This window comes from Streptomyces sp. NPDC046261 (assembly GCF_040646235.1).
GTDB lineage: Bacteria > Actinomycetota > Actinomycetes > Streptomycetales > Streptomycetaceae > Streptomyces.
Genome location: NZ_JBEYZU010000002.1, coordinates 324370 through 382040, shown reverse-complemented (window position 1 = coordinate 382040; position 57671 = coordinate 324370). Strand labels below are relative to the sequence as shown.

Below are 57671 nucleotides of genomic sequence, written 5' to 3'. Positions count from 1 at the left end.
CGCCGCCCCAGCAGCGGATCCGGGCCCTCGCACGTGCGTGACCACAGCGGCAGTTCGGCCACGCGCTCCGGGGTGTGGGCCAGCTCGTACAGTGACTCGGCCCACTGGAGCACCGAGGTGCCGACGGGCTGGAGTGCGGGGCGCTGTTCGGCGGCGTGGGCCTCGTACGCCTGGGCGAGGTCGGGGACGATGACGCGCCAGGAGACGCCGTCGACGGCGAAGTGGTGGATCACCAGCAGCAGATGACCGGACTCGTCCGGACCCGCGTCGCACCACACGGCCTGGAGCACGACCCCCGCCCCGGGATCGAGCCGGTCCACCGCCCGAGCGGCCTCCTCGTCGATCACCGCCTTGCGTTCGCCGCCGCTCAGTGCGGACACGTCGACGCGGCGCACGAGGTCCCGGGCGTCGACCGTTCCCGGTGCGGTGACCTCGAACGTCCACTCCCTGCCGTCCCGCAGGCACAGGCGGAGGGCGTCGTGATGGTCGACGACCGACTGCAGCGCGCGGGTGAGCAGGGGTTCGCGCAGGCCGGCCGGGACCCGGGCCACCATCGACTGGTGGAAGCGACGCACCGGACCGCCCAGATCCCTCAGGTGGTGCACGATCGGTGTCGGCCGCACCTCGCCCACGCCGGCCGCGTGGTGCTCGGCCGCGGTCGTGGTGACGGGCTGGGCGATCCCGGCCAGCGCGGTGACGGTCTTGTGGCGGAAGACGTCGCGGGGCGAGACGGCCAGGCCCGCCCGGCGGGCCCGGCTGACGAGCTGGATGGAGCTGATGCTGTCGCCGCCGAGGTCGAAGAAGCTGTCGTCGATGCCGACCGCGGGCAGGCCCAGCACTTCGGCGAACAGGCCGCACAGCACTTCTTCGGTTGCGGTGCGCGGGGCGCGGCCGGTCACTTCGGCCTGGAAGTCGGGTGCGGGCAGGGCCTTTCGGTCCAGCTTGCCGTTCGCGTTCACCGGCAGGGAATCCAGCACCACGACCGCCGACGGCACCATGTAGTCCGGCAGGACGTCGCGCAGGTGGCTGCGCAGCGCCGCGCCGAGCTCGCCGGCCAGGCGGCCGAGGGCGGGGTTGTTGGTGAGCGGTCGCCGGTCGGCGGCCTGTGCGTCCCGGGGCAGGAACACATCGGTCAGGGCGCCGGTGCCGCCCGGGAGGAAGAGAGCGTCCAGCTCTCCGTCCGCCCCGTCGGACGACCAGGTGACGGCGACCTGGTAACCGAGGGCTTCGCCCAGGTCGTGGAGGGCGTCGGGGGTCGGGGCCGGGCTGCCGGCGCGGCGCAGTTCGGCCCGGACCTCGGCGAGGGAGCCACCGGCGAACAGGGCCCGTGCGGCCGCGGCCTCGTGTGCCATACGGCCGTTGGGCACGCCGGTCACGCGCACCCGGGCCGGGCGCTCGGCGGCGAGCCGGTCGGCGAGCTCGTGGGCGGTGGTGACGTCCTCGCCCCACTGCCAGCGCGGCGTCCCGGCCACGGAGACGGGTGCCCGCGCGGGCTGCTTGCGGATGACGACGTCGTAGCGGTACCGGCTCAACTCGTTGTCGTACGGGCCGGACTTGACCCGGATGTCGACGCCGTCGTCCGCCTGGGCGAGGGTGTGGAAGAACTCGGGGTCGACCAGCAGTTCGTTCTCCTGGGTCGCCCGCTGGTCCACCGCCCGGCGGACGGCCGCGGAGTCGGCGTCCGTGCCGCCGCGGGCCAGCTGGACGGCGGTGTCCAGCGCCCGCTTCAGCCGCAGGTTCCGCACGTCGCCGACGAACAGGGCGCCGCCCGGCGCCAGCAGGTCGAGGGCACCCCGCAGGACGGAGCTGAGGTAGTCGGCGTTCGGGAAGTACTGCACCACGGAGTTGATGACGACGGTGTCGAAGAATCCCGTGGGCAGCCCGTCGAAGTCGTGGGCGGGCCGGGCACGCAGCTCGACCCGGTCCGCCAGCTCCGGCCGGGCCGCCGTCTGCCCGCGCAGCCGGTCGATGACCGCGGCGGAGAAGTCGGTCGCCCAGTAGGCCTCGGTGTTGCCGGCGAGGTGGGACAGCAGCAGGCCGCTGCCGACGCCGATCTCCAGGATCCGGCGGGGCTCCAGGGCCTGGATGCGCTCCACGGCGTCCGCACGCCAGCGCCGCATGGCGTCGAGGGGGATCGGCTCGCCGTCGTAGCTGCTGTCCCAGCCGGTGAAGTCCTCGCCGAAGTCGGTCACCGGCGTGGAGTCGTACATGGTCTGGTAGAGCTGTTCCCACTGCTCCACCTGCTCGCGCCGGCCCCGTTCCAGGCGGTCGGAGAGCGACTGCCAATCCGGCACCACATAGCCCACCAGGTGCTTTCCACCCGGACCGTCGTCGCGCGTGATCACTTCCGCTTCGCCCACGTCCGGGTGCCGGCCGAGTGCGGAGGCGACTTCGGCGGGTTCGATGCGCACGCCGCGGATCTTCACCTGGTCGTCGCCGCGGCCCATGTAGACCAGCTGTCCGTCGGCGTTCCAGCGGGCGAGGTCGCCGGTGCGGTACATGCGGGAGCCGGCCGGGCCGTAGGGGCAGGCCACGAAGCGCTCGGCGGTGAGCGGGGCGCGATCGAGGTAGCCGCGCGCCAGGCCGGTGCCGGCGAGGTAGAGCTCGCCCATGACGCCCACGGGCACCGGCTGCAGGGCACGGTTGAGGACGTAGACCCGGGTGTTGGCGATGGGGGCGCCGATCGGCGGGGCGGAGTCCGCCGCGGCGTCGGGCTCGCAGGCGAACGCGGTGACGTCGATGGCCGCTTCGGTCGGCCCGTAGAGGTTGTGCAGTTCGCAGGTCAGGACGGTGTGGAAGCGGGCCGCCAGCTCGGCCGGGAGCGCCTCGCCGCTGCAGATCACCCGGCGCAGGGAGCGGCACCGTTCGGCGGAGGGTTCCGCGAGGAAGCCCTTGAGCATGGACGGCACGAAGTGCACGGTGGTGACGTTCTGCTCGGCGATGAGCCCGGCGATGTAGGCGGGGTCCTTGTGTCTCTCCGGCTCGGCGACCACCAGGGCGGCCCCGGTGATGAGCGGCCAGAAGAATTCCCAGCCGGAGACGTCGAAGCCGCACGAGGTCTTCTGCAGGACCCGGTCGGTGGCGTCGAGCCCGTACTGGTCCTGCATCCACAGCAGGCGGTTGACCAGGCCCTCGTGCGTGTTGACGACGCCCTTGGGGGTGCCCGTGGAGCCCGAGGTGTAGATGACGTTGGCGGGGTTGCGCGGCAGGACGGGCCGGGCGCCGCCGGCGTGCGGCCGGTGGCCGGATGCCTCGCGCAGGGCGGCCGCCGTCGTGGGGTCGTCGAGCAGCAGCAGCGGCAGGCCGTCGGTGCCCGGCAGCCGGCCGAGGGTGTCGGTGGTGCTGATCAGCGCCGCCGGACGGGCGTCGGCGAGCATGGCGGCGATGCGGTCGGCCGGATAGTCGGGGTCGATCGGCAGATAGGCCGCGCCGGTCTTGAGCACCGCGAGCAGGGAGATGATCAACTCGGCGGAGCGGGGGACGGCCAGGGCCACCAGGCGCTCGGGCCCGGCGCCCCGCCCCCGCAGCACGTGCGCCAGGGCCTCGGCGCGCGCGTCGAGTTCTCCGTACGAGAGCGCTTCGCCCTGGAAGACGACCGCGGGGCTGCCGGGTGTGCGCGCCGCCTGTGCCGCGAAGAGCTCGGGCAGGGTCGCCGCGGGGTACGGGCGTGCGGTGTCGTTCCACTCCGTGAGCAGACGCCGCCCCTCCTCGGGGGCGAGGACGTCGATGGAGCCGACGGCCCGGCCGGGGTGCGCGCCGGCGAGGCCGTCGATGATCCGCAGCACGGCCTCCTGGTGAACGGCCAGGTCCGCCGTGGTGTACAGCTCCGCGTTGGCGTCGAGGTCCACGCGCCAGGGCATGTCCTCGGTTCCGCCGTAGACGACGAACGCCAGGTCCTCGACGGGCCCGTTGGTGAGGTTGTGGACGCTCGCCCGGGATCCGGCGAAGTCCAGTGCGTAGTCGAAGATCTGAAGGTTCACGTGCGGTCCGACCAGTGGCTCGCCGGCCTCGCTCAGCTTCAGGTCGCGGCGTATGTCCTCGTAGCGGTAGCGCTGGTGGCCGAGGGCGTGCTGCATCTCGGTGGCGGTCCGGGCCAGGAGGCCGGACAGGCTCTCGTCCGGGTCGACCGTCAGCCTCAGCGGCACGACGTTGGAGACCATGCCGGGGGTGCGGCGCACGGCCTTGGAGCGGGCCGTCACGGGCAGGCCCAGGATGACGTCCCGTTCCCCGGTCAGGCGGGCGACGTGGAGCAGCTCGGCGACGACGAACAGGGCCGGCAGGGGCACGCCGCAGCTCTGGGCCACGCGCCGCAGGGCCTCGATCCGCTCCGGTGCCAGGTGGGCCGACGCCCGGATCCGCCCGGGTGTCCGGCCGGATCCGGCCTGCCCGAAGGTGACGGGGGCCGGACGGTCCGTCAACTTCGCGGCCCAGTGGGCGCGGTCGGCCGCGAAGGCGGGTGAGTCGCGGTAGTCGCGGTCGTACTCCAGCAGGTCCTCGAGGCTTCCGTAGGGGGACTCCCCGACGGGGCGGCCCTCGACGAGAGCGGTGTAGACGTCGGCGGCCCGTCGCACGACGACCGAGCCGCTGAAGCCGTCGAACACCGCGTGGTGGGCGCGCAGATACCAGTAGTGGATCTCGTCGGAGACCTTGAGCAGGGCGAGGGAGAGGATGCGGCCGTCCTCCAGCGAGAGCGGCCGGTCGAGCTCCTCGCGCATCCACGCCTGCGCCGCCTCCGCCGGACGGTCCCGGCCGGTGAGGTCCAGGTACGGCACCGCACACGCCCGGTCGGCGCCCAGGAGCTGCACGGGGTCGCCGCTGGTCTCGGCGAACCGCACGTGGGAGGCGTCGGCCTCGTCGAAGGCGCGCCGTGCCGCCTGCAGGAACAGGCCGGTGTCCAGCGCGCCCCGGATCTCGACGTACTGGGCGATGCTGTAGTCGAGGCGGCCGGCGGCAAAGCGCTGCGCGAGCCACATCCCGCTCTGAGCCGAGGTCAGGGCGAGCTGCCGGTCCGGAGAAGCGGACATGATCGTTCCTTCGCGGTCGCTGCCGGCGCGCACCGGTTCCGTCACGTAGCGGAGCCGAATCGGCGCCGACCATTCAGAATGAATACGTAAGGGATGCGGCGCCCACACCAGTGGCCGCGGAAGAGCAAGAGGAAGCCCGCAGGCAGAATCCCCCCGAATGCTGCAAAGCGATTACAACCCCCCGCGTTCCCCCCGTGGACGCCCGAGCGTGGTCGAGCGTCTGGGCGACAATACACGACCCAACTGTGCGCGCCAGAAGGAATTTTGCCGCCTTCTTTCCTGTGACGACGGTCACCCGCACCACGACCCGCACTACATCCGCCGGTCAGCGCCACCCCTCCGCGTCAACCGCCGACAAGCAGTCGATCAGCTCCTTGACAGCAACAAAATGATCAAGGTAGCGTCGCGGACGTTCCGTCATTGCTGAAGGCTACAAGTTCGGGCGGGGCGTACCGGGGGGTGCTTCAGCTTGGGATATCCCTTTTCGCGCCGCCATTAATGGCGCCTGCTTTTGCGCGCATTCTTGGGGGATTTCCGTTGACCGATTTCGCGGCACTGACCCGTCTGCCGTTCGACAGGCGCATCGAAGAGTTCTTCGCGTATCTGGACGGCCGGCGCGAGGTCGAGGCGGTCGGCGAGAGCCGGGAGCCGGGCGTCTGGGAGGTCTTCCGCCACGACGAGGCGGTGCGGGTCCTGGGCGACTTCCGGACCTTCTCCAGCGACATGAACCACTTCATCCCCGAGGACCAGCGCCAGCTGGCGCGCGCGGCCCGGGGCAACTTCGTCGGGATCGACCCGCCGGACCACACCCAGCTGCGCGCCCTCGTCAGCCAGGCCTTCTCACCGCGGGTCACCGCGGCGCTGGAACCCCGCATCGCGCAGATCGCCGGGCGGCTGCTGGACGCCGTCGTCGAGGAGCGCGGCCCCGTGGCCCCCCTCGACCTGGTCGGCGAGTTCGCCGGACCGCTGAGCGCGATCGTCATCGCGGAGCTGTTCGGCATCCCCGAGGACGACCACCCGATGATCTCGGAGTGGGCCAGGGCCCTGCTGGGTTCGCGTCCCGCGGGAGAGCTGAGCGTCGCCGACGAGGCCGCCATGCAGAACGTGGCCGACCTCGTGCGGCGGGCGAGCGAGTACCTGGTGCACCACATCCGCGAGCGGCGCGCCCGGCCGCAGGACGACCTCACGAGCAGGCTCGCGACGACCGAGGTCGACGGCCGGGGCCTGGACGACGAGGAGATCGTCGGCGTCATCGGCATGTTCCTGATCGCCGGATATCTGCCCGCATCCGTATTGACCGCAAATACCGTGATGACGCTCGACGAGCACCCCGCCGCGCTGGCGGAAGTGCGCCGACAGCCGGAACTCCTGCCCGGCGCGATCGAAGAAGTGCTGCGCTGGCGGCCACCACTCGTCCGCGACCAGCGCCTCACCACGTGCGATGCGGAACTGGGCGGACGCACCATCCCCGCCGGTTCCATGGTCTGTGTGTGGCTGGCCTCGGCGCACCGCGACCCCCGGCGTTTCGAAAATCCCGACACATTCGACATCCGCCGTAATTCCGGACGTCACCTTGCGTTCGGAAAGGGAATCCACTACTGCCTGGGCGCACCCCTGGCCAGGCTGGAAACCCGTATCGCCATGGAAACTCTGCTGCGCCGCTCCGAGCGCGTCGAAATCAATCGCGAAGGCCCCGTGGAGTTCCACGAGTCGATTGGTGTGCTGGGCCCCGTGCGCCTGCCCGCCACCCTTTTCACCCGCCGCTGAACCAGCGAACCGCCCGGCTGAGCAAGCAGCGCATCGCACGCATCGCGACGAGGATTTGAAGAATGCCGCTCGACCAGAGCAATAGCGCCCATCCCCGCAACCCCGCCTATGTCATCTACACCTCCGGGTCCACCGGGGCGCCCAAGGGGACTGTCGTCACCGGCGAGAACCTCGTCAACCTGCTCGCGGACTTCCGGGACCGGCTCTCCTTCGGGCCGGAGGACCGCCTGCTGGCGGTGACGACGTTCGGCTTCGACATCGCCAACCTCGAGCTGCTCCTGCCGCTCGTCAGCGGCGGGCGGCTCGTCCTCGCGCCGAAGGAGGCGAGCGGGGACCCGTACGCCCTGGGCAAGCTCATCTCCGCCTCGGGCGCCACCGTGATGCAGGCGACACCCGCGCTGTGGCAGAGCCTGCTGGCCGCCGGGCACCCCGAGGACGGCGAACAGCTCAGGGTCCTGGTCGGCGGCGAGGCACTGCCCGAGCCGCTCTCGCGCGCGCTGCGCGCCTCCGCGCGGGAGGTCACCAACGTCTACGGGCCGACCGAGACGACGATCTGGTCCACCGCGGCGCCCCTGGACGAGGAGGACGGCGGACGGCCGCCCATCGGCCTGCCGCTCGCCAACACCCGTGCGTACGTGCTCGACGGCGGGCTGCGGCCGGTGCCCGCCGGCGTGGCGGGCGAGCTCTACCTCGCCGGTTCCGGCGTCGCCCGTGGCTACCTCAACCGGCCCGGGCTCACCGCCCAGCGTTTCGTGGCCGATCCCTTCGGCCCGGCGGGCGCCCGGATGTACCGCACCGGCGACCTCGTGCGCCGACGCCCCGACGGACAGCTGGAATTCCTCGACCGGGTCGACCACCAGGTCAAGATCCGCGGCTTCCGCATCGAACTCGGTGAGATCGAGGGTGCCTTGAACGGGCACCCGTCCGTCCACCGGGCCGCCGTCGTGGTGCACGAGGACCCGGCCGGCGAGAAGCGGCTGGTCGCCTACGCGGTGCCCGGCCCCGGTGCCGACGCGGCCGACCCCGCCGTGCTCCGCGCCCACCTCGCCGAACGGCTCCCCTCGTACATGGTGCCGGCCGCGATCGTCGCGCTCGAGGCGCTGCCCCTGACCCCCAACGGCAAGCTCGACCGCAAGGCCCTGCCCGCCCCCGACTTCGCCGCCACGACCACCGGCCGGGGGCCGCGCACACCGCAGGAAGAGATCCTGTGCGGCCTGTTCGCCGAGGTGCTCGGGGTGCCCTCCGTCGGCGTCGACGACAACTTCTTCGACACGGGTGGCCATTCACTGCTGGCCACCCGTCTGACCAACGGCATCCGCTCCCGGCTCGGGGTCGAGATTCCGGTGCGCACCGTCTTCGAGGCGCCCACCGTGCAGGAGCTCGCGTCCCGCCTCGCGGGCGGCGACCGGGCCCGGCCGGCCCTGGCCCCCGCCGACCGGCCCGCCGAACTCCCCCTCTCCCACGGTCAGCGGCGCCTGTGGTTCCTCAACCGACTGGAGGACGGCGGGGCCGCCTACAACATCCAGGCGACGCTGCGGCTCTCCGGCCGGCTCGACCACACCGCGCTCGACGCGGCCCTGGCCGACCTGGCGGCCCGGCACGAATCGCTGCGCACCGTCTACCCCGACGCGGGCGGCGAACCCCGCCAGCAGATCCTCGAAGCCGGCACCGCCCGGCCCACGCTGACCGTCACGCCCACGACCGAGGACGGGCTGTCCGAGGCCCTCTCGGCCGCCTCGGCGCTCGGCTTCGACCTCACCACCGAACTCCCCCTGCGGGCACACCTCTTCCCGCTCGGCGGGGACGAACACGTCCTGCTGCTGGTCCTGCACCACATCGCCGGCGACGGCTGGTCCATGGCACCACTCGCCCGCGACCTGGGGACCGCCTACGCGGCCCGGCTCGGCGGAGCGGCCCCCGACTGGACGCCACTGCCCGTCCAGTACGCGGACTACACGCTGTGGCAGCGCGAGGTGCTGGGCGACGAGGACGACCCGGACAGCGCCCTGAGCGCCCAGACCGACTTCTGGCGCCGCACGCTGCGCGGGCTGCCCGAGCAGCTGGCCCTGCCCACCGACCGGCCGCGGCCGCGCAAGCTCAGCTTCCGCGGCGACACCGTGGACATCGAGCTCGACGCCGCGCTGCACGCACGCCTCCTCGACCTCGCCCGGCGCCACAACGTCAGCCTGTTCATGGTGCTCCAGGCCGCCGTCGCCACCTTGTGCACCCGGCTGGGCGCGGGCACCGACATCCCCGTCGGCAGCCCCATCTCGGGCCGTACGGACGCCGCGCTCGACGAGCAGGTCGGCTTCTTCGTCAACACCCTCGTGCTGCGCACCGACACCTCCGGCGACCCGCGTTTCAGCGACCTGCTGCGGCGGGTCCGCGAGACCGCGCTCGCGGCCTACAGCCACCAGGACGTGCCCTTCGAGCGGCTGGTCGAGCTGCTCAACCCGGTGCGCTCGCTCTCCCAGCACCCCCTGTTCCAGGTCTTCCTCGCGCTGCAGAACAACGCCGAGGCCCAGCTGACGCTCCCCGGTCTGGACGTGGCGGTGGAGCCGGACGCGCTGCGGCCCGCCAAGTTCGACCTGGCGTTCAACGTCACGGAGACCTTCGGCGCCGGGCACACGCCGGGCGGGGTCACCGGCGTCCTGGAGTTCAGCACCGACCTCTTCGACCGGGACACCGCCACGACCCTGGCGGAACGATTCATCCGGCTCCTGGACTCCGTCGCCCGCGACCCCCGCCAGCAGCTGGGCGCCATCGACATCCTGGCCGCCGAGGAACGCGACCGGCTGCTGGGCACCTGGAGCGAGCGGGGCCGTCCCACCACCACCGTGCACCGGCGGCTCGCCGAGGTCACCGCCGCCGGGCCCGACGCCCCCGCCGTCCGCGCGGGCGACCGCGAGCTGACCCGCCGCGAGCTGGACGAGCACGCCAACCGGCTGGCCCACCGCCTCATCGGGCTCGGCGTCGGCCCGGAGACACGGGTCGCCGTGTTCCTGGAGCGCTCACCGGAGCTGGCGGTGGCCGTCCTCGCCGTGCTCAAGGCCGGCGGCACCTACGTACCGCTGCACGAGGCGTTCCCCGCCGAGCGGCTCGAGTGGGTCATGGCCGACACCCGGTCGAGCGTGCTGCTCACCGACCGGGCCATGCTCGCGCGCGGTTTCGACCACGACGCGACGGTGATCGTCCTCGACGACGACCCCGCCCTGGCCCACGAGCCCTCCCACGACCCGGCGGTGCCGGTCCACCCGGACCAGCTCGCCTACATCATGTACACCTCCGGCTCCACGGGCACCCCCAAGGGCGTGGCCGTCGCGCACCGCGAGCTCCTCGCGCTGGCCTGCGACCCGTGCTGGGACACCGGGCACCACGAACGCGTCCTGCTGCACGCGCCGTACGCCTTCGACATCTCCGACTACGAGCTGTGGGTGACCCTGCTGGCCGGCGGCCTGGTCGTGCTCGCGCCGCCCGGCCGCCTGGACACCGCCGCGCTCACCCGCCTGATCGAGCAGGAGGAGATCACCGCGGTGCACTTCACCGCGGGCCTCTTCCGGGTGCTCGCCGAGGACGCGCCCGGCGCCCTCGCGGGCGTGCGGGAAGTCCTCACCGGCGGCGACGTCGTCTCGCCGGTCGCGGTGGAGCGCGTCCTCGAACACGCCCCGGGCGCGGTCGTCCGTCAGCTGTACGGGCCCACCGAGGCCACCCTCTGCGCGACCCAGCACGAGGTGCGCGCCCCCTACGCGGCCGGCGCGGCCGTGCCGATCGGCCGCCCGCTCGCCGACACCCGGGTCTACGTCCTGGACGCGCACCTGCGGCCGGTGCCCCAGGGCGTGACGGGAGAGCTCTACCTCGCCGGCGCCGGCCTCGCCCGCGGCTACCTCAACCTCCCCGGCCGCACCGCCGAGCAGTTCGTCGCCGACCCCTTCGGCCCGCCCGGGGCCCGGATGTACCGCACCGGGGACCTGGGACGGTGGAACGCCGACTGGCGACTGGAGTTCGCCGGACGCGCCGACCACCAGGTCAAGATCCGCGGCTTCCGCATCGAGCCGGGCGAGATCGCCGCGGCCGTCGCCCGGCACCCGGACGTGCGCGAGGCCGAGGTCCTCGCCCGCCCCGACCACCTGGGCGAGGCGCAGCTCGTCGGCTATGTGGTCGCCGACTGGCAGCGGCTGACGGACCGCCTCGAGGCCGGCACGCGCGAGCAGGTCACCGAGTGGCGGCAGATCTACGACGGCATGTACGGCCGGACCTCCGAGGCGGAGTTCGGCGAGGACTTCTCCGGCTGGGACAGCAGCTACGACGGCGAACCGCTCCCCTTGGAGCAGATGCGCGAGTGGCGCGAGTCCATCGTGGAGCGCATCCGTGCGCTGCGTCCCCGGCGCGTACTGGAGATCGGCGTCGGCAGCGGGCTCATCCTGAGCCGGCTCGCCGGGGACTGCGAGTCCTACTGGGCGACCGACTTCTCCGCCGAGGCGATCGCCTCGCTCCGGGACGAGCTCGGCCGCCACCCCGCACTCGACGCCCGCGTCGAACTGCGCGTCCAGGCCGCCGACGACTTCGACGGGCTCCCCGAGGGCCACTTCGACACCGTGATGATCAACTCGGTCACCCAGTACTTCCCGCACGCCGGATACCTGGAGTCCGTGCTGGCCAAGGCCGTCGACCTGGTCGTCCCCGGCGGCGCGGTGTTCGTCGGCGACGTACGCAACCTCACGCTCCTGCGCGGCTTCCACACGGCGGTCGCCCTCGCGCGCACGCCGGACCCCGAGAGCGCGTCCGCGCTGCGCCGGGACGTCGACCGGCGCGTTCTGAAGGAGAAGGAACTCCTCGTCGCGCCCGCGTTCTTCCACCGCTTCCGCTCCGGCAACGCCCACGTGGGCGGCGTGGACGTCCGGGTCAAGAGCGGCCGGCACCACAACGAGCTCAGCCGGTACCGCTACGACGTCGTGCTGCACCGCAAGCGGCCCGAGGACCTGGTCACGTTCGCCGGGGCACCCGTGTGGAGCTGGGGGGACGACGTCGCGGGCCTGCCCGCGCTGCGGGCCGGACTGGACCGCGACCGGCCGGAGACGGTCCGGGTGACGGGCGTGCCGAACGCCCGTACCGCGGCCGAGGCGGCGGCCGCCCGGTCCCTGGTGGCGGGCGAGGACCTCGCCCGCGTGCGGGAGGCGTACCGGAGCGCCCACGGCGTGGACCCCGAGGACCTCGTCGCGCTGGGCGCGGAACTCGGCTACCGGACCGTGCTCACCTGGACCGAGGGCGACGCCGAGGGCCGGCTGGACGCGCTGTTCGTGGCCGCCTCGGCGGCCTCCCCGGCCGACCCCCTGTCCACGCACGCCGCCGGTGACGACGGGAAGGCGTATGCGGGCGGCCTCACGAACGACCCGGTCGCCTTCCGCGAATCGGGGCAGTTGAACGCCTCCCTGCGGGACTACCTGCGCGAGTGGCTGCCCGACTACATGATCCCCGCCGCGTTCGTGGTGCTCGACTCCCTGCCCGTCACCGAGAACGGCAAGCTCGACCGCGCCCTGCTGCCGGTGCCGGACCTGATCGGTGAAGTACGCGGCGGCGCCCCCCGCACACCACGGGAGGAGACCCTCTGCGGCCTGTTCGCCGAGGTGCTCGGGGTGCCCGGCGTCGGGATCGACGACGGCTTCTTCGAGCTGGGCGGCCACTCTCTGCTGGCGATCCGTCTGGTCAACGCCGTTCGTGCCACCCTGGGCGTCGAGCTCACCGTGCGAGCGGTCTTCGAGGCGCCGACCGTCGCGGAGCTGGCCCAGCGCCTGGGCGACGCCGACCACGGCCGGCCCGCGCTGGTCCCGATGGACCGGCCCGCCGTGGTGCCGCTGTCGTACGCCCAGCGGCGCCTGTGGTTCCTCAACCGCCTCGGGGAACCGAGCGGCGCCTACAACATCCCCGTGGCGCTGCGGCTCTCCGGCGCTCTGGACCGGCGGGCCCTGGCCGCCGCGCTGCGGGACGTGGTGGCCCGGCACGAAAGCCTGCGCACCACGTTCCCCGAAGTCGGGGGCGAGCCGAGCCAGCTCGTGCACGACCCGTCCGCCGTCACGGTCGGCCTCGACGTGGTCGAGGTCGACGAGAGGGACGCGCACCGGGCCCTGGCCGAGGCCTGCCGGCGAGGCTTCGACCTCACCCTCGAACTCCCCTTGCGCGCCACCCTGTTCGCAACGGCACCCGACGAGCACGTCCTCCTGGTGGTGCTGCACCACATCGCGGGCGACGGCTGGTCCATGGCGCCGCTCGCGGACGACGTCGCCACGGCCTACGCCGCCCGCGCCGAACATCGCGCGCCGGACTTCGCGCCGCTGGCCGTCCAGTACGCCGACTACGCCCTGTGGCAGCGCGAGGTGCTCGGGAACGAACAGGACCCGGACAGCCGGATCTCCGGACAGCTGGCCCACTGGCGCGAGGCCCTCGCCGGGCTGCCCGAGGAGCTGGCCCTGCCCACGGACCGGCCCCGGCCGGCGGAGTTCAGCTACCGGGGCGGGGCGGTGCCCTTCGAGATCGCTCCCGCCCTGCACGACCGCCTGGCGCGCCTGGCACGGGAGCACGGCGCGAGCCTGTTCATGGTCCTGCAGGCCGGCCTCGCCGCCCTGCTGACCAAGCTCGGCGCCGGTACGGACATCCCCGTCGGCACCCCGATCGCCGGCCGGGACGACAAGGCCCTCGACGACCTCGTCGGCTTCTTCGTCAACACCCTGGTGCTGCGCACCGACACCTCCGGGGACCCGGACTTCGCCGAGCTCGTCGGCCGCGTGGCCCAAGCGGACCTGGCGGCCTACGCCAACCCCGACGTGCCCTTCGAGCGACTGGTCGAGGTGCTCAACCCGGCCCGCTCCCTGGGCCGGCACCCCCTCTTCCAGGTCATGCTCGCGCTGCGGAACACCGCGGAGCCCGAACCACAGCTGCCCGGGCTGCGGGTGAACGTGCCCGACCTCGAGTCCACCTCGGTGAAGTTCGACCTCGACTTCCAGCTGGGCGAGCGCTTCGACGAGCACGGCACACCGGGCGGCATTGTCGGTCAGGTCTCCTACAGCGCCGACCTCTTCGACCGGGACACGGTCGCCCTGATGACGCGCCGGCTCATCCGCCTGCTGGAAGCCGTCGCCGCCGACCCGCACCTGCCCCTCGGCGCCGTCGACATCCTCTCGGAGGACGAGCGCGACCGGATCGTCGAGGTGTGGGGCGGCACGGGCGACCCGCAGTCCGCCGAGGACGTGGTGACGGCGTTCGAGGCGCAGGCCGCACGCTCGCCGGGGGCCACGGCGGTGGTCTGCGGTGACGTCACGCTGCCCTTCGCGGAACTGGACGGCCGGGCGAACCGGCTGGCGCGGCTGCTGCGGGCGCGCGGTGTGCACCCGGGCGATCTGGTGGCGGTGGCGGTACCGCGGTCCGCCGAGATGGTCGTAGCCGTATGGGCGGTGCTCAAGGCCGGCGCGGGATATGTGCCGGTGGACCCGGGATACCCGGCGGAACGCATCGCGTTCATGCTGGCCGATGCCGCCCCGGGCCTGGTGGTGACAAAGCAGTCGGTCGCGGACCGCCTGCCCGCCGCCGGGACGCCGGCCCTCGTCCTGGACGGCGCGCGGACCGCCGCGGAGCTCGCGGAACTGCCCGACGCGCCGCTCGCCGCCCACGGGCCGGCCATGGCCGCCTCCCCGGCCTATGTGATCTACACGTCGGGGTCGACGGGGACGCCGAAGGGCGTGGTGGTCTCGCGTCGGTCCATGTCGGTGTTCCTGGCGTGGGCGGTGCGACGCTTCGGCGAGCAGGGCCTGGCGAGGGTGCTGGCGTCGACGTCGCTGTCCTTCGACGTGTCGGTGTTCGAGATCTTCGCGCCCTTGCTGGCCGGCGGCAGCATCGAAGTGGTGCCCGACCTGCTCGCGCTCGCCGAGCGGCCGTGGTCGGGAACGCTGATCAGCGGCGTGCCCTCGGTCGTCTCCGCCCTGCTGGACGCCGGCACGCCCCTGGACTGCCACCGGATCGTCCTGGCGGGCGAGGCTCTGCCCGAGCAACTGGTGCGCAGGCTGCGGCACCAGGCCCCCGGGGTGCGCATAGCCAACCTGTACGGGCCGACCGAATCCACCGTCTACGCCACCGGCTGGTACGAGAGCGAACCCGGCCAGGTGTGCGCACCGCCCATCGGGCAGCCGCTGTCCGGCACCCGCGCCTACGTCCTGGACTCCCGGCTGTGCCCGGTCCCGGCCGGGGTCGCCGGCGAGCTCTACCTGGCCGGCCCCAAGGTCGCCGACGGCTATCTCGGCCGGCCCGGCCTGACCGCCCGCCACTTCGTACCCGACCCCCACGGGCGGCCGGGCTCGCGCATGTACCGCACCGGCGACCTGGCCCGCTGGGACGCCGACGGCGTGCTGCACTACCTGGGGCGCGCCGACCAGCAGGTCAAGATCCGCGGGTTCCGGATCGAACTCGGGGAGATCGAGACCGTTCTCTCCCGGCACCCCGCCATCACCCACGCCACCGTCACCACCCACACCACCCCTGCCGGTGATCACAAACTCGTCGCCTACGTCACGACGGCGGCGGACACCCGCCCCTCGCACGAGGAGCTGACCCACCACATCACCGCCACGCTGCCGGATCACATGGCACCGGCCGCGACCGTGGTCCTGGACGCCCTGCCGGTCAACGCCAACGGCAAGCTCGACAGAAAAGCCCTGCCCGCCCCCGACTTCCGGGCTTCCGAGCCCGCACGCGCCCCGCGCACCCCCGCGGAGGAGCTCATGTGCGCGCTCTTCGCGGACGTCCTCGGCGTGCCGTCCGTCGGCCCCGACGACAGCTTCTTCGACCACGGCGGACACAGCCTGCTGGCCACCCGGCTGGTCAACGCCGTCCGGACGGCCTTCGGCGCCGAACTGGCCCTGCGGGCCGTCTTCGAGACGCCCACACCCGCCGCTCTCGCCGAGCGGCTCGCCGGGGCCGGGGCGGCCCGCGCGCCCCTCGGCCGGGCCGAACGGCCGGAGCTGATCCCGCTCTCGTACGCCCAGCAGCGGCTGTGGCTGCTGAACCGACTGGACGGCACGGGCGCCACCTACAACGTGCCGATGGCGCTGCGGCTGACCGGGGACCTCGACCTGGACGCGCTCCGGGCCTCCCTGGCCGACGTGGTCGGCCGGCACGAGACGCTGCGCACGGTCTATCCGGAGGTCCGAGGGGTCCCCTGCCAGCTGGTGCGGGAGGCCGCCGGGGCCGCACCCCGGCCGGCCCTGGTCGACACCGTCGAGGACCGGCTGCCCGGCGCCCTCGCCGAGGCGGCGGGGCGCGGCTTCGACCTGACCCGCGACCTCCCGCTGCGGGTCACCGTGTTCCGGCTCGGCCCCACCGAGCACGTGCTCCTGCTGGTGCTGCACCACATCGCCTGCGACGGCGCCTCGCTCGCCCCGCTGGCCCAGGAGCTCGCAACGGCCTACCGGGCGAGGCGCTCCGGTGCGGCCCCCGACTGGCGGCCACTGCCCGTGCAGTACGCCGACTACGCCCTGTGGCAGCGCGAGCTGCTGGGCGACGAGGACGACCCGGAGAGCCTCGGCGCCCGGCAACTGGCCTACTGGCGCGCCGCCCTGGCCGGGATCCCGCAGGAACTGGCGCTGCCGGCCGACCGGCCGCGCCCGGCGGTGGCCGGCCACCGTGGCGGCACGGCGACCGCGGAACTGGACGCGCGTCTGCACCGCCGGCTGCGCGAGCTGGCCCGGGAGAGCGGCGCCACCCCCTTCATGGTGCTGCAGGCGGGGCTCGCCGCCCTGCTCACCCGGCTCGGAGCGGGCACCGACATCCCCGTCGGCACCCCCGTCGCCGGACGCGACGACGAGGCGCTCGACGGCCTCGTCGGGTTCTTCGTCAACACCCTGGTACTGCGCACCGACACCTCGGGGGACCCCGCGTTCGGCGACCTCGTCCGGCGGGTCCGGCAGACCGCGCTGGCGGCCTACGCCCACCAGGACCTGCCGTTCGAGCGGCTGGTGGAGGCCCTCAACCCCGAGCGCAGCATGTCCCGGCACCCGCTGTTCCAGGTGCTGGCGACGATGCGGAACTACCGGCCGCCGCGCGCCGAACTGACCGGCCTGACCATGACCGAGGAGGGCGCGGACCCGGGCGTCGCCAAGTTCGACCTCGAGTTCACCTTCGGCGAGGCCTTCGACGACGAAACGGAGCCCGCCGGAATCGGGATCGAGCTGCGCTACAGCGCGGACCTCTTCGACGAGGCCACCGCGAGGGGCCTGGTGGCCCGGCTGGCACGGCTCCTGGAGGACCTCTCCGCCGCTCCGCAGAAGCCGATCAGTGCCGTGGACGTACTGCTGCCGGACGAGGAGCGGGCCGTCGTCGGCTGGAGCGGGACGGGGGCGAGCGTGCCGGAGGGCACCGTCGCCGAGCTGTTCCAGAACCGGGCGGCGAGCACCCCGGACGCCGTGGCCCTGCGGTCCGGAACGACGACCGTGCCGTACGCGGAGCTGAACCGGCAGGCGAACCGGCTGGCACACACGCTGATCGGCCTCGGCCTCGGGCCGGAGAGCGTCGTGGCGCTCGCGCTGCCCCGCTCGGCCGGGCAGATCGCGGCCCTGCTCGGGGTGCTCAAGTCGGGCGCCGCCTACCTGCCGGTCGACCCCGGCTACCCCGCCGAGCGGATCCGGACCATGCTCGGCGACGCCCGCCCGGCACTGGTGCTCACCCATCGGGAGATCCACGACGAGCTCGCGGGAGAACTGCCCGAGGGCACCGCCGTCCTGGCGGTGGACGCCCCGGAGACCGCCGCCCGGATCGCCGCCGCGCCGTCCACCGACCCGGTGGACGGTGACCGTACCGCGCCCCTGCTGCGGGACCACCCGGCCTACCTCATCTACACCTCGGGATCCACCGGACGCCCCAACGGCGTGCTCGTCACCCACGCCGGCACGGCGAACCTGGCGGCCCGGCAGATCGAGCGGTTCCACGTCCGGCCGGGGGACCGCGTGCTGCAGTTCGCGTCCCCGAGCTTCGACGCGGCCTTCTCCGAGGTGTGCATGGCGCTGCTCTCCGGCGCGGAACTGGTGCTGGCCACCCAGGACGAGCTGACCCCGGGCCGCCCGCTGGCCGAGGTGCTCACCCGGCACGCGATCACCCATGTGACGCTGCCGCCCGTCGCCCTGCCGCTGCTGCCGCCGGAGGCGCTGGCGTCCGTGACCACGCTGATCACGGCGGGCGACGCGCTGCCGCGGGACGCGGTGGGCCGGTGGGGGACGGGCCGCCGGCTCGTCAACGCCTACGGGCCGACCGAGGCCACCGTCTGCGCCACGATGAGCGAGCCGCTCTCCGGTGACGACGCACCGTCGATCGGCCGGCCCCTGGACGGGGCCCGCGCCTACGTCCTGGACGACGGGCTGCGCCCCGTGCCGCCGGGCGTGACCGGCGAACTGTACGTCGGCGGGCCCGGCCTGGCCCGCGGGTACGCGGGGCGGCCGGGGCTGACCGCCGGGCGGTTCGTGGCCGACCCGCACGGCCCGGCGGGGGCCCGCATGTACCGCACGGGCGACCTCGTGCACTGGGACCGGGACGGCCGGCTGCACTTCGCCGGCCGCGCGGACCACCAGCTCTCGGTGCGCGGCTTCCGCGTGGAGCCGGGCGAGATCGAGGCGGTGCTCCTCGCCCACTCGGACGTGGCGCAGGCCGCCGTGACCCTCTACGACGACGGGCGCGGCGGGCGGACGCTGACCGGCTACGTCGTGCCCGCCGCCGGGTGCGCGGTGGACGCCGACGCGCTGCGCCGGCACGTCGCCGCGGCGCTGCCCGGCCACATGGTGCCGGCGGCCGTCGTGCCGCTGGAGCGGTTCCCGCTCACCCCCAACGGCAAGCTCGACCGCAAGGCGCTGCCCGCCCCGGTGTTCGGCACGCCGTCCGGCCGCGAGCCGCGCACGCCGCGCGAGGAACTGCTGTGCGAGCTGTTCGCGGAGGCGCTCGGCGTGCCCGAGGTCGGGATCGACGACGGCTTCTTCGCCCTGGGCGGCCACTCGCTGCTGGCGGCCGGGCTCATCGGCCGTCTGCACGAGGCGCTCGGCGTCGAGATCGGGCTGCGCACCCTGTTCGAGGCCCCGACGGTCGCCGAGCTCGCCGAACGGCTGGAGGCCGACCGTGGCCGGGAGGGGGGCGCGGCCGGCGCCCTTGACGTTCTGCTGCCGCTGCGGCGCGGAGCCGGTGGACCGGCGCTGTTCTGCGTCCACGCGGCCGGCGGCCTGGGCTGGTCGTTCGCCGGGCTCTCCCGGCACATCCCCGACCGGCACCCGCTGTACGCGCTGCAGTCACCGGGCCTGTCGGCCCCGCAGGACCTTCCCGCCACGGTCGAGGAGACGGCCGCGCTGTACGTGGAGCGGATCCGCGAGGTGCAGCCGGACGGCCCGTACCACCTCGTCGGCTGGTCGGTCGGCGGCCTGATCGCCCACGAGATGGCCGTGCGCCTGCGGGCCGCGGGCGCCGAGGTCGCGTTGCTGGCCGTCCTTGACGCCTACCCGCTGGCGGGCACTCCCGTGCCGCCGCCGGACCGGGCGGAGGTCGCCGAGGCGGTCCGCGGCGAGGCCGGCGGGCACGACCTCGACGAGGCGGCGACGGACCGGCTCGTATCGGTCTACCTCGGCAACACCCGGGCGGCGCGCGCGTTCACCCCGGGCGTCTTCGAGGGCGACCTCGTGCACTTCGCCGCCGCACAGGACGCCACCGCGACGCTGACGGCCCGGCTGTGGCTGCCGCACGTCGGCGGACAGGTGGAACGACACCGCGTGGCCTGCGGCCACGAGGAGATGACCCGGCCCGGACCGCTGGCCGACATCGGCCCGGTACTGGCCCGGAAGATGGCCGGCGGCGGCGCCGACGGCTCGTAATCACGAAAGGACCGGGAGAACACCATGGCGACCAACCCCTTCGACGACGAGAACGGCAGCTACTTCGTGCTGCGCAACGACGAGGGACAGCACTCCCTCTGGCCGGCCTTCGCCGAGGTGCCCGCCGGCTGGACGGCGGTGTTCGGCAAGGAGAGCCGTCAGGCGTGCCTGGACTACGTCGAGGAGCACTGGACGGACATGCGCCCCACCAGCCTGATCACGGCGATGGGCACCGGCGCGGCGTGACGCGCACCGGCGGGGAAACGAACGGCACTCAGGAGAACGCGGCTGTGAACGCACCACGGAAGACCGACTTCCAAGAACTGTCCATCGACCATGTCACGCTGTACGTCGAGGACCTCGACGCGAAGGTGGGCGAGCTCGCGCGCACCTACGGCTTCGAGGTGTACGCCACGGCCGCGGCGCGGGACGGGGCGCGTTCGGCGGCGGTCGGCCGTGAGCGGATACGCCTGGTGCTCACCGAGGCCTCGACCGAGGACCACCCCGCCGCCGTGTACACGCGGCAGCACGGCGAGGGCGTCGCCGACATCGCCCTGACGGTGTCCGACGCCGCGGCCGCCTTCGCCGAGGCCGTCCACCGGGGCGCGGTGCCCGTGGCGGAGCCGGTCGAACGCGAGGGCGTGATCATGGCGTCGGTGCGGGCCTTCGGCGACGTCCTGCACACCTTCGTGCAGCGCCGGGAGGGAATCGCGGAGGACCGGCTTCCGGGGTTCGTGCCGGCGCACGGCCAGGAGCCCGCCGCACCGACCGGGCTGCTGGAGATCGACCACTTCGCGGTGTGCCTCGAGCCCGGCGGGCTCCGGCCCGCCGTCGAGTTCTACGAACGGGTCCTGGGCTTCCGCAACACCTTCACGGAGAAGATCGTCGTCGGTGCCCAGGCGATGGACTCGGAGGTGGTGCAGAACCCTTCCGGCACCGTGACGCTCACCCTGATCGAGCCCGACACCTCCCGGGAGCCCGGGCAGATCGACCACTTCGTCAAGAACCACGGCGGGGCGGGCGTCCAGCACATCGCGTTCCGTACCGAGAACGTCGTGCGCTCGGTGGGCACGATGCACGCCCGGGGGGTGGAATTCCTGAGCACCCCCGCCGCCTACTACCGGATGCTCGGCGACCGCCTGCGACTGGTCCGGCACTCCACCGACGAGCTCGCCGCCCTGAACATCCTGGCCGACGAGGACTACGCGGGGCAGCTCTTCCAGATCTTCACCAGGTCGGTGCACCCCCGCCGGACCCTCTTCTTCGAGGTCATCGAGCGGGCCGGGGCCACGACCTTCGGCAGCGGGAACATCAAGGCACTGTACGAAGCGGTCGAAGCGGAGCAGCTGGGATGACCACCGCCGATGCGAACCGGGCCATGGCGGCAGTGTGCCTGGCCGACGTACGGGCGGCCGCCGAGGCCGTGCTCGAGCCCGCCGTCCGGGACTTCGTCGACGGCGGCAGCGGCACGGAGGCGGTACTCGCCGCGAACCGCGCCGCCTTCGCCGACGTCGCGCTCGTGCCCCGGGTGCTCACCGGCGTCACCGCCGCCGACACCGGCGCCAGGCTGCTCGGCGGCGACGCCGCCATGCCCGTCGCCATCGCCCCCATGGCGTACCAGCGCCTGGTCCACGAGGACGGCGAGCTCGCCGCCGCGCGCGCGGCGCGTACGGCGGGCGTCCCCTACGTCGTGAGCACGCTGAGCAGCCACCGGGTGGAGGACATCGCCGCCACCGGCGCGACCACCTGGTTCCAGCTGTACTGCCTGCGCGACCGCGGCAAGAACCACGAACTCGTCGCCCGGGCCGAGGCCGCCGGCTGCGAGGCCCTGATGGTCACCGTGGACGTACCGGTGATGGGCCGCCGGCTGCGGGACGTGCGCAACGGCTTCGCGCTCCCGGACCACGTGCGGGCCGCCAACCTCGACACCGGCCCCGGGACCGAGGCGCACCGCCGCTTCGGCGGCGCCTCGGCGCTCGCCGTGCACACCAGCGCGGCGTTCGCACCGGGCCTGTCCTGGCGGGACCTGGCGGAACTGCGCGGCAGGACGTCGCTGCCGCTGGTGGTCAAGGGAATCCTGGACCCGCGGGACGCCCGTGCGGCGGTGGACGCCGGCGCCGACGGCGTCGTGGTCTCCAACCACGGGGGCCGCCAGCTGGACGGTGCCGTGCCCAGCCTCCGCGCGCTGCCCGCCGTGGCCGAGGCCGTCTCCGGCGACTGCGAGGTCCTGCTGGACAGCGGCGTGCGCGACGGCACGGACGTGCTCAAGGCGCTGGCCCTGGGCGCGCGCGGCGTCCTGCTCGGCCGGCCGGTGCTGTGGGGCCTGGCAGCGGGCGGCGAGCACGGCGTGGACCGGGTACTGGGCCTGCTGCGCACCGAGTTGAGCGAGAACATGACGCTGGCCGGCTGTGCCGACACCGCCGCGGCGGCCGGCCTGCGCACGGAATGGACGCGACCCCATGCGTGAGGCACCGACCCCCGACCTGGTGACCGCCGACCTGCACGGTTCGCTGGAGGACCCGGCTCTCACCTCCATGAACTTCCTCAACGAGGTCACCGGGCGCTATCCGCACGCACTGTCCTTCGCGCCCGGGCGCCCCGTCGAGCGGTTCTTCGACCTGGAGTCGGTCCACCGCCGCCTGCGGACCTTCGGCGCCCATCTCTCCGACGAACTGGGGTACTCCGAGGAGGAGGTGCGCCGGACCTGTGCCAGTACGGCCGCACCAAGGGCGTCGTGCACCACCTCATCGCCCGTCACCTCGCGCGCGACGAGGGCATCGAGGCCGATCCGGAGTCGGTCGTGGTGACCGTCGGCTGCCAGGAGGCGATGTTCCTGGTACTGCGCGCGCTGCGGGCGGACGAGCGCGACGTCCTGCTGTCGGTCTCGCCCATGTACGTCGGGCTCACCGGCGCGGCCCGCCTGGTCGACATGCCCGTACTGCCCGTCTCCAGCGGCGCCTCGGGGATCGACCTGGACGACCTGGTGGCGCGGATCCGGGCCGCCCGGCAGCGGGGCGAGCGCCCGCGGGCGTGTTACGTCATGCCCGACTTCGCCAACCCGTCCGGCGTCAGCATGGACCTGGCGGCGCGGCGTGCCCTCCTGGAGGTGGCCGAGCGGGAGGACATCCTCCTCCTGGAGGACAACCCGTACGGCCTCTTCCACGGCGGCGGGGGAACTCCCCCCACCCTCAAGGCGCTGGACACCGGCCGCCGGGTGGTCTACCTCGGTTCGTTCGCCAAGACCGTGCTGCCCGGCGCCAGGGTCGGCTACGCGGTGGCCGACCAGCGCGTGGCGGACGCGCGGGGCGAGCTCGGGTTGTTCGCCGACCAGCTCTCCAAGATCAAGAGCATGGTGACGGTGAACACCTCGCCGCTCTCCCAAGCCGTCGTCGGCGGCGCGCTGTTGGAGCACGAGTACAGCCTGGACCTGGCGAACACCCGGGAGCAGGAGATCTACCGGAGCAATCTCCGCCAGGTCGTGGAGGGGCTCGAGGCCCGGTTCGGCGACTGCCCGGGCGTCACGTGGAACACCCCTGCCGGAGGGTTCTTCGTCTGCGTCACCGTGCCGTTCACGGTCGACGACGACCTGCTGGAACTCTCCGCCCGCGAACACGGCGTGCTGTGGACGCCGATGTGCCACTTCTACAGCGGCTCGGGCGGCTCCCACCAACTGCGGCTTTCGGTCAGCTCACTCACCGGCGAACGGATCGAGGAGGGGCTGGACCGGCTGGCCGGCCTCTTCGCGGAGCTCGGTGTGCGATCCCGCCACCAAGCTGACGCGGGCCGAACAGCGGGCGTTGTAGCCTGCACGCATCTGGAGATCAGCGCGTCCGGCGAGGAGTCCACTTGTTGCGTCTTGAAGCGGTGAGCAAGCGCTACGGCAGAGGCGATTGGATTCTCAGAGACGTCGATGTCGAGGCCCCCGCCGGCGAGGTCGTGGCATTCGCGGGCGGAAACGGTTCGGGAAAGTCGACCCTGCTGCGCATAGCGGTCGGCCTGTCCCGGCCGACACGCGGCACGGTGGCCGGGAGGCCCCCGGTCATCGGCTACGTCCCCGACCGCTTCTCCCCCAACGAGCGCATGTCGGCCGCGGCGTACCTGACGCACATGGGCCGCGTCCGGGGGCTGACCACTTCGGCGGCCTCGTCGCGGGCTCACCGGCTGCTGGACCGGCTGGCGCTGGTGGGCGGCAAGGAGGCGCCGCTGCGGAGTCTGTCGAAGGGCAACGCGCAGAAGGTCGCGCTCGCCCAGGCCCTGCTGGTGGAGCCGGGGTTGCTCGTCCTGGACGAGCCGTGGTCGGGGCTGGACGCCTCCGCCCACGGCGTCCTGGCCGAAATCATGACCGAGGTCTCCGACGGCGGGGGCACGGTGCTGTTCACCGACCACCGGGAGTCGGTCACCCGGGCCCGCGCCTCCCGGACCTACACCGTCGTCCAAGGGCGGGTCTCCCTGCGCGGCCCGGAGCCGGCGGCGGCCCCGTACCGGCCCGCAGCCGACGTCGTCCTGTCCGGCCCCGAGGCAGGTCCCCCACCCCAGGACCTCCCCTGGGAGGGGCTGGACGGCGTGCTGGCGGTGAGCCGTCAGGCCACGCGGGTCACGATGACCGTGGCCCGCGAGGCCACCGACGCCCTGTTGTACACGGCGCTGCAGCACGGCTGGTCCGTCCTGCAGGTGACGGGAACGGCGCACCACGACCGCACGACGGACGCCACCATGAACGGAGGCATGCGGTGATCGCGCTCATCCGCTACACCTTCTCCACCGTGCTGCACACGCAGCGCTATCTCGCCCCGGTGCTCCTGTTCACGGGGTTGATGGGCGTGCTGACCGTCAACGGCAGCGGCCCGTTGCCCCCGGCCTACGCCTCGTCCGCCGGTGCGCTGTTCGTCTGCTCGACGTGGCTGACCATCGCGCTGATGAGCCTGGACGACTCCACTCAGCGGGCGATCGTCGTCGTCAGTTCCGGCCGGTCCCTCAAGGTTCTGCTGGCGGTGATCGGTACGGCTCTGCTGAGCTGCCTGGCCCTGATGGTCTTCGGACTGTTCTTCCCCCTGTGGGTGGGCAGTTACGACGTCACGGCGGTCGATCTGCTGCTGGGCCTGGAGGCGCAGCTGACCTGCGCGCTGGTGGGCATCGCCATCGGCGTGCTGTGCTCGCGGCTGGTCTTCCGGCGGCAGGGGTACGCGCTGGTGGCCGCCCTCGCCCTGGTGATGGGCACGCTCTTCGCCAAGGGGATGCCGCCGGTCAACCGGCTGTTCAACCTGATGGCGACGACGCCCGACTCGGCGGAGCTGCTGGCCCCCGCGGGCGGCATGCTCGCGATCGCCGCCGTGATCCTGGCCGCGTTCACGGCCGTCGTGCAGTTCGTCGCCGCCCGCAAGGAGTGAGTGCCGTGCAAGAGGCGGAGGAGCGGCCCGAGGGTGCCGGACGACCCGGAGAGGCCGGACGGGCCGGACGGCGGCAGCCCCGGCCCCTGTGGAAGGAACTGCCGATCCTCATCGGCATCGCCCTGATCCTCGCGCTGATCATCAAGTCCTTCCTGGTGCAGGCGTTCTCGATCCCGTCCGACTCGATGCAGAACACCCTGCAGCGCGGCGACCGGGTGCTGGTGGACAAGCTGACGCCGTGGTTCGGCTCGAAGCCGGAGCGCGGCGAAGTGGTCGTCTTCCATGACCCGGGCGGCTGGCTGAACGAGCCGGCCACCGGGCAGAACCCCTTCCGGAAGGTGCTCAGCTTCATCGGCCTCATGCCCTCCGCCGACGAGAAGGACCTGATCAAACGGGTCATCGCGATCGGCGGTGACACCGTGGAGTGCAAGGGCGGCGACGAGCCCGTCCTGGTCAACGGCAAGGCTTTGAAGGAGCCGTACGTCTTCGCCGGGAACACTCCCTGCGGCGACAAGCCGTTCGGCCCGGTCACGGTGCCCGAGGGCCGGATGTGGGTGATGGGCGACCACCGCCAGGACTCCCTCGACTCGCGCTACCACCAGGACCTCGAAGGCGGCGGCACGGTCTCGGTGGACGAGGCCGTCGGACGGGCGATCGTCGTCGCCTGGCCGGTGAACCGGTGGTCCACCCTCCCCGTCCCGGACACCTTCGGCCAGAAGGGCCTGAGCGCCGCGGCGGTGGCCCCCTCCGCGCTCGGATTCATGGGCGCGGTACCGATCGTCCTCTGGCGTCGCCGCAGGCAGGCCCGGCGGGCCCCGGCGCGTTCATGACGTGCGTCACTCGACACGTCGGGGCTCAACACGTCGGGCTCGACACGTCGGGGCTCAACACGTCGGGGTGAGCGAGATATCCACAATCGCCGGGTTGTCCACAGACTGAGGTCCTCCCCGCCGCGCCGTGGGCCGGGCGGCGCAGAATGGGGGGCATGACTGAGAGCAACGGGTCCCTGCGGGGCGATGCGGCTGTGTCGGCGACGGTGGCCATGCCCGACTGGGAGAAGCGCTTCCGGGCGCCGCGGGTGGGGCTGCCGAGGTGGGCGAAGGGTGCTCCGGACCGGTCGCTGTTCACCTCCAATGCGACGGGGACCTTCGAGCTGTACGCCTGGGACCGGGTCACGGGCGAGCAGCGGCAGGTCACGGACCGGCCGAACGGGACGTCGGGCGGGAAGCTGTCGCCGGACGGCGAGTGGATCTGGTGGTTCTCCGACACCGATGGCGACGAGTTCGGTGTGTGGGTGCGGCAGCCGTTCCATGGCGGGGCGGACGAGCCCGCGGCGCCGGGGCTCGAGCCCTCGTATCCGGACGGGCTGGCGCTGGGCCGCGACGGCACGGCGGTCATCGGCCGGTCCACGGACAAGGGTGGCTCGACGGTGCACGTGGTGCGGCCCGGCTGCGAGCCGGTGGAGATCTACCGGCACCAGCAGTCGGCGGGGGTGGGCGATCTGTCCCACGACGGGTCGCTGATCGCCATCGAGCACACCGAGCACGGCGACGCCATGCACTCCGCGATCCGGGTCGTGCGGACCGACGGTGCGGTCGTCGGTGAGCTGGACGACACCCGGGGCGGCACCGAGGAGCTGGGCCTGGCCGTGATGGGGTTCGCTCCCGTCGACGGGGACGCGCGGCTGCTCGTCGGCCACCAGCGGCGCGGACGCTGGGAGCCGATGCTGTGGGACGCCGTCACGGGCGAGGAGACGGTGCTCGCCGTCGACCTGCCGGGCGACCTGGACGCGACCTGGTTCCCGGACGGCGGCGCCCTGCTGATCGAGCACAGCTACCAGGCGCGCAGCGAGCTGTGGCGCTACGAGCTGGCGGACGGCCGGCTGACCCGCCTGGAGACCCCGGCGGGCACGGTGTCGGGGGCGCTGCCGCGGCCGGACGGGACGGTGGAGTTCCTGTGGTCCTCGGCGGCCAAGCCGCCGGTGGTGCGGTCCACGGCGGGGCACCTGGTCCTGAGCGCGCCGGCGGTGCCCCACGGCATAGCCCAGGCCCCGGATTCGGTGCCGGTCTCGGACATATGGGTGGACGGCCCGGGCGGCAAGGTCCACGCGCTGGTGCAGAAGCCCGCGGGCGAGGGCCCGTTCCCGACGGTCTTCGACGTCCACGGCGGTCCGACGTGGCACGACAGCGACGAGTTCGCCGCCGGGCCGGCGGCCTGGGTGGACCACGGGTTCGCGGTCGTACGCGTCAACTACCGCGGCTCCACGGGCTACGGGCGGGCCTGGACGGACGCGCTCAAGCACCGGGTCGGGCTCATCGAGCTCGAGGACATCGGGGCGGTGCGCGAGTGGGCCGTGGCGTCGGGGCTCTCGGACCCCGAGCGGCTGGTGCTGGCCGGCGGGTCGTGGGGTGGCTATCTGACGCTGCTCGGCCTGGGCACGCAGCCCGAGGCGTGGACGCTGGGTCTGGCCGCGGTGCCGGTCGCCGACTATGTGACGGCCTACCACGACGAGATGGAGGTGCTGAAGGCGCTGGACCGCACGTTGCTCGGTGGCACGCCGGAGGAGGTGCCGGAGCGCTTCGCGGCCTCGTCGCCGCTGACGTACGTCGACCAGGTGCGGGCGCCGGTCTACATCTCCGCCGGGATGAACGACCCGCGCTGCCCGATACGTCAGGTGGAGAACTATGTGGAGCGGCTGGCACAGCGCGGGCACCCGCACGAGGTGTACCGCTACGACGCGGGGCACGGCTCGCTGGTGATGGAGGAGCGGATCAAGCAGCTTCGGCTGGAGATCGCTTTTGTGGAGCGTCATCTGGGCCGTCCGGGTCACCGGGACCGTCCGGCAGGCCGGGGGTGATGCCCAGCGCCAGGTCCCTGGCGGCCTCGGCCTCGCGGCGGTAGAGCCGGACCCACATGAAGGCGACGAAGCCCGCGAAGACGAACCACTCGCCGGTGTAGCCGAGGTTCTGGAACGCCTTGAGGTCCAGGCCGCTGTTGGGAGCGGCGGCCGGGGGCACGGCGGTCAGGGGGGCCGCCGCCTCGGTCACGGTGATCCACGCGTCGTAGACCGGGTACGGCACGAGGTTCACCAGCGAGGCGGCGCTGATCACGCCGAGCTGGCCCTGGGGCAGCCCGCCGGAGGTCCGTACGCCCTTGGACGAGGGGCTCTCCGACGCCTGGAGCGCACCGGTCACGGTGACCTCGCCGGAGGGCGGGGCCGGGATCTTCGCGGTGTCGTCCTTCGAGCCGGCGTCGCCGGGCAGCCAGCCCCGGACGACGGGCAGGGCCTTGCCCTCGCCGGTGCGCAGCAGGGTCAGGACGTAGAAGCCCTTACGGGCGTCCAGGTCCCGGTCGGGTACGAGGAGTTGGTGCCCGGTGTCGTAGCGTCCGGTCGCCGTGGCCTGGCGGCCGGAGGTCTCGGTGCTCACGGGCAGCAGATCGCCGAGCGGCGCGGAGTCGGCCGTGCGGGCCGCGTCGGCCTGGGTCTGCTGGTCGCGATGGGAGTCGACGCGCGTTTCGAAGCGGCTGAGCTGCCAACTGCCCATGAACAGGCACACGGGGATGGCCAGCACCGCGAAGACGTTGATTCCCCACCAGCGGGGAGTCAGCAGGAACCGATACACACCACCACGGTACGGGCAGTGCCGCGGCCGCCGTCCGGCGGGGCGGCAAGCCGCTACGGCGCCGGGTCCGCGGCCAGGGGGCCGGTGCGGTAGATCGTGCCCGCGCAGGCGTCGGGGATCGTCGTGTCGGCCGCCTTGGGCTCGCCCGGGTCCGGGGTGTGGCTGAGCACGACGCTCGCCGGGGGCTTGGCCGGGGTGGCCTCCTGGCTCTCCTGCTGCCGCTCCTCGGCCTTGGTGCCGGTGCCCGTGTCGGCCGCCGCCGAGGGGCTGGGCGGCGGGGCGGCCGAGGGGGCCGTGGGCTTGGAGCAGCCGCTGGGGCCTCCGTCGGCGGACGGGACCCAGGCGAACTTGATCTCGTACGCCTGGCCCGGCTGAAGGATCACCTGGGTCGGTTCGGTGGCCGGGTCGGGCAGGCCGGTCGCCGCGTCACCGACCGTGTGGTCGACGACCGAGACCCGCGAGCTCTCGGCGCTGCCCTGGGCCTGGGCCGCGACCACGCCCGCGCCGGCCACGGCGCAGACGGTGCTGGAGACGTTGACGACCCGGAAGGCGCCGTAGACGCGGCCGTTCTTGTCGGCGGGGGCGACGGTGCCGACGCCCTTGCCGAGCTGGTTGCGGTCGCAGGTGGGCGAGGACGCGGCGAGCGTGGGGCCGGCTGCCGGGGCGGTGGCGCCCGGGGAGCCCGTGGGACCGGCGGTGCCGCCGTCCTTCTTCCCTTCCTCGCCGTGCTGCTGCTCCTCGTGCTTGCCGGCGTCCGGACCGGCGGTGCTCTCCCCGGTCCGGCCGCCCTCGCCGCGGCCGCCGTGGCGTCCGTCGGACATCTCGTGCGCGCGCTGGCGGCTGCTGGCGGCGTTGGCCGGGCGGTCGTCGGCGGTGCCGACGGTCGTGGCGACGTGGATGAGCGCGGGCATGGCCGCGACCATGAAGATCACCGCGGCCGCGACGCCGACGGCGGCCTGCCGCCGGCGGGCACGCCGGGCCGGCACCGCACGCCGCAACTGCTCCAGGGCGTCGGCGGAGGGTTCGAGGTCGTCGACGGCTCCCCGCAGCAGGCGGCGCAGCGCCAGCTCGTCGAGCTCGGGCACCGGGCCGCCGCCCGGCACGCCGTCCGGCGCGTCCTCGCCATGGGGGGTGTGACAGTCGTCGCGGTGACAGTCGTCGTGGTGACCGTCATGACGGTGGCCGTGGCTCATACCGGCGCCTCCATGGCGATCCGGAGCGCCGCGATGCCCCGCGAGCCGTAGGCCTTGACCGACCCGAGCGAGAGGCCCAGGGTCTCGGCGACCTGGGCCTCGGTCATGTCGGCGAAGTAGCGCAGGACGAGGACCTCACGCTGGCGGCGCTGAAGTCCACGCATGGCTTTGATCAATTGGTCGCGCTCCAGCTGTTCGTACGCCCCTTCCTCGGCGCTCGCCATGTCCGGCATCGGCTTGGAGAGCAGCTTGAGCCCGAGGATGCGGCGGCGGAGCGCGGAGCGGGACAGGTTGACGACGGTCTGCCGCAGGTAGGCGAGGGTCTTTTCCGGGTCGCGGACGCGGCTGCGCGCGGAGTGCACCCGGATGAAGGCTTCCTGCACCACGTCCTCGCACGAGGCGGTGTCGTCGAGGAGCAGGGCGGCGAGACCGAGCAGCGACCGGTAGTGCGCCCGGTAGGTCTCGGTGAGGTGGTCGACTGTGGTGCCCGCTGCCATCGCCCGGTCAGCGTCCCCCCACGGCGACGCCGTCGGCGGGGCCATGGGTGCGCAGGCCGCCGAGGACGCCGGGGCGGAGGCCGCCGGAGACGTCTGAGAGGGGATCGGGGGCGGTATCTGCCCGGGGCGGGCGGCCGGCCAGGGAGCGATCACCGGCATACCGCCCGGTGTGCCGGAACGCGGGCGCACCGAGGCGCTGCCGCGCCGCGGGACGGTTGCGATGCTGATGACCTCTGCCACGCCTGTTGGACACGCTTCCCCCCGTCAGGGTTGTACGCGCTAGGCATCGCGGTAGCGATTGACGACGCTTCGTCGGCCGACGCGCCCCTTGCCCTCATGCGTACCAGCTCTTCCTCAATGCCCCGGTTTTTGGTACCGCCGTGAGAGACGGCAACAAAGACGCTCCCCACCCCGGCTGCGGTTGCAGCGGGACGGGGAGCGATAGTCGAACAGATCATCTGCCCAGTTCAAGAGGTCTGGACCAACGAGTTGATCACAGAACCTTCACACATCCCCCATGTATTCCCAAGTATTACCGAGCGGTCAACTCCGCCGCCACGACTTCCGCGATCTGCGCCGTGTTGAGCGCCGCGCCCTTGCGGAGATTGTCGCCGCAGACGAACAGCTCCAGCGCCCGGGGGTCGTCCAGCGCGCGCCGCACCCGCCCCACCCACGTCGGGTCGGTGCCCACCGCGTCGGCCGGCGTGGGGAACTCCCCCTCGGCCGGGCTGTCGCACAGCACCACCCCCGGCGCGTTGGCCAGGATCTCGTGCGCCCGCTCGACGGTCACCTCGTTCTCGAAGCGCGCGTGCACGCTCAGCGAGTGCGTCGTGATCACCGGTACGCGCACACACGTCGCGCTCACCCGCAGCTCCGGCAGCCCGAGGATCTTGCGCGACTCGGCCCGTACCTTCAGCTCCTCCGAGGACCAGCCGTCCGCCATCAGCGAGCCGGCCCACGGCACCACGTTCAGCGCCACCGGCGCCGGGAACGGCCCCGTCCCGTCGCCCACCGCGCGCCGCACGTCGCCGGGCAGCGTGCCCAGCTCCGTACCGGCCACGGCCGCGAGCTGCGCCCGCAGCGCGTCCACGCCGGCCTTTCCGGCGCCCGAGACCGCCTGGTACGAGGAGACGACCAGCTCGCTCAGCCCGAACTCCGCGTGCAGCGCGCCCACCGCGACGATCATCGAGAGCGTGGTGCAGTTGGGGTTCGCGATGATCCCGCGCGGGCGGACCCGGGCGGCGTGCGCGTTCACCTCGGGCACCACCAGCGGAACGTCCGGGTCCATGCGGAAGGCCGCCGAGTTGTCCACGACGACCGCGCCCTTGGCCACCGCGATCGGCGCCCAGCGCGCGGCGACGTCGTCGGGCACGTCGAACATCGCGACGGCGACGCCCTCGAACGCCTCCTCGCTCAGCGCGACGACCTCGACCTCCTCGCCCCGGACGGTCAGCTTCCGACCGGCCGAGCGCGCGGACGCGACGAGACGGATCTCGCCCCAGATGTCCGCGTGCCGGGACAGGATCTCCAGCATGACCGTCCCGACGGCGCCGGTGGCGCCGACGACGGCCAGGGTGGGCCTGGCGGTACGGGCGTCCCTGCCGGCGACGCCGACCGTACGGACGTCCGTACCGCCGACGAAGTCGCCGTAGCCACCCGGCAGGCCCGGCCCGCCGCCCGGGGCGGGCGCGCCGAAGCCCTCCGGGTGGGCGGCCGTCATCGGCCGGTGCCGCCGTACACGACCGCTTCGTCGCTGTCGGTGTCCAGGCCGAAGGCCGTGTGGACGGCCCGGACGGCCTCGTTGACGTCGTCGGCACGCGTCACGACCGAGATGCGGATCTCGGAGGTCGAGATCAGCTCGATGTTCACGCCGGCGTTCGACAGCGCCTCGAAGAACGTCGCCGTGACACCCGGGTTGGTCTTCATGCCCGCGCCGACCAGGGAGATCTTGGCGATCTGGTCGTCGTAGCGCAGCGAGTCGAAGCCCACGCGGGACTTCGTCTTCTCCAGCGCCTCGATCGCCTTGCGGCCCTCGGTCTTGGGCAGGGTGAAGGAGATGTCCGTCAGGCCCGTGGAGGCCGCCGAGACGTTCTGCACGATCATGTCGATGTTGATCTCGGCGTCCGAGATGGCACGGAAGATCGTCGCGGCCTCGCCCGGCTTGTCCGGCACCCCGACGACCGTGACCTTCGCCTCGGACGTGTCGTGTGCGACACCCGAGATGATCGCCTGCTCCATCGGCTGGTCCCCTTGCGGTTCGTTGCTGACCCAGGTGCCGCGCAGCCCGGAGAAGGACGAGCGGACGTGGATCGGGATGTTGTAACGGCGTGCGTACTCGACGCAGCGGTGCAGCAGCACCTTCGAACCGGAGCTGGCCAGCTCCAGCATGTCCTCGAACGAGATCCACTCGATCTTGCGGGCCTTCTTCACGACCCGCGGGTCGGCGGTGAAGACACCGTCGACGTCGGTGTAGATCTCGCACACCTCGGCGTCCAGCGCGGCCGCCAGCGCGACGGCGGTGGTGTCGCTGCCGCCCCGCCCCAGGGTGGTGATGTCCTTCTTGTCCTGGGACACGCCCTGGAAACCGGCCACGATCGCGATGTTGCCCGCGTCCACGGACTGCTGGATGCGGCCCGGCGTGACATCGATGATGCGCGCTTTGTTGTGGACCGAGTCGGTGATGACCCCGGCCTGACTACCGGTGAACGACTGCGCCTCGTGACCGAGGTTTTTGATCGCCATCGCCAGCAGGGCCATGGAGATCCGCTCTCCGGCGGTCAGCAGCATGTCGAACTCGCGGCCCGCAGGAATCGGCGATACCTGGGCGGCGAGATCGATCAACTCGTCCGTCGTGTCGCCCATCGCGGAAACCACGACGACCACCTGGTGGCCGTTCTTCTTGGCTTCCACGATTCGCTTGGCGACCCGCTTGATGCCTTCGGCATCGGCAACGGAGGAGCCTCCGTACTTCTGCACGACAAGGCCCACGTGCGCTCCTCGCAGCTATACGTAATGCGGTCGGTTCAGTCTAACGAGCGGTCGGAATCGACCATGCCGGTGTCACATCGTGAGATGTGTACGACCGGGCGCGCGCTCCCTCCGCACATCCGCACGCCGTCGGGAAGGGCGCTGCCGCGCGTTGAGGGCAGGTTTACGGTGGAAACGCTGACAGAAAGGGGCGGGTGACCAGTCGACCAGCCGGCCGACGCGTGGACCGTCAAGCTCTGGAGGTAACCGTGTTCGACCGCAAGGCAGAGGCAGACATGCGGCTGCACTCGGACCGGGTGGCCGCGGAACTCGCGCGGAAACGGCGCGAGGAAAGCGCGGCGGCCGAGGCGAGCGAAGGGGCCGCAGGGGACGGCGCCGAAGCGTCGGACTCCACGACGGACGAAGAGCCGGCGAATGGCGCTCCGTCACCGGACGACGACGCGGAGGATACGAGTCCCGGGTAATCCGCGCGAATCCGCCCGAATCCACGGAAGGCCCGGGCCGGACCGGACGGGGCAGGCCCGCCGGAGCGTGCCGCCCGGGTCCGGCCCCTGGCACCCGGTCCCGTCTCAGGACCCCAGGCTGCGCAGACCCAGCGGACCGGCGATCTCCGCGGCCATGACCCGCCCGGCCTCCTCGGCCAGTTGCTCGTCGGCCACCGCGTCCGTGTCGAGCCCGTCGAGCTCGTCCAGCGGCTGGTCGAGCCGTACGTGCGCGACGAGCGACTGCAGGGCGCGCAGGCAGGCGGAGGCGGTGGGGCCCCAGTTGGAGAGGTAGGAGAACTGCCACCACCACAGGGCCTCGCTGACCCGGCCGTCGCGGTAGTGCGCCATGCCGTGCCGCAGGTCGGTGATGATGTCGGCGAGGTCGTCGGAGATGCGGGACGCCACGGGGGCGCTGCGCGGGACGTACGGGTCGAAGACCTCGGAGTAGACGTCCACCGGGTCCAGCATGGCCGCGAACCGCTCGCGCAGTTCGTCGACGTCCGGCTCGGGGCCGACGTCCGGCTCGTAGCGCTCGTCCGGCAGGAAGTCCTCGTGCGCGCCCAGCCGGCCGCCGGTGAGAAGGAGCTGGGAGACCTCCAGCAGCAGGAAGGGCACGGCGCTGTCGGGCTCGTCGCCCCGGGAAACCTCGGCGACGGCCACGATGAAACTCTCGATCGAGTCCGCGACCGATACGGCGAAGTCGCCCGGGTCGCGCTTGGAGTCATGCAGCGTTGCGTCAGACATCGAGAAGTCTTCTCCCTTCGAAGGCACGCCCGAGCGTGACCTCGTCGGCATATTCAAGATCTCCACCAACAGGCAGACCACTGGCCAGCCGTGTGACCTTCATCCCCATCGGCTTCACCATGCGCGCGAGGTACGTGGCCGTGGCCTCGCCCTCGAGGTTGGGGTCGGTGGCCAGGATCAACTCGGTGACCGTGCCGTCCGCGAGCCGCGCCAGCAGCTCACGGATGCGCAGGTCGTCCGGGCCGACGCCCTCGATGGGGCTGATCGCCCCGCCGAGCACGTGGTACCGGCCGCGGAATTCTCGCGTCCGCTCGATGGCGACGACGTCCTTGGGCTCCTCCACGACGCAGATGACGGCGGGGTCGCGGCGCGGGTCCTGGCAGACCCGGCACCGCTCCTCCTGCGCCACGTTGCCGCAGACCGCGCAGAACCGGACCTTCGCCTTGACCTCGGTCAGCGCGTGGGCGAGCCGGCGGACGTCGGCCGGCTCCGCCTGGAGGATGTGGAACGCGATCCGCTGGGCGCTCTTGGGCCCGACGCCGGGCAGCCTGCCCAGTTCGTCGATGAGGTCCTGGACTACGCCTTCATACACGGATCGGGTTCTCCTTCTGCGATTGTCTCTGGCTCGGCCCGGCGGCCCGGCGGCTCAGCCCTGCGGCTCGCCGCGGGTCAGAACGGGAGGCCGGGGATGCCGCCGCCCAGGCCCTGGGCCAGCGGGCCGAGCTTCTGCTGCTGCAGCTGCTGGGCACTGGCATTGGCGTCGCGCACGGCGGCGAGGACGAGGTCCGCGAGGGTCTCGGTGTCCTCGGGGTCCACGGCCTTGGGGTCGATGACCAGGCCCTGCAGCTCGCCGGCACCGCTGACGGTGGCCTTCACCAGGCCGCCGCCGGCCGTGCCCTCGACGAGCGTGCGGGCCAGCTCCTCCTGGGCCGCGGCGAGGTCCTGCTGCATCTTCTGGGCCTGCTGAAGCAGCTGCTGCATGTTGGGCTGGCCACCACCGGGGATCACTGGTTCGCTCCTGGCTGTCGACAACTATTTGCTTCGGTAGCCCGAGCCTACGTGCTCCCCGCGCGGCGCGCCCTACGCCGCAGGAACGAGAACGGGAGCGCCCGGAAGCGTAGGGGGCGCCCCGCCGTCCACCGCCGGCCCGCTACTCGTTGGCGATCTCTTCGATGACCGTCGCGCCCAGTTCGCGGACGATCAGGTCATGGCCGGTCAGCGCGGTGTCGTCGAGGTCGGGATCGTCCTCGGCGGGGACGTCGTCCTCCGGGGCGACCGGCGGCGGCTCGGGCTCCCGGTACTGCTGCGGGGGCCCGGCCGGGGGCGCCGACGGCGCCGGTCGCTGCTCCGGCCCGGGGGCGGGCGGTGCGGCGGGCCGGGGGGCGGCCACCGGGGCCGGCGCGGGCGAGGGAGCGGCGTAGGACGCGGGCGCGGGGGCACCGCCACCGAAGCCGCCGCCACCACCGGGGGTGCCGGCGCCCGCGGAGGGGTCGACGATCACTTCGGTCTTCCACTGCACGCCGAGGTCGCCCAGCGCCTGCCGCAGGACGTCCTCGCTGCCGCTGTTGGCGAAGCTGTCGCGGGCTCCGGCGTTGGAGAAACCGACCTGCAAGGTGGTGCCGTCGAAGCCGGCGACCTGGGCGTTCTGGCTGAGCAGGATCCATGTGAAACGGCGGCGGTTCTTGACCGCCTCCAGGATGTTCGGCCACATCTGCCGGGCCTGCGTCGCGTCGCCCTGCGGCTGCGGGGTGGCGTACGAGCCCCCCGCGGACGGGGCCGGGGCGGCAGCGGGGGCCGGGGCCTGCGGTGCCGGGGCGGCCGTGGGCCAGGCACCGGCCTGAGGGGCCGCCGCAGGCGCGGAGGCGGCCGGCTTGGCGGCCGTGGGCCAGGCGCCGGCCTGGGGCGCGGGCGCGGCCGGAGCCGCCGCGGGGGTGGCCGCGGGGGTGGCCGCGGAGGGCCAGGCACCGGGCCTGGGGCCGGCCGCGGCGGGCTGCGGCTCCTGCGGCGCGGCAGGGGCCTGAGGCGCAGCGGGGGCGGGAGGTGCCTGCGCGGCGGCGGGAGCCGGCGGGGCGGCGGGGGCGGGCGTGGGCGCCGGGGCGCCCGCCACCGCGGCACGGGCCGCGGCGGGCCCGGAAAGCCCGGCAGGCGCGCCGGCGGCATGCGCCACATGGGACTCGGGTCCCGGTACGTACCCCATGGCCGGGGCGCCCGCGGGGGCCGCCGCGACGAATCCGCCGCGCTCGAGCCGGTCGAGGCGGGCCCGTACGGAGCGCTCGTCGTCGAAGGCGGCGGGCAGCAGCACGCGGGCGCAGATCAGCTCGAGCTGGAGCCGCGGCGAGGTGGCGCCGCGCATCTCGGTCAGGCCCTCGTTGACGAGGTCGGCGGCCCGGCTGAGCTCGCCGGGGCCGAAGACGGACGCCTGGGCCTGCATGCGCTCCACGACGTCGACGGGGGCGTCGATGAGGCCCTTCTCGGCGGCGTCCGGCACGGCGGCGAGGATCACCAGGTCGCGCAGCCGCTCCAGCAGGTCGGCCACGAAGCGCCGGGGGTCGTTGCCGCCCTCGATGACCCGGTCGACGACCTCGAAGGCCGCCCCGCCGTCGCCCGCCGCGAAGGCGTCGACGACGGCGTCGAGCAGGGAGCCGTCCGTATAGCCGAGGAGCGACGTCGCCATGGCATACGTCACACCGTCCTCGGCGGCACCGGCGAGGAGCTGGTCCATCACGGACATCGAGTCACGCACGGACCCGGCGCCGGCCCGCACGACGAGCGGCAGCACGCCGTCCTCGACGGGGATGGCCTCCTGCTCACACACCTGACCCAGGTACTCACGCAGGGTGCCCGGCGGCACCAGGCGGAAGGGGTAGTGGTGGGTCCGCGAGCGGATCGTCCCGATGACCTTCTCGGGTTCGGTGGTCGCGAAGATGAACTTGAGGTGCTCCGGCGGCTCCTCGACCACCTTCAGCAGGGCGTTGAAGCCCGCCGAGGTGACCATGTGCGCCTCGTCGATGATGTAGATCTTGTAGCGGCTGGAGGCGGGCCCGAAGAAGGCCTTCTCGCGCAGCTCACGCGCGTCGTCCACGCCACCGTGGGAGGCGGCGTCGATCTCGATGACGTCGATCGAGCCGCGGCCGTTGCGCGCGAGGTCCTGGCAGGACTGGCACTCCCCGCACGGGGTGGGCGTCGGCCCCTTCTCGCAGTTCAGACAGCGCGCGAGGATGCGCGCGCTGGTCGTCTTGCCACAGCCACGCGGCCCGCTGAACAGGTAGGCGTGGTTGACCCGGTTGTTGCGCAGCGCCTGCTGCAACGGGGTGGTGACATGCTCCTGCCCGATGACCTCGGCGAAGGACTCGGGGCGGTAGCGGCGGTAAAGCGCGAGGGACGACACACCTACGACGATATCGGGCCCCACTGACAAGTGGCCTCGGTCACAGATTCCCGGCCCCCGCCCACCCCGGAACCCGCCCGGAAACACAAGGGCCCCCCACGCACCCGCCAGAGCCCACTTACCCTTGCTGCCTTCCGGCCCTGGGGGAGTTGGGTGAGATAGCGCCACGTGAGGGGCTTACCCCCACCCTAGCCGATCCCGGGCAGTGCTCGCGCCGCCTCCCCCACCTCCGGAGAAGGCGTTCGCGAGCACCCCTCGACGTCTTGTATTGTTTGCGGCGGAGGATTCGCCTAGAGGCCTAGGGCGCACGCTTGGAAAGCGTGTTGGGGGCAACCCCTCACGAGTTCGAATCTCGTATCCTCCGCCAGTGCCTCACCGGGCACAAACCGAAGGCCCCGACCGGGAAACCGGCCGGGGCCTTCGGCGTTCCGGGGCGCCCTCCGTGCCTGGAGGTACGGCCCCGCGCCGGAGCGTTCACCGGGTGATCACGAGCAGGCAGGCTCCTCGGCCTGGGCGGGCTCGGTCGGCTCGGTCCATTCGACGAACTGGACGACTATGCCGTTGGGGTCCGTCAGCTGGAAGAGCCGCTCGCCCCAGGGCTCTTCGCGCAGGGGCATGGTGATCGGGGCGCCGGCCTCGCGCAGGCGTCGTTCCTCGGCCTCGATGCCGGTGACGGTGAGCGCGAAGATCAGGCCCGTGGCCTGCTTGTCGCGCTGCTCGGGCGGGAGCACCTCGATGCCGCGGCGGAGCAGCACGATGTCGGCGGCGGCATCGGCGCGGGTCAGGGACGCGAAGCCGTCGGCGGCCATGGCGACCTCGTAGCCGAGGTGGGTGCAGAAGAACTCACGCGAGGCGTCCACGTCGGCGACGGTGAGGGACAGGGTGGAAGCGGTGACGTTCAAGGCAACTCCTGGCAGGTACGGGCGGTGACTCGCGCCACTCGGAGAACTTTGCGACGGGCGTAACTTTAGCCAGCGCCACTCAGTAGATCAAGAGTATTTTTACGTCGAGCATAAATTCCTCTCGCCGCGCCCCCGCGCGGTCCCCGGTGTGCGGAGTTCTCGAACAGTCCTTGGGCTGCGGCCGGGCCGCTTCGAGACTGTGCGTGCCGTCGGAAGAGAGGAACGAAGCAATGTCCCGACGCCATACGCTCCTCGGGTTGTTCGTCGTGGTCATCTGGGGTGCGAACTTCGTGGTGATCGATACGGGTCTCGAGTCCTTCCCACCACTGCTCTTCGCCGCCCTGCGCTTCACGTTCGTGGCCCTTCCCGCGGTGTTCTTCATCGGGGCGCCCGGAGCTCCGTGGAAGCTGGTGGCCCTCGTCGGGCTCTTCCAGGGGGCCGGGCAGTTCGGGCTGCTCTTCGTCGGCATGAATCTCGGGGTGCCGCCGGGGCTGGCCTCGCTCGTGCTGCAGGGGCAGGCCGCGTTCACCGTGCTCTTCGCCTTCCTGGTGCTGCACGAGAAGCCGGGGCGGATCGCCGTGGGCGGCGTGCTGGCCGGTGTGGCCGGGCTCGCGGTGATCGCGGTGGGGTCCGGGTCGTCGCCGGCCGGGGCGCTGCTGGTCGTCATCGCCGCCGGCGCCTGCTGGGCGGCGGCCAACATCACCACGCGCATCGCACAGCCCGACAGCGGGTTCAAGCTGACCATCTGGTCGGCGCTGGCGGCCCCCGTGCCCCTGGCCCTGCTCTCGCTGGTCTTCGAGGGGCCCTCGCGCGACGCCCACGCGCTCACCCACCTCACCTGGCAGGGCATCGGCTCCCTGGCCTTCACCGTGGTGCTCTCCACCATCGTCGCCTTCGGCATCTGGGCGTCGCTGCTGAAGTCGTACCCGGCCGCGTCCGTGGGGTCGCTGTCGCTGCTGGTGCCGGTCGTCGGCGTCGCCACCGCGTGGCTGGTCCAGGACGAGGTGCCGACGGCCGCCGAAGGGGCGGGCGGCGTGCTCATCCTCGCCGGTGTCGTCGCCGTCGTCCGGCAGGACGCGGTCCGCGCCCTGGGGCGCCGCCTCTCCCGTAGCCCGGCCCCGCAGCAAGAGCAGCAGACACACGAACCGGCGGCGCGACCGCAGTCGGCGACGAAGGGATAGTCATGAGCGTTCAAGCACACCGTACGAACCCGGTCGTGAGCGGACTGCGCACCGTCGGGTACGCCGCCGGGGACATCGACTCCGCTCTCGGGGAACCGATCACCGGCACCGCCGAGTGGGACGCCTTCACCGCGTCCTGGGAGGACCTCGCGCTGGATCCCTTCATGGCGGACGGCGGCGACTACCGGCTGCGGCGCTACTCCGAATTCGACTGCACCGCCGACGAGGTGCGCCTGCTGCCGCACCGGGCCTACGAGCAGGCGAAGGAGATCAACCGGCTCAACGGCGGTGTACGGCGGCTCTTCGAGCCCTTCTCCGACCAGGTCGCCCACGGCCCCGTCGCGCACACCCTGCTCTCCTGGTGCGCACGGCAGCTGGACGAGACCGAGGACCGGGGGCCGCGGACCTGGTACGCCCAGGTCTTCCAGAACCGGATACTCGCCCGGCCCGGCACCGCCGGCAAGCCCACCCCGGAGGGCGTGCACCGCGACGGCGTCGACTACGTCTTCACCGTGGTGATCGACCGCAAGGGCATCACGGGCGGCACGAGTTCGCTGTACGAGGCGCTGCCCGACGGGCGGCACGGCAAGCGGATCGTCAGCGTGGAGATGGCCCCGCCCGGCGGGTTCCTCTTCAACGACGACGAGCGGACGTTCCACGGAGTCACCCCCGTGGTCCCGGTCGACGGGGAGACCGAGGGATACCGGGACACGTTCATCGCCGTCCTGAGCCGGCGGGACTGAGCCGGCGGGCCCGAGCGGACGGTCGTAGGACCGCCGTGGCGCCATCCGGCTCTTTCCGGCCATTCAGCTCGTTCCGGCCCCTGATACGCCCCTGATCTCGTTTCGGCAGAGCCGAATGCCCTGGGCGCGCGCCTGCGCCCATATCGGGATAACAGCGGGATATCCGGTGCAATCCACAGACGAGCTGTCGATCTCTTCGAACATTCGTTGGCTACGGCATCCGGGCGGGCGAGGGTGATCACCCAACGCCCGTCCGGCACCGCCGATCAGGGTGTTGACCTGTGAAGACGACCGAGGAGATCCCCATGTCCACGATGACGTCGGAGAGCCTGGCAGCCGGCCGCACCATCACGGAGGCCGACATCGCGGCCGCGTTCCCCCAGGACGGACAAGCACCGGACTTCACTACGCGGCTGGCCCTGTTGCGCCGGCTGCACAGCCACTACCTCGCCTACATGGGTGGCCCCGAGACCTTCCAGGACGTACCGCGGCTGAACGCCGACCCCCAGCTCGTCGCCGTCGAGCAGGCGTGGCTCCGCTGGGAGGACTCCCAGGTGGACGAGGCGCAGCTGCCGAAGACCGCCGCCGAGTTCCGGACCTGGTTCCTGGACGTCGCCGAGCGGCACGTCCAGCCGGAGTTCTGCCACTACCTCGCCGAGGAGGCCACGCTCAGCGAGATCGCCCTCTTCTTCATGGCCGAGGAACTCGTCGACAGCAAATTCGACGACCTGATGGCCATGGTGCAGATCGGCACCGCGGGCGTCACCAAGCTCACCATCGCGGAGAACTACTGGGACGAGATGGGCGAGGGCAAGCTCGACCAGATGCACACGCGGATGTTCGAGCATTCCGCCCAGTACATGCGCAAGCAGCTCGCCGACCGCTCCATCGACATGGCCGAACTGCACTCCACCGAGGTGTACGAGAACGCCTGCCTGCTGCTGATGTACGGAATCCACCGCCATCTCGTACCGCGCGCCCTCGGCGCGATGGGCGTGCTGGAGCAGAGCGCCTCGCCGCGCTTCCAGGCGATGGTCGACGGCTGCACGCGGCTCGGCGTCCCCGAGGACGTCATCGAATACCAGCGCATTCACGTCCACGTGGACGCCGACCACGGAGCCGAATGGTTCGACGGCGTCTTCGTGCCCCTGGTGGACCGCTCGCCCGAACTGCTGCGGGAGATCAGCCTCGGCGTCGTCACCCGCATCCGGGTCGCCAACGCCTACTACAGCCGCATATGGCAGCAGATGAAGGGCGTGCGGTAAGCATGGCCACACCCACCGTGGAGCACACCGGCAGCGGGGCCGATCCGCTGTTCAGGCGAGGCCGGGTATCCGCCCGGGACGAGCGTGTGTTCATCGGCAAACTGGCCCTGTGCGCGGCGCTCGTGGCGGCCGGCGTGGCACTGGCGACCATGGATTCCTGGCCCGCCGTGGCCGCCGGGGTGCTGATCCTGGCGGCGACGTACACGCACGCGGTCGAATTGCAGCACCAGGCCCTGCACCATTCGGCATTCCGCCGCCCCGGCCCCCACCGGTGGGTGGGCGTGGTGCTCGGCGCCCCGATGCTGGTGTCGTACTCCCATTACCGGGTGCGGCACTTGCAGCACCACCGCAACCTCGGAACTCCCGAGGACACCGAATTCTTCGGCTTCGACACCCGCCAGGGCGTCACGTGGAAAGGCATGCTGCGCGGGCTCTTCGACGTGGTGCGGCTCGGCCGGACCGGCGTGGAGATCTGGCGGGCCTACCGCGGCACCTGGGAGTACGCGTTCGGGCAGATCTCGCCGAAGGCCAAGCGGGCGGTGATCGCCGAGTACCGGATGATGGGCGCCCTGATCGCGGCGGCCGCCGTGCTGTGCGCGCTGGGCCAGTGGCCGCTCGTCCTGACGCTGTGGGTGGTCCCGATGCTCGTGGGCCAGCCGCTGCACTTCCTGGTGGAGCTGCCGGAGCACCTGCTGTGCGAGACCGACAGCCTGGACGTCCTGCGCAATACGCGGTCCATCAAGGGCAGCAGGATCAGCTCCTGGTTCACCAACGGCAACAATTTCCACGTCGAGCATCACGCGGCCATGTCCGTACCGATCAACAAGTTGCGCGACCGGCACGGCGAAGTGCAGCGGCGCGGCGCCTATGTAGTGCGCAGCTACCCGGCCTTCTACTGGTCGGTGGTCAGGGAATTGGTCGCCCGCAAGCCCAGCGCGGTGTGAGCGTGGAAGCCGACTCCTTCTACCACGAGGGCAGCCGCCGGCTCCAGCGACAGCTGGACACCGAAGGGCTGGCGACGCACATCGCCGAGCACTATGTGACGGCTCATCTCATGGACGAGCACATCGGGTGGGTCCGCGGCGCCGACGCGGTCTATCTGGCCACGGTGGATCCGGCGGGCCGCCCGGAGTGTTCGTACAAGGGAGGGCTGCCCGGATTCCTGCGGGTGCCCGATTCCCGGACGCTGGAAATTCCCAGTTACGACGGGAACGGGATGTACCGCACGCTGGGCAACGCCCTGACGGGCACCGGGGTGGGGCTGCTCTTCCTCTTCCCCGAACTGCCCGCGAAACTCCGGGTCAACGGCGACGGCGAGGTGCTCACCGACCCGGCGGCCCTCGCCCCGCACCCCGGGGCCGAGGCGGTCCTGCGGGTGCGGATCCGGGAGGTCTTCGAGAACTGTCCCCGCTATCTGCACGACCGGGCGGCGGGTACCCATTCCGAGCACTGCCCCAGGCCGGGCTACCGGCCCCCGGAGCCGGCCTGGAAACGGAAACCCGAATACGAGGGCCTGCTGCGCGACCCCGATCGGCTCGAGAAGAACTGACGCGAAGACGACTGTTCCGCCCCGTCGCCGCTGCTACCGTCGCCACCGGCATAGGTATGACGGAAGAGGCATAGAGCATGACCAGTATTTCCGCTCTGCGGACACTGCGGGAGCTGCGCCGACTCGGTTCCGTGCACGCGGTGGCACAGGCCATGCACCTCGCGCCCTCCTCGGTGTCCCAGCGCATCAAGGGACTCGGGGAGGAATGCGGGATGCCTCTGTTCGAACGCAGCGGCCGGGGCGGCCGGTTGACCGATACCGGGGAGGCGGTGGCGGAACTCGCCGAAAAGATCACACACCAGTGGGAACGAGGCATGGTCAACATCAGGAACGGCATCGCCCAGGCGCCCCGCCGGTCGGTGAGCATAGGGGCCTTCCCCTCCGCGCTCACCGGCTGTGTGCTGCCGGCCGCGGAACGGCTGCGGGGACAGAACCAATTCCAGGTGGAGTTGCTGGAAGTGGACCCGCGCGGGGCGGCCAGCCAGGTGGAGCACGCCGAACTGGACATGGTGCTCACCCTCGGCGAGATCCTCGACGTGGACCAGTCGCTGGACCCCCGGCTGACCGTCCGCGAACTGTGGCGTGAACCCTTCGCCCTGGTGCTGCCCCGGGCCTTCGCGGCGGCCGGCGACCCGATGGCGCACATCCGCAGCTACGCGGACGTGCCGTGGGTGCTGCCCCGGCGCGGCTCCGCCTGCGACCTCATGGTGGGCCGGCACCTGGCCCGCCTCGGCATCAGGCCGCGGGTGGTGGCCCGCTCGGACGACTGGTCCCTGGTGCAGCGCATGGCCTGCGCGACGCAGGCCGTGGCCCTGGTGCCCGTGACGTGCATCGAGGAGGAACGCTGCGACATACGGGTCGCTCCGGTGCGGCGTACGGAGCTGCTGGAGCGCACCGTGGTGGCCCTGGAGTCCGTGGAGTCCGCGGGCTCTCGGTGGCTGCCCGCCGTACGGGCCGAGCTGGACCGCTCGGCCGAGGCGCTGGTCGACCGGATACAGGACCGGCTGCCGACCATCGTGACGTGAGGCCCCCGCCGGGCGGCCGGGGCGGGTGCCGGGCCCCGGCCAGGGCCCGGCATCCGGCCTACTTCCTGAGCGAGCACGTGGCCTCGGCCGTTCTGCCCGGGTCGCTCTCCGAGCGCGCCGTGAGCTTGATCTTGCCGTTGCGCTCGGCGCCCGGTTTCGCGGTCACGGCGACGTCGACCGGGACCGTGGCGCCGGCCGCGGCGGCCGTGAGCCTGCTGGGGAGCCAGGCGGACCAGCCGCGCCCGGAGGCCGTGGCCGACAGGCGGTAGACGTCGGAGGACAGCTCGGGGGCGACGGTCCCGGGGTGACCGCCCCGGCCGGGCGGGGCCGCCTGCCCGGTGTTGGCGAGAGCGAACGTGCACACAGCCCGGTCGCCCGGCTTCCCCTTCGCCTTGCCGCGGCCGAGGGCGAGCCCGCGCTCCTGCGGCCCCGCGCCGTCCAGGGACTTCACGCCGACGCTGTAGGAGAGCACCCCGGCGGCGTCCCGGCGTACGTCGAGGACGTAGAAGTGCAGCCGGTTGGCCTGGTCGACGTACTCGTACGAGCTGCCGGAGTCGGCCCCCGCGTGGAAGAGCGCGTCGCTGAGCTGCCGGTAGTCCCCCATGGTGATCTTCTGCGGGGTGCCGTCGGGGCGCGTGAAGTCCACCAGGCCGATGTCCTCCGGGTGCGCGTCGATCACCCAGGCGAACGGGGCGCGGTCCGCGTTCTTGGTCTTGCCGATCAGCACGCCGTTGTCCGGGGTGAAGGAGTCCATGCCCATGCGGTCGACGACCTCGACGGTGTAGTTGTCGTAGCCGCCGCCGTCGCACAGCGGGTCGGTCGTCCGGTCGCAGGGCGGGGACAGGTCGCGGCCCATGGTGATGTTGACGCCGGCCAGCCCCTTCTCGCCCGGGGGCGCCGAGCGGGCGGTGACGCGGGCGACGACCAGGCCGGAGCCCTTGAGCGCGTCGCGGTCCAGGCGCAGGACGTTCTTCTCGTCGACGATGCCGAGCTTGATCTTGTCCCGCAGAACGTGCTGGGCGCCCATCGAGCCCCCTGCGGCGGCGGGGACCTGCCAGCGGGTGTGCGGGCCGCCGGGGCCGTTGAACGAGCCGCGCGAGAGCATGCCCCAGATGCCGGTGTAGGAGCGGCTCAAGGGCGTGCCGTAGGGGTTGTTGTAGTTGTCGCCGATGCCGAGGATGTGGCTGAGTTCGTGGGCGAACGTGGCCATGCCGGAGCTCTCGGCCTGGGTGGACGAGCCGTTCGAGGCGTTGGGCCAGATGCGGGCGGCCGCCTGCCACGACGTCCACGGTACGTAGCGCGTCCTGGCCGCGTTGCCGCCGGCGGGGGTGGGGGACGGCGGGCCCCAGGCGGCCGGCACGTCCTGTGCGGTCGCGAATTTCATCTGGCCGAACTCCTGCCAGGCGGAGGACTCGTCGACGCCGGCCGTCAGATAGAAGACGAAGTCGAACTTCCCCGCCGTCCCGTCCCCCACGTCGGCGACCCACGCCGCCTTGCCGTCGGCGCGGATGCTCTTGCCGCAGACGTCACCGCTCGGGCAGGCGCCGGGGTTCATGTCGGGCTCGATGCCGTACTGGTAGGACTTCCACGGCATGCGGTAGACGCCGAAGGCCGTCAGGTCGACGCCGACGCGGCCGCCGGAGTCCTCCATCCAGTACTCGTTGATGGTGTGACCGCGGTTGAGGGTGCCGGGCTTGTTCAGGAAGTCCTGGTAGAACTTCGGCAGCCGCTCCCGGGGGATGTTGGACGCGGCCGGCAGCGGGTTGCCGAAGATGCCGGAGCCGGGCGGTCTGCTGACCGAGAACTCCTCGTCGGGGTAGTCCAGGAGCACCAGTGCGCCCTTGAACATGCGCTTCGTGGGTTTGACGGCCGGGTTGGCCCAGTCGGTACCGGGGACGGCGCGGTACTCGGCCCAGGTCATGTCGTCGGGATTGCGCCAGCGCTGCGGATCGACCGGCTGGACGAGCGGCGGCCGGCCGCGCTGCCCGGCGCCGGGGAACGCTCCGGCGGGCCCGGCGGCGAGGGCGGCCAGGACGCCGAACAGCAGGGCGACGACGGCTGACCGGCGTAATCGGGGGACACGTCTGCGGCGGGGGAACAAGACTCACCTCATGTCTGAACGCATCGCATCGGACGAGGGCGTGGCAAGTCGTTCGATGGGCGAGCCCACCGCGGTTCAAGGTACGGCGGAGGGGGACGGGGCGCCAGAGTGCGGGCGAGGCGTTTGTGGCGTCAGCGCCCCGGCGGCCGCCGGCGTCAGCCCCCGGCGGCCGGCCCGTGCCGCCGCCGTCAGCTCACGTCCCTCGCCTGCCGTCGCGCGTGGGCGACCCGGCCATGGACGCGGGCGCGCTCCATGGCCCCCAGACCCTCGCACAGGGCCTCACGGACCAACGGCGGTACGCATTCGTAGGCGCCGGGGCTGCGCGGCGCCTCCCGGAGCAGGCCCGTGCCCAGGGCGGCCTCCAGGCGTCGCCCCACCGGCGTTCCGGGCGGCAGCACCGCCGCCAGCAGATCGGCGGTGACGCCCTCGCCGGCGACGGCGCACACCCGCAGTACCTCGGCGGTCTCCTCGCCCAGGGAGTCCAGCCGCTGCCGTACGACCTCGCGGACGGCCAACGGCACCGCCGGGCGCTGCTGCTCGCCGGCGGCCCCGGCCCGCAGGAGCTGGGTGAGGAAGAAGGGGTTGCCGCCGGTGCGGGCGCGAAGCTCCGCGGCGCTGCCCGGCAGCCGGTGACCGTCCTCCGACGCCCGCATCAGCTCGATCACCGCGGCCTGCGGCAGGCCCCCCAACTGCAGGGCGTGCACGAGGGGTTCGCGCAACAGCAGGCCCAGGGTGCGGCGGAGCTCCTCGTTGAGCTCGGAATCCGACTCCCGGCAGGTGGCGACGACCATCACGGGGGCGCCCCGCAGCCCGCTGGCCAGCAGCCGCAGCAGGGACAGGGAGGCCGCGTCGGCCCAGTGCAGATCCTCCAGGAAGATCACCAGCGGTCGCTCGGCCGCCAGCTCCAGCACGATCTGGCACACCGCGTCGTACGTACGGAACGGCGCGTCGGCCGCCTCGGTGTGCGGGGCGCAGCCGGCCATCAGGGGCCCGGTCACGGAGTCGAACCGCCCGGCCGCGCGGCGGAAGCCGTCCGGGCGGGCAGCCGCCAGCCGGCGCAGGAGCTGCGTCCACGGCCAGTACGGGGGCGCCTCCTCGCCCTGGAAGCAGTTCGCCCACAGGACGTCGCAGCCGTCCCCTGCGACCGTTCTGCCGAACTCGGTGAGTAAACGTGTCTTTCCGATGCCGGGCTCGCCGAGCAGCAGCGTCAGCTGGCCCTGGCCCTCCCGTGCGGCGCGCGCCGCGGCGGCCAGCCGGGCCAGCTCCTCGCCGCGCCCGGCGAAGGGCCCGCAGCCGGCGGGTTTCCCGCGGGCCGCGGGGCGCATCAGGATGAGGTCGCCGGGCCTGCGCTCCCCGGCGCCGGTGCCGCGCTGCACGGCCCCGCGGGCCGCCGAGGGCTCGGCGGGTTCTGTGGGCTCTGTGGGTTCCGACGGCTCGGCCGGCCGGGCAGGCGCCGGTGGGGTCAGCTCCTGGCGCAGGATGTCGCGGTGCAGGTCCTGCAGTTCCCTGCTGACCTCCACGCCCAGGTCCTCGTCGAGGCGGGCCCGGGTGCGCTCGTACATGGCCAGCGCGTCGGCCTGGCGCCCGGACCAGTACAGGGCGCGCATGAACTGCCCGATGAGGCGCTCCCGCAGGGGGTTGGTGCGCACCTCGTGGTCCAGCTCCTGGACCACGCTCTCGTGCAGCCCCAGCGCCAGCCCGGCCTCGGCCCGTCCCTCCACGGCGGCCATCTGCATCTGCACCAGGCGGGCCGACTCGTCGCGGGCGAAGTCGTAGTCGGCCAGGTCCTCGTAGGGGGCGCCGCGCCACATGGCGAGGGCTTCGCCGAAGCGCTGCCGTGCCGCCTCGAAGGCGCCCTTGGCGAGAAGCCGCCGGCCCTCCCGTACCGCCTCGGCGAACCGGAAGGCGTCGACCTGCTGGTCGTCGACGGCCAGGACGTAGCCGGGGGCCCGGTAGCGCAGGATGCTGTCGCCGTCGCCGGCCCGCCGGCCCGCCGCCAGCTTCTTGCGCAGCCGGGAGACGTAGGACTGCAGGGTGGCGGTGGCCCGGTCGGGCGGGGAGGAGCCCCAGACGCGGTGCACGATGTCGTCGAGGGAGACCACGCGGCGGGGGTTCATCAACAGCAGGGCCAGGACAGCCCGTTGCTTCGGCGCCCCCATGTCCAGCGACTGGCGGCCGAACAATGCCGAAACGCTTCCCAGAACGCGGAATTCCATGGTGTCCTCGCTCTGTTCACGGCTCGGCCCCTGCCCGCCGTAAGCGGGCCTCGTCTGTTGCCAGCACGAAATTTCCGCCAAGCTGCCCATTCGGCACCTCATCCACGTTCCGCTCGGTCACCCAGGGATTCGCCTCCCTGTACATGACCTATAACGGACATCCGAATGGTTCAACCGTCTACCACGGAAAGGGTAAAAACGTCACCAGTGGTAGCGGACCGCCGCACCGGCGGCGGTCCCGGACAGGGGGCCGGACGGCCCTGGGCAGTGGCCCGGCCGGCCCTGGCCGCACCCGCTGCCGGCCCGGTGACCGGTCGCCTCGCGGGCGTACGGCCGCGCCCTACGCGTGGGCGCCGGCGTGCACCTCGTCGCCGCGGAGCACCCCGGCCACCTCGCCGGTCTCGGCCGGGTCGCCGCCCATGGAGGTGATCCGGTTGTTCTCGTCGACGAACACCACCTGCGGCACGGCCTTGCCCGCCTCGCCCTCGGGGCACATGCGGTAGGCGATGATGATCACGAGGTCGCCGGTGTTGATCAGGCGGGCCGCGGCGCCGTTGATGCCGACGACGCCCGTGCCCCGCGGGCCCTCGATGATGTAGGTCGACAGCCGGTTGCCGTTGTTGATGTCGACGATGTCGACCTTCTCGCCCGCCAGCAGGCCGGCGGCCTCCATCAGGTCGCCGTCGAGGGTGAGGGAGCCGACGTAGTGGAGGTCGGCCTGGGTGACGGTGGCGCGGTGGATCTTGGACTTGAGCATGGTCAGGTACATCGGGTGGCTCCTTGGGAGGGTGGGGTGGTGATGACGGGTGACGGGGTCGGACGGGTGATCAGGCCAGGCACCACTCCAGTACCGCCATCGCCCCGTACAGCTTGTGGGCGGCCTGCCGGAAGGCGATGCTGCGGTCCCCGTCGAGGACCTCGGCGGTCACCTCCTCGCCGCGGTGCGCGGGCAGGTCGTGCAGGAAGGTCGCCGACGGGCAGCGCGCCATGAGCGCCGCGTTCACCTGGAACGGGGCGAACACCGTGCGCCACTCGGGGTCGGCCTTGGAGGTGCCGGTGGTCTGCCAGCGGGCGGTGTAGACGACGTCCACGTCCGCCGGCAGCACGTCCATGTCGTGCCGCTCCTCGATCAGGGCGCCGTGCGCGGCGGCGTACTCCCGCGCCCGGCGCATCGTCGCCTCGGGCAGGCCGTAGCCGGCGGGCGTGCGCAGGTGCAGCTCGGCGCCCGCGTAGCGGGTCAGCGCCAGCGCCAGCGCGGCGGCGGTGTTGTTGCCCTCGCCGACGTACAGGACGCGCAGGCCCTCCAGCTTGCCGAATGCCTCGAGCATGGCCGACAGGTCGGTGATGCCCTGCGTGGGGTGCTCGTCCTCGGTCATCGCGTTGACGACGGACATGGTGTCCCACGCGGCGATCGCGCGCAGTTCGCCGGCGCTCGCCGAGGTGCGGGCGACCAGGCCGTCCAGCATCAGGCCGAGCACCCGGCCGGTGTCGTCGGCGCTCTCGCCGGTGTTCTCCTGCAGGTCGCCCGGGCCGTAGGCCACGACCTGCGCGCCCAGGCGCAGCGCGGCGACGGAGAAGGCGGTGCGGGTGCGGGTGGAGGTGGTGCGGAAGTACGTGCCCACCACCTTGCCGGTGAGCGGCCCGGTCAGGGGGACGGCGTCGCGCGCGTAGTCGCACGAGCGGCGTACGAGCGCGTACAGGTCGTCGTCGGACAGGTCGGTCAGGGACAACAGGTGGCGCCTGTCGGCCGGTTGCCCGGCCGCGGCCTGCGGCGCCGTGCCGTTCGGGAGCACGAGAGGCATGGATTGCTGCATGGGGTCCTCACTCACTGAAGGGGGGTCGGGCGGCAAGGCGGGTGAGCAGTCCCCGCGCCGGTTCGGCGACGGCGGCGGGGCGCATCATGGCGTAGTGGTCGGCCGCCACCGTGGCCTCGGTGCACGGCGCGGAGGTGAAGCGCCGCCAGTCGGTGCGGACGACGCTGCCGTCGAGGAGGCTGGGCTCGGCGTAGACGGCGTGCAGGGGGGCGTCGAGGGGGGCGGGCACCCAGCCGCGGAACATCTCGCTCTGGTGCCGCATGAGGTGGAAGGCGCCGGGGAACGCGGCCGCGTCCGCGGCGGTGCCCATCGGCCGTGCCCGCTCCTGGAGCGCCGCCAGCAGGTCGTCGTCCACCCGCGTGCCGTCCGGCACCAGGTCCAGGACGGCGGCGTGGGCCTCGGGGTGGTCCCGTTCGGTGCCGGGGCCGTAGGTGGCGCGCAGCGCCATCCGTACCGACTCCCGGTCGCCGGGCGGCTCGTCGGCCACGCCGATGTCCCACAGCTCGACGAAGTCGAGCGCGACGCCCCGCGCCTGGAGTTCGGCGGCCACGGCGAGGGCGATCAGGCCGCCCAGCGACCAGCCGAACAGCGCGAGCCGCCGTACGGGCAGCCGCTCACTCAGCTCGTCGGCGTACCGCGCGGCCAGTGCCGCCACGTCGGCCGGCTCCGGGCCCGCGCCCGCCGCGGTGGGCGAGCGGACGCCCCACACCGGCAGCTCCGGCGGAAGCAGCCGCAGCAGGGGCTCGTAGGGGAAGAGCTGACCGCCGAGCGGGTGCAGGACGACCAGCGGCACCGGGGCGGCCCCGTCGGTCCCGGAGGCCCCTGCGTTCTCGTGCTCCGCGCTCGCCGACAGCGGCACCACCAGGGCGTCGTCCGCCGCCTCGCGGGGGCCGCCCGGCGCCGTGGCCGGGGTGAGCGCGTCGGCCATCGCCGCCAGCGTGCGGCGGCCGAAGACCGTCCGCAGCGGCAGCGGGGTGCCGAACTCCGCCTCCACCTGCCGTACGAGCCGGCTCGCGAGCAGCGAGTTGCCGCCGAGGGCGAAGAAGTCGTCGTCCTCGCCGATGTCGTCGCGCTCCAGCAGCCGGGACCAGACCTCCGCCATGCGCCGCCGGGCGGGCGTCGACGGGGGGACCACGTCCCGCTGTTCGCCGGCGCCGGCGCGCGTGGCGGCCGCGTGGGCCACGATCCGTGCCGTGTCGAGCTTCCCGCTGGCGGTGCGCGGCAGGTGGGGCAGGACGGAGAAGGAGGCGGGGACCATGTAGGCGGGCAGCCGGCCGGCCGCGTGGGCGCGGATCGCGCCGGTGGCCGGCGCCGGGTCGGCCAGGACGAGGGCGGCGTGCAGGACGGCCGAGGCGGTGCCCTGGCCGAGGACGACCACGGCGGCGTCGGTCACGCCGGGCATCTCCCGCAGCACGCCGGCGATCTCCGCCGGTTCGACGCGGTAGCCGCGCAGCTTCACCTGCTCGTCGCGGCGGCCGAGGAACTCCAGCGTGCCGTCGCCGCGCCGGCGCACCACGTCACCGGTGGCGTAGCGGCGCGTGCCGTCGGGCGCCTCGAGGAACCGTTCCGCGGTGCGTTCCGGCTGGCCGGCGTAGCCGACCGCGAGCTGGGGACCGGACAGGAACAGCTCGCCGGGGAAGCCCACCGGGACCGGGCGCAGCGCCGCGTCGAGGACCTGCGCGGTCACGCCGGCCAGCGGCCGGCCGATGACCGGCTGGGCGTCGCCGTCCTTGATGAGGAAGCCGGTGGCGTTGACGGTGAACTCGGTCGGCCCGTAGACGTTGACCGCGTGGAGGCCGGCGCCGGCGAGTTCGCGCCACAGGCCGGGCGGGACGGCCTCGCCGCCCACCACCAGCACCTGCGGCAGGTGCTCGCGCGGGTCGAGCAGCCCGGCGTCCACCAGGGCGGCCATGTGGGTGGGGGTGCCGTCGAGCGCGTCGATCGCGTGGTCCCGCAGGAAGCCGACCATGGCCTCGGGGTCGGCCCGCACCGCGTCGGGCACCGGGTACACGGTGTGGCCCGCGCGCAGCTGCATGGTGCCCTGCCACGAGGCGTCGAAGGAGAACGGCGCGTTGACGGCCACGCGGGCGTGCACGGGCAGCCGGTCGTAGACCAGCCGGTCCATGGCCTGCCCGAAGGCCGTCAGGCTCAGGTGGCGCACGGCAACCGGCTTGGGGTCACCGCTGGTCCCCGAGGTGAAGATCAGGTACGCGATGTCGTCGGGGGTCACCTTGGCCACGGCGGTGGCCGGCCCCGCGGCCAGGGCGGGCGGTGCGGCGAGGTGCGCGGGCACCCGGCGCACGTCGGCGAGGGCGGGCAGGCCGGCGGTGTCCTCGTCGACGAGGACCGTGCGGATGCCGACCGTGCCCATCATGCGGCGCAGCCGGTCCTCCGGCAGGTCCGGGTCGAGGGCCGCGCACACCGCGCCGGCCGACCAGGTCCCGAACAGCGCGGCGGTCTGCGCGGCGGAGCGGCGCATGGCCACGCCGACGACCTCGCCGGGGATCACCCCGGCGTCCGCGAGGGCGGCGCCGACCAGATCGGCCTGGCGGACGAGCCCCTCGTAGCTGAGGACGTCGTCGCCGTGCACCACGGCCGGCCGCCCGGGATGCAGCGCGGCGCGGTCACGCACCGCGTCGGGCAGCGGTACGCGGTCCCCGCCGCCGGCCGCGAGGGCCGGCCCGTTCTCCCACTGCCGCAGGAGCGCCGCGTCGGGCCCCTCGCCGAGCGACAGCTCCGCCAGGGGACGGTCCGCGCCGGCGCACAGCTGCTCCAGCAGGGCGACGACGGCGCCGGCGAGGCTACGGGCGGTCGCCGCGTCGTACAGCTCGGTGCGGTACTCGACGAAACTCGGCACGCCGGCGGCCGCGTTGAAGTGGAAGGTGAAGTCGGACTTGGACGTGCCGGGGTGCAGCGGCAGCCGGGTGGCGGCCAGGCCCGGCAGCCGCGGCTCGCCCGCCTCGTAGTGCAGTTCGAGGGCGACCTGGAACAGCTGCGCGTGCCCGGCGCCGGGGCGGCCCAGTGCCGAGACGATCTCGTCGAACTCGACGGAGGTGTGCGTCATGGCGTCCAGCACCGTCGCCTGCGCCCGCCGCACGAGCTCCGCCGCCGGCCCGTCCTCCTCGACGCGCAGCCGCAGCGGGACGGTCTTCATGAAGTAGCCGACCAGGTCCTCCGCCTCGGCCTCGGAGCGCATGTTGACCGTGGTGCCGAGCACCACGTCGTCGGTGCGGGCCAGCCGTCCCAGGGCGGCCGACACGGCGGCGGCCACCACGGCGAAGGGCGAGGCGTGCAGGGCCGCGGCGGTGGTCCGTACGCGGGTGAACCAGCCCTCGTCCAGGGGCAGGTCGTGCCGCTGTCCGAGGTCGTCGGGGTAGGCGGACAGCGGCCGGTCGGTGGGCAGGGGCAGCCGGTCGGGCAGGCCGGCCAGCCGCTCCCGCCAGAACTCCAGGTCCTCGCGGGCCTGCGGGTCCGCGGCCGGGACCTCCAGGGAGCGCTGTGCCGCGACCGGATCGCCCTCGGGTCCGGGCAGGTCACCGCCCGCGTAGAGCTCGCCCAGTTCCTCCAGCAGCACCCGGAAGCTGTCGCCGTCGGACACCAGGTGGTGCAGGGCGAGGACGAGGATCCACTCCTCGTCGGCGCAGCGGACCAGGCACGCCCGCGCCGGCGGCCCGGCGGCCAGGTCGAAGGTGCGGCTCACCGCCTCCTGCGCGGCCCGCTCGCCGAGGCGCCGCGCCTCCGCCGGCGACCGGCCCGGGGCCCGTACGTCCACCTCTTCCAGCGGGAAGGGACCCTCCGGGAGCGTCCCCACGCACGGCAGGTGATCGTCGCCCTCCACCACGACCGTGCGCAGGGCCGGGTGGCGCCGGTACAGCGCGTCCAGCGCCCCCGTCAGGGCGGCCCGGTCCAGCGGTCCGGTCAGCCGGAAGGACTCGGCCTCGTTGTAGACGGGCACGTCCGGCGCCATCGCGCAGGCGAGCCACATCGGGCGCTGGATCGCGGGCAGCGGGGAGAGCGCCTGGTCCGTTTCCATGGTCAGTCACCTTTCGGGGTGCGCGGGCGGGGCGGCAGCGCGTGCCGGGCGCGCCCGCGCTGCCGCTCGGGACGGTTGCCGTCGCGGTGCGGCGGTCGTACGCGCGTGGGGGAGTTGGGGAGGGGGCGAGGGGGCGTTACCGCTCGGCGGCCGGTACGGGGTCGGGGGCGGCGGCCGTGACGGCGGCCTTCAGCAGGGCGGCTTGTTCGCCGAGGGTGGGGGCCTGCATCAGCCGTGCCGCGTTCATGCGGACCCCGAAGCGGGCCCGGACGCGCTTGACCATCTGCATGACCTGGAGCGAATGGCCGCCCAGACCGAAGAAGTTGGCCTCCGGCCCGTCCGGCGCCGCGCCCAGCACGTCCTGCCAGATGCCGGCCAGCTCGGCCGTCAGCGCGTCGTCCCAGTCCACCGCGGCGGGCGCGGCGGCGGCTTCGGGGGCGGCGGGCACGGGCAGCGCACGCCGGTCGATCTTGCCGCTGGGGGTGCGCGGCCAGACGTCGACGCGGACGAACGCGCCCGGCACCATGTGCCGCGGCAGCCGGAGTGCCGCGTGGGCCCGCAGCTCCGCCTCGTCGAAGGGCTGCTCCCGGCCGGGGCGTACGTACGCCACCAGGCGCTGTTCCTCGCCGTCCGGCTGGGGCACGACGGCCGCGCCCGCCACGTGGGGGTGTTCCTGCAACCAGTTCTCGATCTCGCCGAGTTCGACGCGGTGGCCGCGGATCTTCACCTGGTGGTCGGCCCTGCCCAGCAGTTCGAGCGCGCCGTCCTCGCGCAGGCGCCCCAGGTCGCCGGTGCGGTAGAGCCTCGCGCCGGGCGGCCCGAAGGGGTCGGCTACGAAGCACTCGTCGGTCAGTTCGGGCCGGCCGTGGTAGCCGCGCGTCACCCCGCCGCCGCCGATCCACACCTCGCCGCGCTCCCCCGCCACGACCGGACGCCGCCGGGCGTCCAGGACGTGGACGGTGGTGTCCGGCAGGGGGCGGCCGACGGGAACGGTGTCCCGGTCGGCGGCGGTGACGAGGTGGGCGGTGGACCAGACGGTCGTCTCGGTGGGGCCGTAGATGTTCCACACCTGCCCGCACCGCGCGGCGAGTTCCGCGGCGAGCGCGGGCGCGAGGGTCTCGCCGCCGCACAGTGCCACCCGCAGGCCGCCGGCCCATCCGGCGTCGAGCAGCATGCGCCAGGTCAGCGGGGTGGCCTGGAGCACGTTCGCGCCACTCGCGGCCAGCACCTCGTGCAGCGCCTCGCCGTCGAGCACCTGCTGCTCGGTGGCGATCACGATGGTGGAGCCGTGGACCAGCGGCAGGAACATCTCGATCAGTACGGGGTCGAACGAGGCGGAGGTCACCGACAGCCAGACGTCGCCCGGCTCGGGCCGCACCGCGGCGCCCATCGTCAGCACGCCCTTGACCAGGCAACGGTGGTCGACGGCCACGCCCTTGGGCCGGCCCGTGGAGCCGGAGGTGTACATGATGTAGGCGAGGTCGTCGGGTGCGACGGTGGGCAGCGCGGCGGCCTGCTCCGCCTCCGCCTCCCGCGGCGCGTCCAGCGTCACGACGTCCGCCGTGCCGGCCCGGTCGGCGAGCCGGCCGACCGTGAGGATGGTCGTGGCCGCGGAGTCGGCCAGCATGTGCGCCTGCCGCTCACGGGGGTAGCCGGGGTCGACGGGCACGAACGCGGCGCCGGAGGCGAGGACCGCCAGCAGGGCGACGGGCAGGTCCACGGAACGGTCGACCATCACCGCGACCGTGTGCCCCGGCCCCACCCCGCGGGCCGCCAGCCGGGCGGCTGCACGGCGGCCGGCCGCGGCCAGGTCCCGGTAGGTCAGCGAGCGGTCGCCACAGCGCACCGCCACCCGGTCGGGGGTGCGGTCCGCCTGCTCGGCGACCAGCTCGTGGAGCGCGCGCCGGGGCCACGGCGGGCTGGAGAGCGCATCAGACATCGCGGACACTCGGCTTTCTGGTTCGTAGGTCGGGGAACGTGCGGGGCGCCGCGGCGCGCTTCGCCGGCCGGGCTCACCCGGCCGCGCGGGCGGCGGCGACCCGCTCCGGGAGCGGCGACTCCTCCAGCGCGCCCGGGCCGTAGATCTCCCGCACCCAGCTGGGCTGGTACACCGAGTCGAGGTAGCGCTCGCCGAGGTCGGGCGAGATGGCCACCGCCGTGGTGCCGCCGCCGGGGCGGTGTTCGGCGAGCCAGCGCACGGCGCCGCTGACGACGGTGCCGGTGGAGCCGCCGAACAGATAGCCGTGCGCGGCCAGCCGGTGGCAGGTGCGGACGGTGTCGACCTCCGGCACCAGCACCACGTCGTCCACGTAGGACTCGTCGAGCATCTGCGGCCGCACCCCCGCGCCGAGCCCGGGGATCATGCGCGGTCCGGGCGGGCCGCCGAAGGAGACCGAGCCGGCGGAGTCGACGGCGACGACCGTGACCTCCGGCCGCGTCTCACGGAAGTAGCGGGCGCAGCCCATGAGGGTGCCGGTGGTGCCGGCCCCCACGAACAGCACGTCCAGCTCGGGGAACCGCTGGGCGACGGCCGGCCCGGTCCGCCGGTAGTGGGCCTTCCAGTTGCTGGGGTTGGTGTACTGGTTCATCCAGACGTAGCGGCTGTCGGCGTCGCACAACTGCCGTACGTACGCCAGCCGGGCGCCCAGGAACCCGCCCTCGGGGTCGGGTTCGGTGATGGTGTGCACCCGGGCCCCCAGCGCCTCCATCAGCTGTCGCGTCGCGAGGTTGCAGCGGGTGTCGGTCACGCACAGGAAGCGGTAGCCGCGGCTGGCCGCGATCATGCTGAGCGCCACGCCGAGATTCCCCGAGGAGGACTCCACGATGACGGAGTCGGGAGCCAGCAGGCCGTCCCGCTCGGCC

General features: G+C 73.0%; 34 protein-coding genes, 1 tRNA gene, 1 other RNA gene and 1 pseudogene (2 of these 37 only partly in view). 18 read left to right on the top strand and 19 right to left on the bottom strand.

Translation table 11 applies throughout. The features are described 5' to 3' along the window. Window positions 1-5024, bottom strand: the beginning of a protein-coding gene (locus ABZ956_RS05980; protein ID WP_361887562.1) for an amino acid adenylation domain-containing protein. 5434 nt of this gene lie to the left of the window's left edge; only the first 5024 of its 10458 coding nucleotides appear in the window; the start codon lies at window positions 5022-5024; its stop codon lies off the left edge, out of view. 537 nt (window positions 5025-5561) lie between these two features. Between ABZ956_RS05980 and ABZ956_RS05975 the strand changes: the two genes are divergently transcribed. From ABZ956_RS05975 to ABZ956_RS05930, 10 genes and pseudogenes are all read left to right on the top strand, one after another. Continuing rightward, window positions 5562-6791 (top strand): cytochrome P450, encoded by a 1230-nt coding sequence (locus tag ABZ956_RS05975; RefSeq protein WP_361887560.1) that lies wholly within the window; start codon window positions 5562-5564, stop codon window positions 6789-6791. Window positions 6792-6853: 62 nt separating this feature from the next. After that, window positions 6854-19675 (top strand): amino acid adenylation domain-containing protein, encoded by a 12822-nt coding sequence (locus ABZ956_RS05970; RefSeq protein WP_361887557.1) that lies wholly within the window; start codon window positions 6854-6856, stop codon window positions 19673-19675. 24 nt (window positions 19676-19699) lie between these two features. Continuing rightward, a complete protein-coding gene (locus ABZ956_RS05965) occupies window positions 19700-19921 on the top strand; it encodes an MbtH family protein (RefSeq protein WP_361887554.1) in 222 nt (73 codons plus the stop codon). 44 nt (window positions 19922-19965) lie between these two features. Then, window positions 19966-21030: a 4-hydroxyphenylpyruvate dioxygenase gene (gene hppD, locus ABZ956_RS05960; protein ID WP_361887551.1), complete on the top strand. Its 1065-nt coding sequence runs from the start codon at window positions 19966-19968 to the stop codon at window positions 21028-21030. Then, window positions 21027-22142 (top strand): alpha-hydroxy acid oxidase, encoded by a 1116-nt coding sequence (locus tag ABZ956_RS05955; protein WP_361887548.1) that lies wholly within the window; start codon window positions 21027-21029, stop codon window positions 22140-22142. Before hppD ends, ABZ956_RS05955 begins: the two co-directional genes overlap by 4 nt. Beyond that, a pseudogene (locus ABZ956_RS05950) lies at window positions 22135-23543 on the top strand (PLP-dependent aminotransferase family protein). The gene ABZ956_RS05955 and the pseudogene ABZ956_RS05950 overlap by 8 nt, the downstream one beginning before the upstream one ends. Then, a complete protein-coding gene (locus tag ABZ956_RS05945) occupies window positions 23525-24409 on the top strand; it encodes an ABC transporter ATP-binding protein (protein ID WP_361888035.1) in 885 nt (294 codons plus the stop codon). Before ABZ956_RS05950 ends, ABZ956_RS05945 begins: the two are co-directional and overlap by 19 nt. After that, a complete protein-coding gene (locus ABZ956_RS05940) occupies window positions 24406-25062 on the top strand; it encodes a hypothetical protein (RefSeq protein WP_361887545.1) in 657 nt (218 codons plus the stop codon). The genes ABZ956_RS05945 and ABZ956_RS05940 overlap by 4 nt, the downstream gene beginning before the upstream one ends. A gap of 5 nt (window positions 25063-25067) precedes the next feature. Beyond that, entirely contained in the window at window positions 25068-25892 is an 825-nt protein-coding gene (lepB, locus tag ABZ956_RS05935; RefSeq protein WP_361887542.1) for a signal peptidase I, read from the top strand. A 212-nt stretch (window positions 25893-26104) separates the two neighbouring features. Beyond that, window positions 26105-27919 (top strand): prolyl oligopeptidase family serine peptidase, encoded by a 1815-nt coding sequence (locus tag ABZ956_RS05930; RefSeq protein ID WP_361888033.1) that lies wholly within the window; start codon window positions 26105-26107, stop codon window positions 27917-27919. Here ABZ956_RS05930 and ABZ956_RS05925 read toward each other — a convergent pair. The 5 genes from ABZ956_RS05925 to ABZ956_RS05905 all read right to left on the bottom strand — a co-directional run bounded on the left by ABZ956_RS05925 (window position 27834) and on the right by ABZ956_RS05905 (window position 33363). After that, window positions 27834-28685, bottom strand: coding sequence for an SURF1 family protein (locus ABZ956_RS05925; RefSeq protein WP_361887539.1), 852 nt, complete (start codon window positions 28683-28685; stop codon window positions 27834-27836). The two genes, ABZ956_RS05930 and ABZ956_RS05925, sit on opposite strands and share 86 nt — an antisense overlap. Before the next feature lie 53 nt (window positions 28686-28738). Next, on the bottom strand, window positions 28739-29878 hold the full coding sequence (locus ABZ956_RS05920; protein WP_361887537.1) for a hypothetical protein: 1140 nt from the start codon (window positions 29876-29878) through the stop codon (window positions 28739-28741). Next, a complete protein-coding gene (locus ABZ956_RS05915; protein ID WP_361887534.1) occupies window positions 29875-30534 on the bottom strand; it encodes a SigE family RNA polymerase sigma factor in 660 nt (219 codons plus the stop codon). Before ABZ956_RS05915 ends, ABZ956_RS05920 begins: the two co-directional genes overlap by 4 nt. Before the next feature lie 373 nt (window positions 30535-30907). Further along, window positions 30908-32095 carry an aspartate-semialdehyde dehydrogenase gene (locus ABZ956_RS05910; RefSeq protein ID WP_361887531.1) on the bottom strand — a complete coding sequence of 396 codons (1188 nt, stop codon included), beginning with the start codon at window positions 32093-32095 and terminating at the stop codon, window positions 30908-30910. Further along, on the bottom strand, window positions 32092-33363 hold the full coding sequence (locus tag ABZ956_RS05905; RefSeq protein ID WP_361887528.1) for an aspartate kinase: 1272 nt from the start codon (window positions 33361-33363) through the stop codon (window positions 32092-32094). Before ABZ956_RS05905 ends, ABZ956_RS05910 begins: the two co-directional genes overlap by 4 nt. Before the next feature lie 248 nt (window positions 33364-33611). Between ABZ956_RS05905 and ABZ956_RS05900 the strand changes: the two genes are divergently transcribed. Next, the gene (locus tag ABZ956_RS05900; RefSeq protein ID WP_361887525.1) at window positions 33612-33827 is read left to right on the top strand and encodes a hypothetical protein; all 216 of its coding nucleotides are present in this window, start codon (window positions 33612-33614) and stop codon (window positions 33825-33827) included. A 105-nt stretch (window positions 33828-33932) separates the two neighbouring features. Here ABZ956_RS05900 and ABZ956_RS05895 read toward each other — a convergent pair whose 3' ends face one another. The 5 genes from ABZ956_RS05895 to ffs form a co-directional block, all read right to left on the bottom strand. After that, window positions 33933-34592, bottom strand: a complete 660-nt coding sequence (locus ABZ956_RS05895) for a DUF5063 domain-containing protein (protein WP_361887522.1) — start codon at window positions 34590-34592, stop codon at window positions 33933-33935. Next, entirely contained in the window at window positions 34585-35184 is a 600-nt protein-coding gene (recR, locus tag ABZ956_RS05890) for a recombination mediator RecR (RefSeq protein WP_071963900.1), read from the bottom strand. The genes ABZ956_RS05895 and recR overlap by 8 nt, the downstream gene beginning before the upstream one ends. Window positions 35185-35261: 77 nt before the next feature. Next, window positions 35262-35600: a YbaB/EbfC family nucleoid-associated protein gene (locus ABZ956_RS05885; protein WP_361887518.1), complete on the bottom strand. Its 339-nt coding sequence runs from the start codon at window positions 35598-35600 to the stop codon at window positions 35262-35264. Between the two features lie 142 nt (window positions 35601-35742). After that, complete coding sequence (locus ABZ956_RS05880) at window positions 35743-37980, bottom strand: DNA polymerase III subunit gamma and tau (RefSeq protein WP_361887515.1); 2238 nt, start codon at window positions 37978-37980, stop codon at window positions 35743-35745. 85 nt (window positions 37981-38065) lie between these two features. Continuing rightward, window positions 38066-38160: signal recognition particle sRNA small type (ffs, locus tag ABZ956_RS05875), an RNA gene on the bottom strand. A 99-nt stretch (window positions 38161-38259) separates the two neighbouring features. Between ffs and ABZ956_RS05870 the strand changes: the two genes are divergently transcribed. Next, window positions 38260-38347: transfer RNA gene (locus ABZ956_RS05870), tRNA-Ser, on the top strand. Between the two features lie 118 nt (window positions 38348-38465). On the opposite strand, the gene ABZ956_RS05865 is transcribed toward ABZ956_RS05870, so the two are convergent. Beyond that, window positions 38466-38882 carry a VOC family protein gene (locus ABZ956_RS05865; RefSeq protein WP_361887512.1) on the bottom strand — a complete coding sequence of 139 codons (417 nt, stop codon included), beginning with the start codon at window positions 38880-38882 and terminating at the stop codon, window positions 38466-38468. Between the two features lie 230 nt (window positions 38883-39112). On the opposite strand from ABZ956_RS05865, the gene ABZ956_RS05860 reads away from it, so the two are divergent. The 6 genes from ABZ956_RS05860 to ABZ956_RS05835 all read left to right on the top strand — a co-directional run bounded on the left by ABZ956_RS05860 (window position 39113) and on the right by ABZ956_RS05835 (window position 44645). Beyond that, entirely contained in the window at window positions 39113-40063 is a 951-nt protein-coding gene (locus tag ABZ956_RS05860; RefSeq protein WP_361887509.1) for an EamA family transporter, read from the top strand. A gap of 2 nt (window positions 40064-40065) precedes the next feature. After that, entirely contained in the window at window positions 40066-40806 is a 741-nt protein-coding gene (locus tag ABZ956_RS05855; protein ID WP_361887507.1) for a 2OG-Fe dioxygenase family protein, read from the top strand. 305 nt (window positions 40807-41111) lie between these two features. Continuing rightward, window positions 41112-42071 carry an iron-containing redox enzyme family protein gene (locus ABZ956_RS05850; protein ID WP_361887505.1) on the top strand — a complete coding sequence of 320 codons (960 nt, stop codon included), beginning with the start codon at window positions 41112-41114 and terminating at the stop codon, window positions 42069-42071. Between the two features lie 2 nt (window positions 42072-42073). Next, on the top strand, window positions 42074-43015 hold the full coding sequence (locus ABZ956_RS05845) for a fatty acid desaturase (RefSeq protein ID WP_361887503.1): 942 nt from the start codon (window positions 42074-42076) through the stop codon (window positions 43013-43015). 2 nt (window positions 43016-43017) lie between these two features. Further along, window positions 43018-43620, top strand: coding sequence for a pyridoxamine 5'-phosphate oxidase family protein (locus ABZ956_RS05840; protein WP_361887500.1), 603 nt, complete (start codon window positions 43018-43020; stop codon window positions 43618-43620). A 77-nt stretch (window positions 43621-43697) separates the two neighbouring features. Next, on the top strand, window positions 43698-44645 hold the full coding sequence (locus ABZ956_RS05835; protein WP_361887498.1) for a LysR family transcriptional regulator: 948 nt from the start codon (window positions 43698-43700) through the stop codon (window positions 44643-44645). Window positions 44646-44703: 58 nt separating this feature from the next. Here ABZ956_RS05835 and ABZ956_RS05830 read toward each other — a convergent pair whose 3' ends face one another. The 7 genes from ABZ956_RS05830 to sbnA all read right to left on the bottom strand — a co-directional run. Next, entirely contained in the window at window positions 44704-46746 is a 2043-nt protein-coding gene (locus tag ABZ956_RS05830) for a M6 family metalloprotease domain-containing protein (RefSeq protein ID WP_361887496.1), read from the bottom strand. A 188-nt stretch (window positions 46747-46934) separates the two neighbouring features. After that, the gene (locus tag ABZ956_RS05825) at window positions 46935-48962 is read right to left on the bottom strand and encodes a BTAD domain-containing putative transcriptional regulator (protein WP_361887494.1); all 2028 of its coding nucleotides are present in this window, start codon (window positions 48960-48962) and stop codon (window positions 46935-46937) included. A gap of 340 nt (window positions 48963-49302) precedes the next feature. Beyond that, a complete protein-coding gene (panD, locus tag ABZ956_RS05820; protein WP_361887491.1) occupies window positions 49303-49731 on the bottom strand; it encodes an aspartate 1-decarboxylase in 429 nt (142 codons plus the stop codon). Between the two features lie 58 nt (window positions 49732-49789). Continuing rightward, window positions 49790-50764: an ornithine carbamoyltransferase gene (locus ABZ956_RS05815; protein ID WP_361887489.1), complete on the bottom strand. Its 975-nt coding sequence runs from the start codon at window positions 50762-50764 to the stop codon at window positions 49790-49792. 19 nt (window positions 50765-50783) lie between these two features. Further along, window positions 50784-54809, bottom strand: coding sequence for an amino acid adenylation domain-containing protein (locus ABZ956_RS05810; RefSeq protein WP_361887486.1), 4026 nt, complete (start codon window positions 54807-54809; stop codon window positions 50784-50786). 136 nt (window positions 54810-54945) lie between these two features. Continuing rightward, window positions 54946-56748, bottom strand: a complete 1803-nt coding sequence (locus ABZ956_RS05805; RefSeq protein WP_361887484.1) for a non-ribosomal peptide synthetase — start codon at window positions 56746-56748, stop codon at window positions 54946-54948. A 73-nt stretch (window positions 56749-56821) separates the two neighbouring features. After that, on the bottom strand, window positions 56822-57671 hold the 3' portion of the coding sequence (sbnA, locus tag ABZ956_RS05800) for a 2,3-diaminopropionate biosynthesis protein SbnA (protein WP_361887481.1). It continues 152 nt past the right edge of the window; only the last 850 of its 1002 coding nucleotides appear in the window; its start codon lies beyond the right edge, outside the window; its stop codon occupies window positions 56822-56824.

Bases quoted from the DNA above. Each gene is read 5' to 3' on its own strand.
- ABZ956_RS05970 (WP_361887557.1), top strand. From the start codon at position 6,854: ATGCCGCTCGACCAGAGCAATAGCGCCCATCCCCGCAACCCCGCCTAT.
- ABZ956_RS05965 (WP_361887554.1), top strand. From the start codon at position 19,700: ATGGCGACCAACCCCTTCGACGACGAGAACGGCAGCTACTTCGTGCTG.
- ABZ956_RS05955 (WP_361887548.1), top strand. From the start codon at position 21,027: ATGACCACCGCCGATGCGAACCGGGCCATGGCGGCAGTGTGCCTGGCC.
- ABZ956_RS05930 (WP_361888033.1), top strand. From the start codon at position 26,105: ATGCCCGACTGGGAGAAGCGCTTCCGGGCGCCGCGGGTGGGGCTGCCG.
- ABZ956_RS05920 (WP_361887537.1), bottom strand. From the start codon at position 29,878: ATGAGCCACGGCCACCGTCATGACGGTCACCACGACGACTGTCACCGC.
- ABZ956_RS05915 (WP_361887534.1), bottom strand. From the start codon at position 30,534: ATGCCGGTGATCGCTCCCTGGCCGGCCGCCCGCCCCGGGCAGATACCG.
- ABZ956_RS05910 (WP_361887531.1), bottom strand. From the start codon at position 32,095: ATGACGGCCGCCCACCCGGAGGGCTTCGGCGCGCCCGCCCCGGGCGGC.
- ABZ956_RS05895 (WP_361887522.1), bottom strand. From the start codon at position 34,592: ATGTCTGACGCAACGCTGCATGACTCCAAGCGCGACCCGGGCGACTTC.
- ABZ956_RS05860 (WP_361887509.1), top strand. From the start codon at position 39,113: ATGTCCCGACGCCATACGCTCCTCGGGTTGTTCGTCGTGGTCATCTGG.
- ABZ956_RS05855 (WP_361887507.1), top strand. From the start codon at position 40,066: ATGAGCGTTCAAGCACACCGTACGAACCCGGTCGTGAGCGGACTGCGC.
- ABZ956_RS05850 (WP_361887505.1), top strand. From the start codon at position 41,112: ATGTCCACGATGACGTCGGAGAGCCTGGCAGCCGGCCGCACCATCACG.
- ABZ956_RS05845 (WP_361887503.1), top strand. From the start codon at position 42,074: ATGGCCACACCCACCGTGGAGCACACCGGCAGCGGGGCCGATCCGCTG.
- ABZ956_RS05835 (WP_361887498.1), top strand. From the start codon at position 43,698: ATGACCAGTATTTCCGCTCTGCGGACACTGCGGGAGCTGCGCCGACTC.
- ABZ956_RS05825 (WP_361887494.1), bottom strand. From the start codon at position 48,962: ATGGAATTCCGCGTTCTGGGAAGCGTTTCGGCATTGTTCGGCCGCCAG.
- panD (WP_361887491.1), bottom strand. From the start codon at position 49,731: ATGTACCTGACCATGCTCAAGTCCAAGATCCACCGCGCCACCGTCACC.
- ABZ956_RS05815 (WP_361887489.1), bottom strand. From the start codon at position 50,764: ATGCCTCTCGTGCTCCCGAACGGCACGGCGCCGCAGGCCGCGGCCGGG.
- ABZ956_RS05810 (WP_361887486.1), bottom strand. From the start codon at position 54,809: ATGGAAACGGACCAGGCGCTCTCCCCGCTGCCCGCGATCCAGCGCCCG.
- ABZ956_RS05805 (WP_361887484.1), bottom strand. From the start codon at position 56,748: ATGTCTGATGCGCTCTCCAGCCCGCCGTGGCCCCGGCGCGCGCTCCAC.